Below are 57,671 nucleotides of genomic sequence, written 5' to 3'. Positions count from 1 at the left end.
ACGAAGTAAAAATAAAAATATCGCTTACAGACAAATATTTGGGGATATCTTTTTGATAGCCCAAAAACAAGATATTCTCTTTGTAGATACTTTTTTCTTCTGCAAGCACTTTACATTCAGTCAGCAATTCCCCTTCTCCAATCAATAAAAACTTAAGGTTAATATATTTTTTTTGTAATTCTGCGAAGGCTTCAATAGCATACCGCTGCGCTTTTGAATAAGAAAATCTGCCGACTGTTATAAATACAATATCATCCTCTGCTATCCCCAACGATTTTCTAAACAAAATTTTATCGCTTGTTGTTTGAACGGCCTGCTGCATATAACTGTCAATATCAATTCCGCTTCTTACTATTTCAAAAGGTATTTTTTCACCGATATTTTCTTTCCTGTATTCGTCTACGGTATCCTTTCCTACCGCCACTACCAGGTCGGCGCAATAAATAGTCAACTTTTCAAGCAGGATATAAAAGTTTCTTTTTAACCTGCTCATCGGATCATTGAAGGTAACCCCATGCAATCCGTAAATTACGTAAGGGCAACGAGCCAGCCATGCAGCCAGTTTTGTAATGAAGCTGGCCTTTGTTTCGTGCGTATGTACAATGTCATATTTTTCTTTGCGGATAAGCCGGTAGTAAAACCACAACGCCTGCAAATCTTTTAATGGGTGAATGGTGTTAACCAGGTAAGGGCAAACAATCATTTTTATTTCAGGATGCTTGCAAAACAAATCATCCTTACACTCCACACCACAGCTTAAATGAAATTCAAATTCCCCAGAAAGGTTGGCAATGGTGTAATAGATATTTTTTTCAACGCCGCCACCCAATACCAGCCGCGTAGTTGTATGCAGAATCTTTTTCTTTCTTATGCCGGCTGATTTCATTTGCTGAGGTAAACTTTTTTATACCAAATTTCCATACTTAATAAAGTCCACAAAATTTTTGCTCTTTTTTCTGCGGATATTTTGATGGTATTATTTAACAGCCCGGTTAAAAATGCATGCTGTAAAAACTGGTTACTGATCGCATCCGGGGCGCCAACATAATCAAACACTACATCCCTCAACTCTTTTTCAACCCACTTTTTCAATGGTATTTCAAATCCTCTTTTGGGCTGGTTAATTAATTCACCGGGTAAATATTTTTTTGCCAGTTGTCTTAATAAATATTTGGTAGTACTTCCATTAATTTTAAAGCTGTCATCCATACCGGGCGCATATTCCAGCAAATCTTTACAAAGAAAAGGACTGCGCCCTTCCAGTGAGTGAGCCATGTTGGCGATATCCATCTTCACCAGTAAATCTGTAAACAGGGTTGTATTAAAATCCATGTTCATAATCTTTCTTAATCCACTGATGGGCGCATTAGCCACGGCGGTAAAATCCGCACGCATTGATTCAAGGTAATTCATTCCATTGGCAGTGATATTTGTCTCATAATCTTCCATAATATCAACCCCTGCAGATAAATAAATTTCCAGGCTATTTTTTGATGCCAGCGAAAGCAACCTGTAAATATAATTGTATTTGGATTTTTTGTTATGGCCCGGGGGAAGCAAATGCTTTGCCAGTGCAGCCGTATTTTTTACCGCTCCATGGCTTTTAAAAAAGTCATATTTGGCAAAAGGAACATAGCGTCTGTATCCGCCAAACAATTCATCGGCTCCATCGCCATTTAAAATAACGGTCAGGTGCTTTTTTGCCGCAGCACTTACATAATAACTAGGTATAGCAGAGCTGTCAAAAAATGGCTCGCCATAATTACTGCATATTTTTTCGAGATCATTCTTCAAATGATCAAAAGAAATTTTTATTTCCGTGTGGTTGGTATGATATTTCTCCGCCACCAGTTTTGCAAGTGGTGCTTCATCATACTCTCCGTCAAACGAAACTGTAAATGTTTTTATCCTGTTATTATATTTACTGGCAATGGCAGTAGTTAAACCACTGTCAATACCGCCGCTTAAAAAACTGCCCACTTCCAAATCAGATGACTCAACCCTTCTTTTTACAGCCGCATTCAAATATTCATCTACCTTCTCAACGCTTTGTTCAAAATTATCTGTATGAGTTTGCCGGTAAAAATCATTGATGCTCCACCAGCAGGTATCAGTCATGTCAAGCGTAGTACAATCTATTAGTAAAAAATGGCCCGCCTTTAATTCGCTTACATTTCTATAGGGTGTGCAGCTTCCGTAGAAAGAGCCTAACCGCAGGTAATGGTAAAAATGCCGGTCATCCATTTGCAGTGGCAGCAGGCCTTTCAGGCAATTCAGTTCGCTGGCAAAAACAAATTTTTCTTTATCCTGGTAATAATACAACGGCTTTTTTCCGGCACGGTCACGGGCAATAAACATTTTTTTTTCCTGCCTGTCGTACAAGGCAAATGCAAACATGCCTTCCAGGTAATGCAAAAAGTTAACGCCAAATTGATGGTATAAAAGTAGCAAGGTTTCTGTATCGGACGACGTAGTGCCATGCAAATTAAGCAGGTTTCTTATTTCTTTGTGGTTATAAATTTCACCGTTAAAAATAATGGTGTAACGATCCCGTAAATGCATTGGTTGCTTACCTCCGCCAATATCAACAATGGATAAACGCAGATGGTATAAGTCTATATTATCAACCAGATAGCCGGCCTGCTCATCAGGACCGCGGTGTAACATTTGTTCATCAATTTGCTTGTATAATAATTTAAAATTTACTGCGCCTGCAATACCACACATATAACACTATCTTTAGTATCAACAAAATAACTCTATATTATTGAATAGCAGATGATAATTTGGGATAAATTTGTCTGCACACTGCATTTACACTTACGTATAAAAAGTTTTCTTATTAAAAAGGATGGGTTTTACTGACTTCATATTATTTCCATTTTATGTCCTCATTTTTCATTTAATTTTTTCGGCCAGGCGAAAACGTATGACTGATCCGTTTTTAAAAAAATACCAGCGGCAGGGCTTTTGGATACGGGTTTTTAGTTCGGTTGCATTTACTGTTTTCTTTGTCTATCTCACGCCGGGCGACAGTACTTCTTTGTATTATCCTGAAGGGTATCATATGTACTCACTTATCTTAAATAATCCCATCAAAAATATTCACCTGCTTTTTACACCCGGCATAAACTATGATGAAAATCTCTTGATGGTTCCGGATAATATTAACTCATTTAAAATAGAAAGTAATTTTCTCATAGCAAGGCTGGTAGCCTTTTTTTGCTTTTTTACATTCGGAAAATACCTGCTGATAAATCTTTGTTTTTCAATGGTAGCTTATAGCGGCGTATGGCGGTTATACAAATTTTTTTATGAGCATTACCCGCATTTATATAAGGGCTTAGCCATCACCATTATTTATTTACCCTCACTGGTATTTTGGTGCTCGGGTGTGCTGAAAGATCCGGTTTGTATATGCATGCTGGGCTGGTTAACTTATTCTCTGTATTGTATTTTTGAAAAGCGCCGGGTGTCTTTTAAAAATATATTCATAGCAGTTATTGCCGCTTATACATTGTACATTGTTAAGGTTTACATCATTATTTGCTATCTGCCTTTTTTTATTTTATACCTGGTTTTAGTTAACCTGAAAATGCTGAAAAATACAATATTGAAATGGTCTATTGGTGTACTGATTTTATCTGCTGTTGTTGTTGGCATTTTTGTTTTAGCCGACACGTTAAAAGATCAGCTTGGCTTTTTTGCATTGGATAAAATAGTTGAATCGGTTAAAACGCAGCAAACCAATTTTATCAATATGGCAGAAGGTGCTGAGTCATCTTTTTCTCTGGGCGTGGAATACGATGGATCGCCAGGCAGTTTATTGAAAATGACACCAGCAGCAATTGTGGCCACTTTTTTTCGCCCTTTTCTTTGGGAGTCAAAAAAAATCTCTACGCTGATGTCATCAGTAGAAAGCCTTGCACTGATTTTACTTACTGTATACGTACTGATAAAGGCTGGTCCCTACAGATTTTTAAAGACATTATTTACTGACCCGATGATCTCTTTTTGCTTTTTCTATTCCGTTGTATTTGCCATATTTGTTGGTGCCACCACGCTTAATTTTGGCACACTTGTACGTTATAAAATTCCCTGCCTGCCGTTTTATATAATTGCCTTGTTACTGATACTGGAAGCGGTACCAAAGAAGAAGAGAGAAGCCGGAAATGTTCCGGAGATATGAAGCTTTATGCGTTTAATGCACTGCCTCTTCTAAGCACGAGATGTGCCATGGCTCGAAGATTGAACAACTTTCGTAATGGAAGTTTAAAAGAACGGTTAAGTGTAAGTATAGCGGGTTCAATAGTAGTGAACAGGTTTAAAAAATTTGCTTCATTCGACTGCAGGCTGTACTGTGCAATCATTTTTTGACGGCCGGCAATACCCATTCTTTTTCTTAAGGAAGCATCCAGCAACAACTTTTCAATATTATTATACCATTCATCATCGGAGTCAGCAAAGTAACCATTTACTCCTGCTTCTATAATTTTTTTATTTACACCAACGGATGATGATACAGAGGGTATACCCAACGACAAATATTGAATTAATTTAAATCCGCATTTTCCTTCACTCCATTCATCTGCTGTAAGTGGCATTAACCCAATTTGACATGCGGCCAGTTCAGACACTTCATTGTCTTCACTCCATTCAACATAGGTTACATTTTTTAAATTGAGCGATGGTTGTTGGTTACAGATAATTTTTACGTTAAAATCGTATTTATCCTGCAGTCGCCTCAACGCATTTTCTACAATGGCTAAATATTTTAAGGTAGAAAAACTTCCTGTCCAGGAAATGGTAATTTTTTCAACGTCATGCTTGGCTAGTACATTGTACCGGTTGACGGCATCAACACAGGTTGGATTATATACAACATTGCTATTGTATTGACGGGCATGATTGCATAAATATTGGTTGCCGGCGCTAACGCGGTAAGCCATTTTGCAAATAGCGTTAACCTTTTGTGCGTTTTTAAAATGTGCTGCCAGACGGTTTTGCTTAGATACCGATGGCAACCAGATCGCATCATCAAAATCATAAATCAGTTTCTTTTGAAATAACCTGGCTACAAGCCACTCAAAAACCGGGGGGCCAACTGGCGTAAATTCACGTTGTACCAACACGAAGTCGTATTTGCCTATTTTAAATAACAATAGCAGTCTTTTGAAAAAACCTTTACATAATGCAAGAGATTTTTTAAAGAGAAACCCGTACTGATGAATAATCTTAAAGTCTGCGGGATCTAAAAATGATTTTGTAGTTACTTCGTATCCATTTTTTACGAGGGTGTCTTTGTATAATTCAAACCGGAAGCGTTGGCACGGCGAGACATTTTCAGGGTACTGAACAATCATTAAAATTTGTTGAATTCCCTTTTTCATTGCTATGTGGGTAAGCCGGCATTAAGAATTTAGAGTATGTATGTAGCCTTATGGTTAACATTTAAGCATATGTATTTCAGGCTATACTGTAAACGGTTTTTATGCCATTTTATTATTCAAAATAATCAGCAAAAAGAACCGGGGTTGCTGAATATTTATACATTTTATTGCATATAGAAACGGGGAGTGTATTTATTGGTAGAAATCTAAATCAGGACAATATTGTGTCATATACTTTTTTATACCTTTCCACCGCAGTGGTAAGCGAATAGAACTTGGCGGCACTATTGCGAATGGTCTTTTTATCAAATGGATTACCTTCTACAATTTTTTGAACCACCCCAGTGAATGACTCTTCTGAAAAATCGGGCAGCAGATACCCACTATGTTGTTTTTCAACAATTTCGTCAAGGTCGCCTACTCCACTATTTGTAATTACAGGAATACCCATTGACATTATTTCGCCATGCTTCACTGGTGAAGCAGCTTGCTTTGAATAGCATGTCTTTATAAAGAAAACAGCGTAATTGCTAAATGACAATAATACAGGCACTTCGTGCCGCTTGCCATATTGAACTATTACTTGTCCATCAGCGAGGCCATATTTGACTGCCGCTGCGGCAACAGCACCCTGGCTGTCAGGTGATATAAAGAGAAACTTTGCCCCAGGTATTTTATTTGACACCGCTTTGCAAAAGCGCATAATTTCATCCGTTAAGTACCAGCCACCAAGCGAGCCAAGATAGGTGATTATAAAATCGCCGCTGCTAATATTAAGGGCGGATGAAAAAGCTGCTTTCTGCAACGGATCTACTTTCTCCGGGTCAAATAATTCCATGTCCGCACTACAGGGGATTACTTCTACCGGTACAGGCTGATTGCGCAAATCTGTACGGCTGTGAATTATTTCCTTTGCTTTATAGGTTACACAAACAGAATAGTCTGCTTTTTCAAGACAGTCTTTTTCGTGTGCTTTAAAAAACCGGTAGATCTTTTTTAACAGCGGGTTCTTTAAATTCCATATGCCGCCATCTACCCTTTCATCTGCCCAAAATCCACGTATATCGTTTAAAAATTTTATTCCGAATTTATTTTTTAAATAAACGCCCACCAACGATGGCAACCCTGGCCGGGTATGTACCATATCAAAATGATAAATGGCATGCAGTTGTTTTGCCTTTGATCTCAATATGTAAAAATCATACAAAGAAGAAAGTACAGGCGGTTTTTTGTGATAGGGAACTGATACCCATTGAATGGCGTATGGCGCAAGTATATTTTTTACATAATCGCGATTGGCAGCATAACGATCGGGCTTATCGCAACTTAATATAGTAAACCGATACCCGAACTTTGTAAGGTTTGAAAGATAGGGAATTACCTGGCTTTGACCCAGCGGATCCGTCATTCCATCGTATGATATAAAGAGGATATTTTTCCTTTGCATTTTAATTATTATTTTCTTCAAGCCACCAATGCAAAACTATGATAAGCCAAAGCCTGTTGAATAGATAGTCTGTTCCGCCCAGGTATTTTTTCTTCAGATTATTAACCACCATATAATTTACAATACTGTATTTGCCAATTACAGCTTCTGAAGTGTATTTATCCAGCAAAAATTTTAAATCAGTTTTTAACCAGGTGGCAAGGGGTATACTAAATCCCCATTTTGGCCGGTTGTACAACTCTTTGGGAACATAATCAAAAAGCACTTCTTTTAAAAGATACTTCATTGTACCATTGTTATTTTTCCATTTTTCATCCAATCCCAATGCAAATTCTACCAGCCTGTAATCCAGCAGTGGAACCCTTGCTTCAAGTGAATACTGCATACTTGCCCTATCTACCTTAACCAGTAAATCATCTTTTAAATAATTGTTTAAATCCCAGTATGACTGCCTCTCTGCTTCGCTTAAATTAGCTGCCTCCGGTGGAAGGGAATTGATACCATCAAAATTAAAATTAGTATTTACAAGCAAGGCGGAGAGTTCCTGCTCCCTGAAAAAATATTGCTCTTGCGAAAAAATGTGGGTGATAATGTGTTGCCGGTTTTCGTAACCAAACATGTTTCCAATTCGCTGGTATTTACTATTCAACAAACGGGAAGCATTAAATAGTGGCCGTTTTAATAAATGCCATTGCGGCATCGACAATCTGTTTGCCCATTGGTACATGCCGTACCCATGAAATAATTCGTCCCCTCCATCGCCTGTGAGCGCAACGGTAACGTGCTGCCGCGCCAGCCGGCTTACCATCATAGTAGGAAAAGCAGAGCTATCTGCAAAAGGCTCATCATAGGCAGGTATTAACTTATCAACCAGGTCTATTACTTCTTTTTCTTTTACTTTAAATTCATGATGGTCGGTATTTAAATGCGCCGCCACCTGTGCAGCATATTTTGATTCGTTGTATTTACCCTCGTCAATGGCAATGCTAAATGTTTTGATTTTGCCGGCACCGGAAATTTTAGCCGCAATCGCAGTAACCAAGCTGCTATCTATCCCGCCACTTAAAAATGTTCCTATTGGCACATCACTAATTAATTGCTTTTGTACAGCATCCGTCAACAAATTATTCAGTTGTCTTTTTGCCGCCGGTTCATCATTTTTTTTTGTATTGTTTAACAACGTTTCGGGTTGCCAAAATTTTACCAAATCAAAAAATAGTTTATGTTGCTCAGTTTTTTCTAGGCAAATTTGTGCGTAATGTGCCGAAGGAAACTTGGTGGTGTTATTGTAAATGGTGAGTGGTTGAGGGATAAAACCCAGGTGTAAAAAATAAGGCACTGCCGCTTTATTAACAGACAATTTTTTACCCAGCAGCGCCTTGATTGCTTTCAATTCAGAAGCAAAAACAATCGTGGTTTCATCCTGGAAAATAAACAAAGGTTTTATGCCGATGTGATCCCTGCAAATAGTAATTTCTTTTTGCTGTACATCATAAATTACAAATGCAAACATACCATTCATTGAGGCAAAAATAGTGGGACCATGCTGGGCAAATAACTCAACCAGTACTTCGGTATCAGATGTTGTTTTAAGTGATGCGCCCTTGTCAGCAAGCCGCTCTTTTAATTCGTTAAAATTGTATATCTCTCCATTAAACACAATACAGTAGCGGCCATTTGAAGAAAACATTGGTTGGTTGGCGCCTGCTGATAAATCTAAAATGGATAGGCGCCTGTGACCAAGCCCTATTTTTCCGTCAGGTGAAAAATACATTCCTTCCGCATCCGGACCACGGTGCTGTATAGAAGACAAAGCTGTTTCAAGCTGTTCTTTTGAAAAAGAATTGTTCAATGAAATATACCCTGCAATACCGCACATGCTTTTCTTTTTTAAACCGGGTTTTTTAATTTTTTTAACAGTCGTAGTCTGCTTTATCCTGCAACCTGTTTTTTAAATATCGCCGAGATGTATTTCTTTGTACTGACAATTGTGATGAGTAAAACAAAAAAGTAACTCACCATAACAGCCATGGCAGCTCCATACGCGGACCATCTTTTTATAAAAAAATAATTGGCCGCAAGTGCCACTGTCATAGACAAAAAAGAATGAACAATGATTTTCTTTTTTTCTTTATAAAAAAGAAAAAAAGAATACAATATTGAAGCGAGCGTCCAAAAAAAATAACCCGCCGCAATAAAATAAATATAATGTAAAGCTTCGTGATATTTAACGTTTATAAACAGCCGATAAAATAAAGCTGTAAAAAGAAGGAATAAAATAAAGCTGCCAAACATTGCACCAGCATAGTTCAGCAACAATTTTTTTATCTCGTTATACTTTATTTTATCAGCAGATAACAAGGCAAATATTTTAGGCGAAAAATATTGTATCAGTGCCGCCGAAAAAATCACAATCACCGACGCAAAAGTGCAGGCAATGGTGTATACTCCCAGCAAAGTATGATCGTTAGCCAAAAAAAATTTATCTGAAGAACTCATGATAAACATATTGGCCTGCATAACAATAATGGGAAAGGCGTACAGCAACTCTGCCCGGATATACCGTAGCTTTACCTTTCCAAACAGGTAGCCATTTTTAATAAAATAGTATAAAGAATATCCTGAAATTAATATCAATGCCGTCATCATCCCGGTGATGCGCCCCAACCACCCATATTGAAAAGCCACTATCAACATCAAAGCGACCCCGAGCTCTACCACGGTTTTGCAAATTCCGATTGCCAGGTAACGAAAAGGCTGATCGTTATTTCGGATAAGCCCGGTTGTTTGTTCAGAGCAAAAATTTAAGAAAGTAACCGCAGGAACAATCCATACAAAGATAACCGGCAGTCCATATGTTGCATGCAGGTAATCCTGCAGCAAAAAAATGATACCTATTGCCAATAGTGTTGTGGTGATTGTTAACGCAAATCCTGTGGTAAAGAAATCTTTAAAATCAGTTTTATCGAGCTTAAAAAAGTCAGTACTGGCAGACTGTGTGAGCCCAAGGGATATAAAGGGCATTAAAAAGAGCACCGAACTACTGAATAAGCTTAACATGCCATTATCCGCAGGCGTTAAAAAACGGGGATTGGTAAAAACAGGGATCAACAGAAAAGAAATACCCTTGGTAAAGAAGTTTGTAAATGTGTACACGCCGGCAGACTGCAACCCTGGTTTGCGTTTCAGCTCATTAAAGTATCCTGATACAGCCATTTATATTGTGTAAACATTTCAGCCAAAAAATACAATTGTATTACCCCGTATGGGATATTAGATAAACGCATATTAGCGTACCTTATTTTACAAACGGAAAATGTTAGTAGTATCGCTACAACCGCAGGTATGTTGCTACAAAAACTTAACCGGGGCAGTGAAGGTGGCAACCAACAGAAATGCAAAAAATTGATAGGCTGATAAGTAGTCGGTCAAAAATCACGCACCCATTTTAGAATCTGGCTGCAAATCAAAAAAATTGCCACCCGGCTTAAGTTTTTAAGATGAGTGGCAACAATTAAATTGTGATTTTTAATTTTATAAAATTACCCGCTTTAAATATTCGCCATAGCCGCTTTTACTTAATGAAGCAGCCAATTTCAGCAGCTGATCTTTTGCAATAAAGCCCATTCGAAAAGCGATCTCTTCGGGACAACCAATTTTCAGTCCCTGTCTTTTTTCTATCACCCTTACATATTCACTCGCATCACTTAACGATTCAAAAGTACCGGTGTCTAACCACGCGAAACCCCTGTCCAGCACACCCACTTTTAGTTTTTTGTTGGTCAGGTAAATTCTATTTACATCTGTAATTTCATATTCGCCCCTTGGGCTGGGTGGAATATTTTTGGCAATCTTTACCACCTCATTATCGTAAAAATATAACCCTGGCACCGCAAAATTGCTTTTGGGCTGAGTGGGTTTTTCTTCAATGCTGATGGCATTTAAATCCCCGTCAAATTCAACCACACCATAGCGTTCCGGATCGCTTACGGGATAGGCGAATATAACAGCACCATCAGGATTGGCTGAATTTTGTAATAATTTGCTGAAGCCACTTCCATAAAAAATATTATCTCCCAGAACAAGTGCCACACTATCAGTTCCAATGAATTTTTCACCAATAACAAAAGCCTGCGCAAGTCCGTTCGGTACCTCCTGCTTTGCATACTCAATTTTGCATCCCCACTGCGAGCCATCGCCCAACAAACGCATAAACTGCGCCTGGTCATCCGGCGTTGTGATTATCAATATCTCCTTTATACCAGCCAGCATTAAAGTGCTCAGTGGATAATAGATCATCGGCTTATCGTAAATAGGCATTAATTGTTTACTGATGCCCATTGTTATTGGATACAACCTTGTACCGCTGCCACCTGCTAAAATAATTCCTTTCATATATTTCCTGAATTCTTAAATGAAATTGCTTTTTACCGCTTATCGTATTGTTGTTCGTAATAGTTTTGATAATTGCCACTCGTAACGTGGTTAAGCCATTCTGTATTGTTCAGGTACCAATCTATAGTTTTTGAAATACCTTCTTCGAATTGCAGCGACGGCATCCATCCCAATTCATTTTTAAGCTTTGTTGCATCAATCGCATAGCGAAGATCATGTCCGGCCCTGTCTTTTACGTAAGTGATCAGCTTCTCAGAAGCGCCAGTTTCACGTCCCAGTTTCAAATCCATTTGTTTGCACAGTTCTTTTACCAAATCAATATTGGTCCATTCGTTGTGCCCGCCAATATTGTAAGTTTCACCAATTTTACCAGTATGGAAAATAACATCAATGGCTCTTACATGGTCTTCCACATATAACCAGTCCCTGATATTTTCCCCTTTTCCGTAAATGGGTAAAGGCTTGTTGTTGATGATATTGTGTATACAAAGTGGAATCAATTTTTCAGGGAAATGAAAAGGTCCGTAGTTGTTGCTGCAGTTGGAAATTTTTACCGGCATATGGTAGGTATGATAAAAAGCCCTTACCAAATGATCAGAAGCTGCTTTGGAAGCGGAATAGGGGCTGCGGGGATCGTACGCCGTTTCTTCAGTAAAAAACCCTTCTTTTCCAAGCGAGCCATATACCTCATCAGTAGAAATATGATAGAAAATCTTATTATCAAAATTATCTTTCCAAAACTCTTTGGCAGTTTGCAAAAGGCAGCCGGTCCCAACCACGTTGGTGGTGACAAAAGCCAGCGGGTCAGTAATAGACCTGTCAACATGGCTTTCAGCCGCACAATGAAGTACCGCAGTAAATTGGTGTTTTTCAAATAAAGAACGCAAAAAAGGCAGGTCCGTAATATCGCCTTTTACAAATTCATAATTGGGGCTATGTTCAATATCCTTTAAATTTTCAAGGTTACCTGCATAGGTTAGCTTATCAATATTTACAATTTTGTACTGGGAGTATTTTGTAACAAATAATCTTGTTAAATGAGAACCAATAAACCCGGCGCCACCGGTAATTAACACTGTATGCATAGGTTGTTTTTATTAAAAGTGTGTAAAAATAGAAATAAATTCTTAAGTACGTGCTTTTGGTAATATTGCGAAATGATTAAGGCAGTCATCAAATGTCAATATCTTTACGCTTGTAATTATTAAAACGGTAATGTAATAGACGTATGCAAGATCAAATGACGGTTTCAGCTCATCTTCTATCATATTATGACTTATTGCTTACCCCAATCTATTTTGTACTCATTTTATTTTGGATTATTTATTGGAAAAAAAAACGCTACCAAAATTCCCCCTTAAAAAAATACATTATCCCGGCGTTTATACTAAAGTCAATTTGTTGTGTTCTGTTGGCATGCCTGTATAACTTTTATTATGGTTATAGCGATTCTCAATTTTATTTTAATGGTGCAATTGAAATCTGGAATGCGACAAAAGCAAATCCAGTATACGGACTAGAACTGGTTTTTAAGCCGTTGGAAAAATGCTCGCAGGCTGCACAACAATTTGCATCTCATATGTCAAATGAGGATTATGTGTCGTCAATGATGAACATGTTTAAGTTTTCCGGTTTTGTCGGAATGTTTTGCTTTGGCACTTATTTGCCGGTTGCACTATTTTTTACGCTGCTGAGTTTTATTGGAACCTGGAAAATTTTCCTTGTTTTTGCTGAGGAATTTCCTGCGCATTATAACAAAATTGCTCTAAGCTGCCTTTTTGCACCTTCTTTTATTTTTTGGAGCACAAACGTTTTAAAAGATCCGCTGTGTATTTTTGGACTTGGCCTCTGTGTGAGTGCGTTGTATAATTTTATGAAGGGTAGGTTTACTTTTTTTTTAGTGCTTGAAATGGTTACGGGCGCAATTATGATGCTCCTTTTTAAAAACTATATTTTTTATATTTTTTGTGTGGCAGCTGTTTTCAGTGTTTATATAAATCTTATTACCTCATCTGTCAGCAGGTTTAAAATTTTCTTTAAACTAGGGTCACTTTTTCTATTATTTTTTGCTGTAGCTTTCCTTTTTTGGCAAAAAAATTACATCATAGAAACTCTCTCGGGTGGATTTATGAATGAAGTTCTATTTATACAAAACAGTCAAAAAAATCAGGGAGGCTCAGTATATGTGCTATCCAATGTAGATGACTTTAGTTTTTGGGGCATTATAAAAACCTATTTCAGTTCACTTACTGTTGCCTTATTCAGGCCCTATATTTGGGAAATACCGAACCTGATAGCAACGGCCAATGCTCTTGAATCTCTTTTAGTTTTCATATTCACTTTTTATCTTTTAATTAAATTAAAAATTACAGGATTTTTTAGTGCTGCATTTAAAAACCGCATTTTAACCTTCTCTTTAATATTTACTCTTTTGCTGGCTCCTTTAGCGGGCCTTGTTTCATTCAATTTTGGAACTTTAGTCAGGTATAAAGCTCCTGTAGTGCCGTTTTATTACACCTATTTAATTTTGTTATACTATACTGTGCTGCCTCACAAAAAGGTGAAAGAAAAAGAGCAATACTAAATACTGTTTTATGATTCTTTTCAAAAAATTGGCTATAAATTTTATAAACAATGAAAGTATTACAGGTTTTATATTCCGGGTTAGGCGGACATGGAAATGTTTTCTTTTCCTTTATTGCTGCAGATGAAGATAAGGAAAATGAATACGAAGCCATATTTGCCGGGGTAGAAGATATAAGAGAAGAGTATATTAAAAAAAGTGATGAATTTGATATTGAGTGGAACTTTATAAAGAAACGAAAGCGGTTGGATATTGACTTCAATAAAAAATTTATTGCAACCATAAAAACCAGTCAATGCTCCATTATTCTTCTCAACGGAAGCAGGTTTATTATTTTGGCAAAAATTGCATCCTTTATTAGTAAAAAAAAGAAAAAGATAATGGTTACCGAAACCCAGGCCAATCAGCTTAAAACAAAGGCCGAATGGTTGTGGTTAATTTTAGCCATGGTGCTTGCTGATAGTATCGTTTTTTTAACCGATAGCTTTAGAGATGAGATAAAGAAAAAATTAAGCCTTTTTTACAACGCCGGAAAAATTGCGGTTATCAATAATGGGCTTGATTTGGCAATTTTCAAGCCTGCTGTTAAACTACCTAATAAAACAATTGTGCTTGGTATGCAAAGCCGCATAGTACCGATAAAAGATCATGCCACTTTATTAAGAGCTTTTGCATTATTGCAGCAAAAATATCCTGAACTTGTTATGCAACTAAAAATTGCAGGAGACGGAGAGTCACTAGCCGAAATGAAGCAACTCGCTGCGGATTTAAAAATAGATAATGCTGTAACATTTACCGGCATGCTGAATGAAGTGGAATTAGTAGCTTTTTTACAATCTCTCGATATCTATATACATGCTTCGCTGGGAGAAACAATGAGTACAGCGATTATGCAGGCTATGGCCTGCAAATTACCAATTATAGCATCGGATGTTGCAGGCATTAATAACATGATAAAAAATAATGACACTGGTATTTTAGTGCCTGTTAAGAATGAAGCAGCTCTTGCAGAAGCAGTTTCTGTAATCATCCATAACTCAGCAAAAGCTGAAGCATTGAAACAATCAGCCTATAACTTTGCTGTTTTGAATTACAGCAATAAAACTATGTTTGTAAAATATCAGTCTGTTTTTGAATCACTATCAATTAAATAAGGGAAAGAGTAAGGGTGAATAAGCAATAACAAAAATGAAAATTTTATTTTATCTGAGAGTGGTAGTAATGGGGGGAGCAGAAAGGTACCTGTTAACGCTATTACCAGAACTAAAAAAACGAAATATTGAGGTGGGTTTTTTTTGCACCCTTCAAGATAACAACCAGGAAATTATAAACCGCTTTGCCGAATATTACAAACAATATGATATACCTGTTTATATATGCAAAGCATCTTCACCTGTAAGTTTAAAAGCAGCCAGTTCCCTTGCCAAAGTAATAAAAAAGGGAAATTACTCAATCCTAAGTGCACACTTAATACACGCTGAAATAATTAGTTCCCTTTCCAAAATATTCTTCCACACACACTGCAAACTGGTTGTTACAAAACACGGTTATCTTCAAAAATTTATGGACGTACATGGCTTGGATTACACAAAGGTTAACAGGCTAAGCGTTAGTTATCAGGTAGAAAAGTTTTTACAATATTTTGTTGCTGACAATTTTTCGGTTTCGGTTGGCCTGGCAAATTTTTATATAAAATCCGGAATTTGCCAATCCTCAAAAATGAGTGTAATACATCATGGTCTAGAACCTGACTTTTCGATACGTTCGGACTTAAAACTAAGGCATTCCGGTAATCAGCTGTTAATTATCGGACGGTTGCGGCGCCTGAAAGGACACCACCTGCTGATTAAAGCGGTTAAATTGCTAAACACAGAAATTACTGATATAAAATTAATTATATTAGGACAAGGAGAAGAAATGCCCGTTCTTGTCAAAATGGTAAATGAGTACAATTTAAATTCCACTGTGATATTTGCAGGATATTCAGATAATGTAAGTGATTATATCAAATGCTCTGATATTGTTGTAGCTCCGTCAACTGCTGAGGCTTTTGGATTGATGGTACTGGAAGCTTACAGCTGTGCTAAGCCTGTCGTGGCTTTTAACGTAACTGCCTTTGATGAAAATATAATTGATAATGAAACTGGATGCCTTGTCGTTCCATATAGTATTGAAGAATTGGCAGCGAAAATTAAGTATCTGTTGCAAAATAAAGGTATTGCGACCCAATTCGGATTAAATGGCGCCAGGCTGTTGAAAAACAAATTTTCTTTATCAGAAGCCATTGCAAAAACAATTGTTTTTTTTGAGAAACAGTGCGTTGACTGATTATTCTATATTTTTAATTATAATAAATAAAGGTTTATTTTTTAACCATATAATCCAGATAGTTTTAGATTGGAAAGCGTTGCATTACTACTTTCATCCGCCAAAACAAGTAACTTGCGACCTGAAAATTTTACATTATTGCCCATTATGAGTAAAAATAAGATAGAAATAATTGTTACAGGAGGGGCCGGTTTCATAGGAAGTCATTTAATAGAAAAACTGTTGACTTCCAATTACTCAGTAACGGTGATCGACAATCTGGATCCGTTCTACTCTCCTGATGTAAAACTTAAAAATATTGCAGCTGTAATAAATCACCCTTCTCTGAGATTTATTGAAACAGACATATTGAATACAGAAGAGCTTTATAAAAAATTAACGGGAGAATATGAGGTAATTGTTCACCTGGCTGCAAAAGCCGGCGTACGTCCATCTCTGGAGAACCCCATTATTTACCAGGATGTGAATGTAAAGGGTACTCAAAATATGCTTGAATTTGCAAGGCACAAGAATATTAAACAGTTTGTTTTTGCCTCTTCAAGCAGTGTTTACGGTATTAATAAAAATTTCCCCTGGAAAGAATCTGATTTTGTTCTTAACCCGATCAGCCCCTATGCCAGCACTAAAATTTCCGGCGAATTGCTGGGTTCTGTCTACAGTCATTTATTTGGTATCCGTTTTATAGCACTTCGCTTTTTTACGGTTTTCGGACCAAGGCAGCGCCCCGATCTTGCTATTCATCTGTTTAGTAAGAAATTGCTTAATGGGGAGCCTATTAACTTTTTTGGCAATGGAAGTACCAGGCGGGATTACACCTATGTTGATGACACAGTACAGGGAATTTTTAATGCTATACAATACACATGGTCAAATTATGAGGTATTTAATTTAGGAAATCATCAAACCGTATCTTTGTCTGAAATGATTGCTGCTTTAGAAGAGGTATTTGATAAAAAAGCGATTTTAAACCATTTGCCCGAACAAATGGGAGATGTACCCATTACATTTGCGGATATTTCAAAAGCAGAACAGTTATTAAACTATATACCCAAGACTAACTTTAAAAAAGGTATAATAAATTTTAAAAATTGGCTTCAGACACAATAAAGAACGTTGCGATTGTATCAAATACCTCCTGGTACATATATAATTTTAGAAAAGGCCTTTTGCAAAAGTTAATCAGCGCAGGTTATAATGTTTTTGCTATTGCTCCAAAAGACAAATTTGTCAAAGAGATTGAGACCTTGGGTTGTGTTTTTATCGAATTAAAACATATTCACAATAAAGGCAAAAATCCGTTTCATGACATATCGCTTACCCTTGAACTACGTAAAATTTTTAAAGCAAACCACCTTGATTTTTGTTTTTTCTTCACTCCCAAAATAAATATTTTCGGCTCTCTCGCCGCCAAATTTACCGGAATAAAAACAGTAGCTACTATCAATGGTCTTGGTTTTGTTTTTAGTGAGGGTCAGCCCGGATGGCTTAAGTTTACGGTTGAAAAATTATATACAATTGCCTTTAAAAATTTAAAGGCAATTATTTTTCAAAATAACGATGACAAAAATTATTTCCTGCAGAATAAAATTATAGATCACCGGCAGGAGATTATTTTAGTAAAGGGATCAGGCGCAAATCTTACTGAATTTAACCAAAAAACATTTTTTAATACCGGAAACCAATTGGTTTTTTTATTATCGGCCAGGCTTATAAAAGAAAAGGGCTTATCGGAATATTTTGAAGCGGCAAAAAATCTTAAGCAGAAATATCCTGACATCACCTGTGCCTTACTGGGCCTGGAGGCAGATAATCCTTCATCGATACCCTTACAGATTGTGGAGAAGATGCATGAGCAAAAAATTATTGACTACCGGGGTGGAACGGATGACATGAGCAGTGTTTTAAATACGATAGATGTAATGGTGCTTCCTTCCTATTACAGGGAGGGCATTCCGAAAATTTTAATAGAGGCTTTAGCCAAGGGATTACCAGTAATTACAACTAATAATATTGGTTGTAAAGAAACGGTTGACAATGGTGAAAATGGCTTTTTAATTGAAATAAAAAACGCCAGCGCTTTAGAGGCAGCAATGGAAAAAATGATTTTGATGACGGCAGAAGATTTGGCCAGAATGGGTAAGCTAAGCAGGGCAAAGGCAGAATTGGAATTTGATGAAGCATATAATCATAAAGCATATATTTCAATCCTCAATTCATAATACCGTATTATATTTAAGCGGTCACATCCATTCATTCCACCACAACAAAAACATTAATATCAACCATATTTGCTGATCGTCATTAATTTTTCCTGAATAATAGTCTTCCTTAAGCTGAAGTACATAATTTTTATCCAGCACATTTTGTTTTGAGAGGTTTTCTTCAATAATCGTTTGCATTACCAGGGCCTTTAAACTTCCTTTTAACCAGCTTCTCAATGGAATTCCAAATCCCATTTTGGGCCTTTTCATCAATTCGCCCGGCAAATATTGATGGGTTAATTCTGTGAGCAAATACTTTTTGTGGCCGTTGTTATACTTCATGTCCACTGGCAATTGCGCTGCCCACTCTACCAGCCTGTGGTCCAGAAAGGGTTCACGAGCCTCCAGTCCTGTACTCATTGCGGCCCTGTCTACCTTTGCCAATATATCATCCGGCAGGTAGCTTGTAAAATCTGCTGCCAAAAGGCTATTGATAAATCCTGATTTTTCTCTGGTATGTTTTTTTTCTGAAATAACATCGTAAGCAAAATCAGGTTGTAGCAGATTTTGCAAATCTGTTTCTAAAAAAACAGTATTCAATAGGTCACCTGAAGTCGTTGAATCGCATTCGGATAAAAGCAAAGCAATCTTTTTATATTTTGTATTGATGGCTGGTACAGATCCGATCATTTTTGCAATAGTGCGTCTGATAGAAACCGGTACAATTTTTTGCACCTTGTTTATGGTTGATAGCTGGGTGTAACGGTTATAGCCGGCAAATAGTTCATCTGCACCATCCGCAGAAAGTGCGACAGTTACCTGTTGCTTTGCGAAACGGCTTAACAATACGGTGGGTATTGCAGAACTATCTCCGAAAGGTTCATCATAATAAAACGGAAGAGCCAATATTACTTCTGAAGCTGATGCTGCTGTACAAAAATGCTCATTGTGATCGGTTCCTAAATATTGAGCTATTTTTTTTGCATGATTTGCTTCATTAAATTGTTTTTCATTAAACCCGATTGTAAAGGTTTTTATTTTGTTGGCGCTGTTATTCTGCAGTATGGCAGCCAGTAAAGAGCTATCGTAACCTCCGCTTAAAAATATCCCCACCGGCACATCGCTTATCATCCGGTATTGAAATGCGGAAACGCAAAGCTTTTCCAGTTCCTGCAGGGCCTGCGTCTTATCAATAGAAAAAAAAGCTGGCTTGTTATAATAGTCCAGCACATTCCAATACTGCTTTAATTGTATTGATTTACTGGCTAAATCGATGGTTGCAAAATATCCGGGCTGAAGTTTTCGTGTATTTTTAAAAATACTATTGGGTGCTTTTATATAGCCATACTTAAAATAAAGTGTTGCCGATGCTGCATCAATTTCTTTTTTAAAACAGGGAAAGGGATGAAATGCCTTTAATTCGGAAGCAAACAAAAAATATCCATCTGCAAAATAGTAGTAAAGCGGCTTAACGCCAGGCCTGTCTCTTATTAAAAAAATCTTTTGAATACTGGCATCATAAATTACCACTGAAAACATGCCGATAAAATGGTTAATACAGTCAATTCCAAAATGCTGATAGGCTTGTAAAATTACTTCCGTATCGGAACCGGATAAAAAATGGTATCCTTTCGCCTGTAATTCAACCCGTATCTCTTTAAAGTTGTACACTTCCCCATTCAAAATAAGTATGACTGATCCGTCTATACTTTGCATGGGTTGATGAGCCCCAGGTGAAAGATCCAATATAGCCAGCCTACGGTGGCTCAACCCAACAAATGCCTCTGTCGTCTCAAAAAATGTGTCTCCGTAATCATCCGGGCCCCTGTGTTGAAGCGTATTGCAGGAACGCATAAGCTGTTCACGGGTCAGTTTTTTATTAAAGTCTACAAATCCACTTAGTCCACACATACTTTATCTTATCTTACTTTTTACTTGTTGTTTTAGCAAACTGCAATTGCTTTTAAGAAATCAATGTAAAACATCTGTTTTTAGCAGGGTAATTTAAACTTCGGCCGGCGTGTTTACAATCCAACGAAAGTATACTAAAATTCTAAAATGAAAGTTTGCACCGACATTAATAAACTGGACATGAGATTAATGAAAATTGCTGTATTAAACTAAAAGACCCCATAGAAATTACTCTGCAATGCTACCCTGGCATTCCGGCATAAGCAATCCGTATTTTATTTAATTTTTTATCCCAATTGTTTTATAAAAGCAAGCTTACTTTCTATATCTTATTTTTGCAGCTAATTTCTTTGATAAAGAGTTTAATAAAATAACCATTGAGTCAAAATTAATAACAACACTATAATTTCAAAAGATACCTGCAACCGGGTTAAGTATTTAAATCATTTATTAAAAAGCTGTGCTTAAAAAATTACTATTAACAACTTCGTTAAAAGCTAATATTGTTGCTAATTTCTCCGGCAATGGGTTTATGGCTGTCATTAACCTGCTATTTATTCCGGTTTATTTAAAATACATCGGCAGCGAAGGATATGGACTGATTGGTGTATTTGCGAGTATCCAATCAATACTGTATATTTTAGATAGTGGCTTAAGTACAACACTCAACAAAGAATTGGCTGGCTTGTCATCAGGTGTGAGTAATAAACAACGGATTGTAAATCTTGTAAAAACACTTGAAACAGTATACTGGCCCGTTGCGATATTGGTAGGTATTATTGCTTTGGCAGCATCCTGGTTTTTAGCAACAAGTTGGGTACAGGCAAAAGGTTTAAGTGAAGAAACCGTTTTACACGCCTTTTTTATTTTAAGCATTACACTTGTATTTCAGTTTCCGGTCGGCTTTTATGCGGGAGGATTGCTTGGCTTACAACGCCATTTGTTATACAATGCCGTGCGGGTGTTGTTTGCTATTGTTAAAAATATAGGCGCAGTACTTTTATTGATGTATTATTCAAATTCAGTTATAGTTTTTTTTACCTGGAATTTTATAATAACAGTTTTGACAGTTTTATGCTATCGCTTTTTATTACGCGGGCTTATAGCTGGTGATTCATTTAAGGCAAAATTTGATTTGGGTGAACTAAAACGGGTGGCTAAATTTTCCGGAGGGATGGCTGCCATTTCTTTGTCAGCCATATTAATGTTGCAGGCAGATAAGGTAGTACTAAGCAAAACAATTTTGCTTGCTGATTTTGGATATTACACTATAGCTGTTACATTAGGCATGGCTGTTTTACAAATTGTTAATCCTGTCGCCCAGTCCTTCTTTCCTAAGTTCTCTTACCTGGCGGCGTTAAATAAACAAGATCAGCTAAAGGAAACCTATCACTCATGTTGCCAGCTCGTTAGCATTATCATATTTCCAGCTTCACTGGTAATAATTTTCTTTACTAAGGAAGTGTTATTGTTATGGACACATAATGCCACAACTGTTGAGAATACCTGGTACGTTGCACGGTTATTCTCAATTGGCACCGCAATAAACGCTGTGGCAAGTATTTTATTCTCCTTCACCTTTGCACTAAACTGGACGAAGTTTGCTGTATATATCAGCATTTACTACGCCATTATAATAACACCTTCTATTGCAATTATTACCTGGCTTTATGGAACTACAGGCGCTGGATATTGCTGGATAGTATTCAATGTGATAAACCTTGTTTTTGTACCTTATGTAATACATAAAAAATTTCTTAAAGGAGATCTTTTTCCATGGTTTTGGAATGATACTTTTAAGCCATTTATCAGTTGTCTTATATTTATTTTATTAATTCATACTCTAATCCCGATCAGCCAATTTACGCCTACGGAAATATTTATTTTTTTAATTTTAACGGGAATAATGTCTGTTGTGATATCAACTATTTTTTCTGGTAAAATAAAAAGAGACCTTATTAAGCTATTAACAAAAAAATAATGTATTAAAAATAAATTAGTTGTTACTAAATGATGGTTGGATAAAAGACGGTAAATATCAACAATAATAAAGAAGTTATCTCTTTATAACCTTAAAATAAAACACATTTTGCACCCATCAAATAATTACACTGATTTGTTTCTTTCTTCAGAAAAAAAATAATCGATAACCTATTAAAACTATCAGTGGCATATGAACAAAATATACCTGCCGGGCTTAAATGGAATAAGGGCTATCGCTGCTTTAATCGTTGTAATATCTCACATTACTCAGTTGTTTAAAGCACATCTTAATTTTTCATTTCCCGTTTATTTGGGCGGAGGCCTTGCCGTTACTTTGTTTTTTGTATTAAGTGGATACCTTATAACTTATCTGCTGATTCTGGAAAAAGAAAAATTCAATACAATTGACTTAAAGGCATTTTATCTCAGAAGAATTTTAAGGATATGGCCATTGTACTATATAATGATTATCGCATCGATCTGTGTAATGTTTTTTTTATACCAGCAAAATTTACTGAGCAAAAATCAAAACAATCTTAACGCTGTAGTTTTGTTTGTATTTTTCGCCGGCAATATTGCCGAATCCATTTATCAATTAGCATTTACTCCTATTGGTGTTCTCTGGTCGGTAGCAGTTGAGGAGCAATTTTATTTGTTTTGGCCTTTATTGCTCAAATTTTGTAAACCAGGCATCAATGTATTTTTTACATTTCTATTGGCGTTTTCGATACTCAAAATTATTATCCGCGTTTTTCTTTCTAACACCTTTCTTTCGTCACTTATTTCCCTAACCCGTTTAGACTGCATGGCAATAGGTGCACTAGGGGCATGTTTTGTACTGGATGCCAAACTATTTAATAAATATGTACGCCGTTATGTTTTTAGTAAACAAGTCCAGGTATTGTCGTGGGCAATTGCTATAATAGGTTTTGCAACATTAAAGATGCCATTAAGTATTTTTAGTGATGATTTTTATGCATTATTTTTTGTGATCATTATTATTAACATTTCTCAAAATAAAAATACACTCATAAATTTAGAGACAAAAATATTAAATTTTCTTGGGCGTATTTCCTATGGCATCTATATGTATCACGTATTGGTAATTTTTGTATTTCAGAAAATCGTGTATTTTCCGGCTGATAATATTTTTTATTACTTTTCTAATCTAAGTATTATTCTTATTCTAACTATTATAGTGGCTTACATATCTAATAAGTATATAGAAAACTATTTTTTAAGAAAGAAAATGGTGTTGGCGAGGATTAAGAGCAGCAACGGTGAATAAATAAATAATAAAAAGGCGTCTATAAATAGCTTATGAATAAATTATATCTGCCTGGTTTAAATGGAATGCGGGCTATTGCTGCCATAATTGTAGTTATTGCACATTTTACCCAAATATTTGGTGCTGATTTTGGATTTTCCTTTTCGTTATATAATGAAGGGGGATTAGCGGTAACATTATTTTTTACACTGAGTGGATATTTAATTACATATCTGTTACTGCTGGAAAAAGATAAGTTTGGAACAATATCTTTGAAATCTTTTTATTTAAGAAGAATTTTAAGAATCTGGCCCCTGTATTACCTGATAATTATTCTCGGCATTGCAATCATGTATTTGTTGTATAATCAAAATTTACTGAATAGTTCAGATGGCAGTCTTACTGAGATTTTTTTATACATATTTTTTGCAGGTAATATTGTTGGTGCTGTACACCCTTCGCCAATTCATGATAACTACCCAATACTTGTGATACTTTGGTCTTTGGGTGTGGAAGAACAATTCTATTTGTTTTGGCCTCTTCTATTAAAGGTTTTTAAAACCCCTATAAAAATATTTTTGTTTTTTTTAGCAGGGTTTGCAATTATAAAAATTGTTATCCGTCTTTTTTTTGTTGACACTATCCTTTCCCCTTTTATTAGTCAGACCCGCCTGGATTGTATGGCCATTGGGGCGATTGGAGCTTATCTTGTTTTGGATAAGACCCTGTATAAAAATTACGTTCTCCCTTTTTTATTTAACAAGTTTGTCCAAATATTTGCATGGATTGTTTTTGCAATTGGATTTACGATATGGTTAAAACCGTTCAGCATTTTTACAGAAGACTTTTATTCCATATTTTTTACCATACTTCTCATCAACGTATCTAAAAATGGAAATACTATCATCACGCTTGAGTCGAAACTATTTAACTTTCTGGGCCGGATTTCTTATGGCATTTACATGTATCATGTTTCCGTTATGTTTGTTCTGGCTAAGTTTATTTATAAGCCACAGGATACTATTTTCTATTATTTTCTATATTTAACTATTGTGATACTTTTAACCGTGATGGCTGCTTATTTATCTAATCAGTATATAGAGTCCTATTTTCTGAAAAAGAAAAATTCAATGTCAAAAATTAAAACAACGAATTAGTTTTATGATTGTGGTTGAACTGCAAGGCGGCCTGGGGAATCAAATGTTTCAATACGCATTGGGAAGGCATCTTGCTGTTTTAAATAACGCAAAGTTGCATGTAGATACGCATTATTTAAATGCCCGCAGGCCGAGAAAAAATTTCACTTTCAGAACACTTGATTTAGACATTTTTAATATCGAAATTAATGTGGCCCCTGTCCCGGTTTCAAAAAAATATGGGTCGCACAAAAGTATCTTTACCAAAATCATTAACCGTTGTATTCAACCAAAACCGCTTAGGCTTATTGCAGAAAAAGAGTTTAATTTCAACCCTTCTGTATTAAGTCTTTCAGACAATGTATATCTTACCGGCTATTGGCAAAGTGAATATTATTTTACAGGTATAGAACAAATTATAAGAAAAGATTTTGTTTTAAAATTGCCTTTACCTGAACACATACAAAATTTACGGGCGGAAATAGAAACTGCAAACGCGGTTTGCCTGCATGTGCGCAGGGGCGATTTTGTAAACACTACGATGCACGGCACTTTGGGAATGGAATATTACAGCGAGGCTGTGAGGCTGATTAAAGAAAAAATTTTGAACCCTGTTTTTTATATCTTTTCAGACGACATTAACTGGTGTAAAAAAAATATTGTGACACAAGGTACCGCAGTTTATGTAGACGACGAATTTGCCGCTGAAAAAGCAAGGGGTCATTTTTCGTTGATGACTGCGTGTAAGCACTTTATTATACCCAACAGTAGTTTTGGCTGGTGGGCTGCATGGCTTGGCAGCTATAATGATAAAATTGTTATTGCTCCAAAAATATGGTTTCATAACAGTAAATGGGATACAAAAGATATAGTACCAAAAAATTGGATCAAAATATGACGAACCCATTTTTTTCGATCGTAATTCCCACTTATAACCGGGCGCATTTAATAGGTAAAACTATTAACAGCGTTTTACAACAACGTTATACCAACTTCGAGATAATAATTGTGGATGATGGCAGCACCGATGACACGAAAAATGCAATAAAATCTTTTTTAAGTGAGCGGGTAACCTATTTTAAAAAAGACAACGCTGAAAGATCTGCGGCCAGAAACTTTGGAACGGGTAAGGCGAAAGGTGATTACATTTCCTGGTTTGATTCTGATGATTTAATGCTGCCCAATCATTTGGAAGAGGCTGTAAAAATGATACAGCGAAACAATCAGCCGGAAATATTCGCCCTTTCTTTTACAATAGCTACTCCGGAACTAAAAACGGTGAGAGAAGTTATATTACCTGCGACTTTCTGCAACGCTATTTTGTATAAACAAAACATCCTGGCATGTAATCCTGTTTTTGTAAGAAAAGATATAGCCCTGCACTTTCCCTTTAATGAAACAAGGTCGCTTTCCGCTTCTGAAGATTATGAATTGTGGTTAAGAATGGCAGCAAAGTTTACAATTTATACCTCGCAACAACCTACTTCTATTCTGATAGAACATACCGAACGCAGTGTAAATGTCGCAGCCTCCGGCGAAAAAATTGTGACCCGTTTTGAGACTTTTTTAAAAATCGTTTTAGCAAACAATTCTGTTGTAAGTTTTTTAAACCATAAAAAGGCTGACTTCACAGCAAGAATATATTTATTGATTGCCACCACGCTTGCTGTAAATAGTTTAAAAAAAGACGCTTCTAAATATTTTTTAAAATCCTTGTCTACCTGCCCCCTTATTATTTTACAACGCCAGTTTTATGTATTTTTAAAAGTGATGCTGTTAAAGAAATAATGTTGTTTGTCCCAGGTGTATCAATACTAATTTTTTGTTCTGACAAAGCTGTACAAATAACTTCTGATATAAATAAACCCTGCTTTAGCAAGCCAATTAAGTGTTTGCCATTTGCTGTATCCTTTTAATTTAGCAAGGAAGGATAACTGTGCATAAATCCGTAAATTGTTGAAATGCTTTTTTAGGTTCAGGCTTTTGCTGATGTTGCCGGAGTGCTGATACCAAACGCCGGAAATGTTTTTACTTACTATCACATCTTTATTGCTGTTATTGATACACAATTGCAGTAAAGAAAATATATCGGATGAAATTACATCTCTTGAATAAAAATCACTGGCCATCGCTGAGGTCCGGTGATAAAGTGTTGACATGTGAGAAAAATAATTCCGCTTAAAATAATTTAAAAAAAAATCTCCCGCAGTGATAACAGCTTCGCCGGATTTTATATTTGGTTCATTTAGTTTTTCAAACCGGTCACTTTTTATAATATTTACGCCCTGATAAAACAAGGTTTTATCAAAACCATTCTTTTTTATGGCCTGCATTACCTGCGAAATATACTGATCATTTGTAAAGTAATCATCGGCATCCAGGTTGATCACCCAGTCTGCTTTCGCATATTCATACAGGCATTTTCTGTAGTTGGCAACCCTGCCTAAATTGACTCCATTTCTTTTATACGTTATAGAAGGCTTACCTAAAAAATTCGCTATTATGGCAGCTGTAGAATCAGTTGAATTGTCATCAGCAATGATGATCTCAATATTGCTGTAATCCTGCCGCAGGGCGCTTTCAATAGCTTTCGCAATAAAACGCTCCTGGTTGTAAACCGGAATCATTATACAAACAGAAGGGTTTTCACTCATAAAATACCTACAATTTTACAAGTATAAATTGAATCTCGTAGCACGATATGTTATTGCTCCAGCTATCCTCATACCACTCCTTCATAAAAGTGCTAGCATTAAATATGAGCTGGCATAATTTCCGGAATGGCCGGTTAATTATCCAGGGAGATTTAAAATGCAAAAATACTTTCTGCAATTGCAGCCCGGTATGTACATTATAATCGGGCACTTTTCTTTTTAGCAAATTATCTTTTACCAGGTAAGAAAATGAGTACAGGCCGAAAAATTTTTGATGCGTATAATCAGAATAAAAATAAGCATTGGAAAAATGAGGAACTATCACTTCGATAAAACCAGTTGGTTTTAAAACACGGTTTAATTCTACCAATAAGCCGGGTACGTCTGCCAGGTGTTCAAAAAAATGCGAGGCGTGTATTTCATCGGCGCAATTATCAGGAAAAGACTGTAGTATTTCATAAACATCCCCTACAATATCAACGGCATCTTTATCCAGCATATCTATTCCTATCCAATGAGGCTCTTTTTTAAATGCACCACATCCCAAATCAAGAATCACCGGCTGAAGCATTGATAGCCTGGAAATGATATTTTTTTTGTCTGTCATCATACGAAAAGCAAATCTGCCTTAACGACAAAAGTAATTTTTTTAAGTCGTTGCAGCATTAAAAAAGGCCTGATCGCCTGGCATACTATAATTTAATTTTATATCCATAAAATTTTCGGCTATACATTTACAATCCAAAAAATGCGATAGCTTTTTTAAATCGTACTATTTTTTACCTGATTTTTTATTTAAACTGGCCAATAAGGTTTATTAAAGGGGATTTGTAAACATGCAAAAAAAGAAAGTGGCTATTTTGATCAATGCGCTCGAAGTGGCAGGGGCTGAGAAAGTGGTGGCGCAAATCATCAACTCATTTTATAAAGAATTTGACCTTCATCTGATCTTACTGAACAATACCATTGAATTTGAATTGCCGGTGAATGACATCACCATCAAGACAATTGACAATTCCAATCTTAAAAAAAGAAAAAGTGCCAAAGATGTTTTAAAAATTCCACTGCTGGCGTTTCGTTTAAAAAAATATCTGCAACAGGAAAATATCAACATTTGTTTTTCCGCTTTAAACAGGTCAAATTATATCAATTGTTTTTTGAGGATATTAAACTGGAAAGGAGCTATTTTAATCAGCGAACGATCCCACACTTCTTCCGCTTACAATCCACATACAATAGCCGGCAAAACAGGCAGGCTGCTTGTAAAAAAACTGTATCCCTTTGCCAATGTGATTGTACCCAATTCTGCCGGCATTCAGCATGATCTAACCACCAATTTTCATTTAACAAATTCGTTTACGGTAATTCATAACCCGGTTAATATAACCATGCAGCAAAAAGATATGGCGGAATCTGTGGACGATGTTGATTTCAGCAGCTTTACCTTTTCGCACGTAGCCAGGATAGAAAAAGGAAAAAATCATGAACTGGTGCTGGCTGCCGTACAAAAAATAAAACAACGGGATTTTAAAGTACTGCTGATTGGCCAGGGGCCGGAGGAAGAACATATTAAACTCCTGTCGCACAAAATGGGTATCAGTGATAAAATCGTTTTTTTAGGTTACCGCAGAAATGTAGTTAAATATGTGGCCCGCTCGCAGTGCCATTTATTAACTTCCGATTCTGAAGGCTTTCCGAACGCATTGCTGGAGGCACTAACCTGCGGCACACCGGTAATAAGTACCGATTGCCCCACCGGTCCGCGGGAATTGCTGGATTGTGCTTTCACACCAACCAAACATAGTACCGGTATTGAAAAAGCAACTTTCGGATTGTTAATTCCTGTAAATGACGCGGCGGCACTTGCGGATGCTATGCTTGCCATGATAGATGATGCTAATTTGCGGAATGAATATGCTGCCGCGGGAATAAGAAGAGCAAAAGATTTTGATTTGTCGATTATTATGAAACAATTCGCTGACCTGCTGCACCAGTTTTAGCGCCGTCGCCAGCCTTAACTTCTGTTAAAAATCCCGGCAAATTTGTTGACACATTAACCCTGATGACTGTTTTAATATTTCCTCCGTTACCTTTGCCGCCATGCATTACGCTTCAATAGAAAATATTAGTAAATCTTTCGGGATAAGAACCCTTTTTAAAAACATCACTTTAAACATAGAGGAAGGCGATAAAATAGCCCTGGTGGCCCGCAATGGCAGTGGCAAAAGTACCCTGCTTAAAATTATTACCGGCCTGGATACGCCCGATACCGGTACGGTGTGGGTGCATAAAGACATTAAAGTAGTCATGCTGCAGCAGGACAATGATTTTGACGGCAACAAAACCATTTGGGATAATGTGTTGCGACTGGATAACCCGGTGGTGAAAGTGGTGAAAGAATACGAGCAGTTTTTAGAGGATGGGCTGGAAGACATTGATAAACTGGGCGAGTTGATGGCACGCCTGGATGACCTGAATGCCTGGAGTTTTGAGAGCGATCTGAAGCAGATTCTCGGTAAATTAAACCTGCACCACCTGAGTGAAAAAGTGGGCAACTTAAGTGGCGGACAAAAGAAAAGAGTGGCCCTGGCGCAAGCTTTGATTGAAGCTGATTTGCATGCCGGCCGCTGCCTTCTGATACTGGATGAACCTACGAATCACCTGGATGTGGATATGATTGAGTGGCTGGAGGACTACCTGGCCGCAGCAAAAGTTACCATGCTGCTGGTTACGCATGACCGCTATTTTTTAGATGCTGTTAGCAATGAAATTGTTGAAATAGACGAAGAAAAAGTGTTTGTGTACAAGGGTGATTACGATAACTTTTTGGAGCAAAAAAGTATGCGCCTGGAAGTACAGCAAAGCGAGTTGCAGAAGGACAAAAATATTTTCAGAAAAGAACTGGAATGGATGCGCAAGCAGCCCAAGGCCCGCACCACCAAAAGTAAAAGCAGGCAGGATGCATTTACGGAAGTAGAAGACAGGGTGAAGCTGAAAAAAGATGTGGAAGAAGTAAGTCTGCAGGTGAAAATGACAAGGCTTGGCGGAAAGATATTGGAGCTGATTAAAGTGCACAAAAGTTATGGCGACCTCCAGATTATGAAGGGGTTTGATTATACTTTTAAACGCGGCGAACGCATTGGTGTGGTAGGTAAAAATGGCGTGGGTAAATCTACTTTTTTAAAGATTGCCCTGCAGCAGGAAAAACCGGATAGCGGAAAAATAAATCATGGAGATACGGTGGTGTTTGGCAACTTTAGCCAGGATGGATTGATTTATAAAGAAGATAAAAGAGCCATTGAGTATGTAAAAGATATGGCGGAATATTTTCCTTTGAACGATGGCACAAAAATAAGTGCCAGCCAGTTTATGGAGAAGTTTGGCTTTTCTGCGGAGCAACAATTTACGCCTTTAAGTAAACTGAGCGGCGGCGAAAAACGAAGGTTGCATTTAATGAGTGTGTTGTTTTTAAACCCCAATTTTTTGGTGCTGGATGAGCCGACGAACGACCTTGATTTGCAGACATTGCGTACGCTGGAAGAATTTTTAATGGAATATCCCGGCTGTATTCTTATTGTAAGTCATGACCGGTATTTTATGGACCGTATGGTGGATCACTTATTTGCTTTTGAAGGTAACGGTGTTATCAGGGACTACCCGGGTAACTATACCCAATACCGGGAAGCTGTTTCCAATGGCAGTTTAACCGATGACAGGCAACTGATAAAACAAGAAACCAAAGCACCGGAAGCAGCACCAGCAGCACCTTCCAGCACACCTACTCAAAAATTATCTTTCAAAGAAAAAAGAGAACTGGAACTGCTGGAAAAAGAAATGCCCGAACTGCAAAAAGAAAAAGCCGCCCTTGAAACGAAAATGAATGAAGGCAATTTAGGTTTTGATGAATTACAAAAAGCTGCTGAACGGATTGGCGTAATCGTACAACTGCTGGATGAAAAAGAAATGCGCTGGCTGGAGTTGAGTGAAAAGAATTAGTTACCTTTCTGCTGAATGAAACCGCCTGTAATGAACCAACGCTTTTACTCCCTGGATGTTTTTCGTGGGGCCACGGTAGCTTTAATGATACTCGTAAATAACCCTGGCAGCTGGGCGCATATTTATACGCCGCTGGAGCATGCACCCTGGCATGGTGTTACACCGACAGACCTGGTATTTCCGTTTTTTTTATTTGCCGTTGGTAATGCCATGGCTTTTGTTTTACCCAAGTTGGAAGCTGCAGGCGAATCTGTTTTCTGGAAAAAAGTTATGAAGCGATCACTCCTCATTTTTTTAATCGGGCTATTCTTAAACTGGTTTCCATTTATTAAATGGGACAATGACCAACTGGTTGCCAAGCCATGGGCCTATATTACAAGTGATGGCAAAGCTTCTGGCATACGTATATTTGGTGTTTTGCAACGCATAGCGCTGTGCTACTTTTTTGCATCTGTTATTGCTCATTTTGGAAAACAAAAAGGCGCATTTGTTGCAGGTGCTTTTTTATTGCTGGCCTACTGGTTTGTATGCATTGCAGCAAACCCTGCCGATCCATTTAGCTTTGCAGGTTGGTTTGGAACTAAGATAGATCTGGCCTTACTTGGAGAAGCGCATATTTACAAAGGCGAAGGCTCATCGTTTGATCCGGAAGGCTTAATGAGTACCGCAGGCGCTGTTGTACAGGTGATTTTTGGTTACCTCGCCGGCAGTTATATCGTACAAAAAGGCAAAACGGCCGAAATGGTCAACGGTTTATTTGTGGCCGGCTGCGTACTGCTTTTTACAGGTTATTGCTGGAATATGGTTTTCCCTATCAACAAAAAAATATGGACCAGCAGTTATACAGTTTATACAACAGGCCTGGCCTTACTCATTCTTGCCCTGATGATTTATGTTATTGAATTTAAAGAATGGCGTGGCAGGTGGAGCCGGTTTTTTGATGTGTTTGGAAAAAACGCCCTTTTTATTTTTGCAATGAGTGCTATTTTACCAAGGCTGCTGGCTTTGATACGCATACCGGCCGGTGTTGGGTTAGACGGTAAGCCCACTTATTTTACGCCATTCGCCTGGTTTTATGAACATGTATGTAAACCAATATTGCCTGCCGAACCAAGAGCAGGCTCATTAATTTATGCACTTTGTTTTATAACAATGATGTGGAGTTTTGCCTGGCTGCTGGATAAGAAGAAAATCTACATTAAGGTGTAACCGCAATTTGTTTGGTACCATCACCTGTGGATACAATATAAGCCTCCGCATCAATATTAAATTTTTGATGATAGGCTTTGCTGGCTGTTTCAATAAAATGGTTGATGGCTTCGTCTTTTACAATGTTAATGGTACAGCCGCCAAAGCCGCCACCCATTAGTCTTCCGCCAATTACGCCGCTTTCCTGCTTTGCCAGCTCCACCAAAAAATCAAGCTCCGGGCAACTTACTTCATACAGCTTACTAAGGCCTTCATGTGTGGCATACATTAGTTTTCCGAAAGAAACCAAATCATCCTGCTTCAATACAGTTGACGCTTTTTTTGCACGGGCAATTTCTTCTACCACATACTTGCAGCAATTAAAAACTTTCTCCTCCATTTTATCCTTAAAAGGCATCAAAGCCTCCACATCTTTTATATCTCTAAAAGATTGAATACCCAAACCACTTTTTAAAACGGCCATTCCTGCTTCACAACGCTGTCTGCGGATATTATACTCGCCGGAGGCAAGCGTATGATGCACTTTGCTGTTGATTAAAACAATTTTGCAGCCCTGCAAACGCAACGGAAAATATTGATGTTCGACCGTTTTGCAGTCCAGCATAATCACTTCGTCCTTGCGGCCCATCATGTTGGCGTACTGATCCATAATACCGCAATTAACATGCGGATAATTGTGTTCGGCCCGCTGGCAAAGTAAAGCCAATTCTACCCTGTTCATTTTTGTGTTCAGCATTTCATTCAATGCAAATGCAAGCCCACCCTCAACTGCAGCAGACGAACTCATACCGGAACCTCTTGGTATATCACCTGCAAAAACACAGTCAAACCCTTTTACAGCAACACCCAGTAATACAAATTCATTTACTACACTCAGCACATAATTCTGCCAGTTACTCATTTTTTTGATATCCATCACAGCAACAGACAGGCGCTCATCAAAATCAATGGCAATAAAATTCAGGTTGTCGCTGTTGTTTGGAGCAACGGCATAGTACACGCCTTTGTCAATTGCGGCAGGCAATACGAAGCCGTCATTGTAATCCACATGTTCACCAATTAAATTAATGCGGCCGGGAGAAAAATAGAGGGTTGGTTCGAATGTAAAGCTTTCCCTGAAGCGGTTTAATACAGTAACGGCAATTGAATTCATCGTTCAGTTTAACGGAGTTATTTTAAAGGTGGTTGCAAACACCTGTGATGTTTGCGGTGCCAAAGTTATCAAACCTATTCCATTATTGAACGCATCCGGCACGGCACTTAAATTTTCTATTGCAATGCTGTTTCTGTGCGGCGGGGTGTAAATCTGCAAATAAGGATAACTTTTATCCGGATGAATTTCTACCTGCAATTTTTGAACAGGATCTCTCAACACACATAATGGCTGACATTCTGCAAAATTTGAAGTAAAACAGTTGTCAAAAAAAGTATCCCCTATTTGTTTAAGTGAGCCGAATTCCTGGTAAGGCTCCGTTTCGCCGTTGGGCACCAGGGTATCGTCAAAAATTATTTTTTCTTTGCTCTGAAATTCCAGCTGCAGTTCGTCTACCTTTTTTCCCAGTTTAAAATATGGATGCCACCCATCCTGCATCGGGATGATACCTTTATCCGTATTTGTTATTTTCGTGGCAATTTCCAGTGTGTTTTCCTTTGACAAGGTATAGGTGATGTTACAAACATAACTAAATGGAAACCCAGCATTTTCTCCCTTATAATCATATTGTAAAACTACCTGCGCCCTTTCATCATTGCCTTCCTGGTCTATTATTTCAAACGCAACATCATACAACAATCCGTGTATGGCGTTATCGCCCAGCATGTATTTATTAAAAGTGTATTGATGGCCGCCAAAACTATATTTGGCATTTTTTATCCTGCATGCAAAAGGAGAAAGTTTGCAACTCTTCATTCCTTTTGATTCTACATTGGCGGCAAAATCCTCAGCACTATCATACTGATCAATTACGTTAATAAAATGATGATTGTGCCAGATTGAAAAGGCATGTAAAATGGCGCCACAACGGGGGATAATTTCAGCGGATGTATTGCTGCTGTTGTCTTTCAAAATAATCTTATCAAACCCATTTTCAGTTTTGCTTTCAACGGTAAACGACATGCTGCTTTATTTTTTGTATATTATGTATAGAATAGATTTATTAAAATGAATGAGTCGGTCTTCGGCCGTAAGCTTTTATAAGCTTGTTACAGAATCAAAAAAATTTCAATCTGAAAACAAAGTATTTACAATTAACCCGTGGTTAACGGATGTGGCCTTTTAGCAACTTAATTTTACCCTGTAAAAATAATTATGGTTCAGAAAAACGACAAAGCCCCGCATATTTTAAATACATCCGCGAATTTACTGGGAATTTGCTTTTTAGTACTCACTTCTTTAAAAGTTTTAAAGTTAAATCAAACCACTTTAATTGACGAATGCACTTCCTTCGCTACCATTCTTTTTATGAGCAGCAGCATACTGTCTTTTCTTTCCATCCGAAGTAATACAACAAGGTCTGACCGTTACGAAAGCATTGCCGATATTATTTTTCTATCAGGCTTAATTTGTCTTTTTGTCACCATCATGATGGTAACTTTTAATTTTATAAAATAAGTACACCACTACCTGCCGAACATTTTATCCAGTTCATTTTTTTTAAATGAAGTATAAGTTGGTTTGCCATTGGGTGTAATGTTGGGTGCCGTACAGGCAAACAAATCTTCCACCAGTATTTTCATTTCCTTTTGAGTAAGTGAGGTGCCGCCTTTAACCGCCTGCTGCCATGCAAGCGAACGGAATAATTTTTCTCTTTTGCTGTATTTTAAATCGGCGCTGAAGTGTTTAAACTGTTCCAGCATTTTTTCTATCGCTGTTTTTTCGTTGCCCTGGTCAACATCGGCTGGCGTTCCCTGTATTACAAAAGTGTTATTACCAAAGGGTTCCAGGTGGTAGCCGAGTAAATGCAGCTCCGGTAACAGTTCTGTTACAATCACCACGTCCATAGCTGTTAATTCCATCGTGATGGGAAAAAGATTTTGCTGAATAGCGATGGGCTTTCCTTCTACTGCTTTTATAAAACGCTCGTACAAAATTCTTTCATGCGCATTTTGCTGATGTATAACCATAAAGCCGGCATCATTTTGTACAACTATGTATGTATTGTGCAACTGCGTTAAATACTCCAGCGACATGGCCGGTTGCGATATAAAAGATTGCAGACTTACAAAACCAGGATCCCTGTTGATGATGGGTTCTACAATTTCACTTTCAATAGACGCATTCAAAATACCCGACTCTCCTTTTGCAGGTTCATACAAATCTTTCCAATGCTTTAACTCACTTTTATTTTCAATAAAGTGTGCCTGATTTTTTTGTGTGAATGTATTGTACAAGGAAGAAGAGGCTGCAGAAGATTTCCTTTCGTCTGTAAATGGTTTGGTTACCGCATCCAGGTGCTGGATAGAAGAATCCAGTTCAAAATCCAGGGTAGGTGTAATGCTGAACTGCGCCAGTGCATGTTTGACCGCACTCTTTACAAAAGCATATACAATTTTTTCATCCTCAAATTTTATTTCCTGTTTGGTAGGATGTACGTTGATATCAATTTGCGCCGGATCCAGATCTATGAATAAAGTATACATCGGGAAACTGTCTTTTGCAATCATCTCATCAAAGGCACCCATCACCGCATGGTTGAGGTATGCGCTTTTAATAAAGCGGCTGTTTACAAAAAAGTACTGATCGCCCCTGGTTTTTTTAGCAGTCTCGGGCTTGCCGACAAAACCATAAATATTCATGTAATCACTTTGTTCCTGAACACTGACCAGCTTGGCATTGTAGCTGTTGCCGAGTATCTGCACAATGCGTTGTTTCAGCGTACCACTTTCCAGGTGAAATACCTGCTGCCCGTTACTGGTAAGCGAAAAAAAGATGGCAGGAAAAGCCATGGATACACGGATAAATTCATCCACAATATGGCGCAGTTCTGATGGATTGCTTTTTAAAAAATTTCTCCGGGCAGGCACATTGAAAAACAAGTTTTTCATGGCAATGCTGGTGCCCTGCTGCATAGCAACGGGCTCTTGTTTTTTTACCACGCTGTTATCAATTTCGATACAGGTGCCGGTAATATCTTCCGCTTTCTTCGACTTCAGTTCCACCTGCGAAACGGCAGCAATACTTGCCAGCGCCTCTCCCCTGAAACCCATTGTTTTAATATGAAACAGGTCGTCTATATTTTTTATTTTGGAAGTGGCATGTCTTTCAAAACTCATCCGGGCATCAGTCTCGCTCATGCCTTTGCCGTTATCAATTACCTGTATCAAGGCCTTTCCTGCATCATTTACGATGAGCTTAATTTCAGTGGCGCCTGCATCGACTGCATTTTCCAGCAGTTCTTTTACAGCGCTGGCCGGTCGCTGAATTACTTCACCTGCCGCAATTTGATTGGCAATATTATCGGGCAATAACTGAATAATGTCGGGCAAAATTTCTCCTTGTTTTTTGTAAAATTACGTAGATAATAAATGGGTTACTCCCAAATATCTGCCAGGATCACCGCTGCGTTGCAACCATCATGCAACTCAAATTGATAAGACTGCGGGTTTAGTGCAACGGGTTCGTATTGCGCATGGATATATTCGTAGATTTCTACTTTTTTAAACTGCGGATCAACAATCAGGTAATACTTTACTTTCTGAGACTGATAAAGTTCCATCTTTTCTCCACGATCTTTGGCCGCAGTGGCAGGCGATAAAATTTCAACCACCAACGCCGGAGGAAAATCGAGGTATTTTTTTTCTATCGTATTACAAACAATCAGCAAATCGGGTTGTACAATTGTATTTTCTTTAATCTTCCAATCCAGTGGTGGGTATAGCTTACATTCTTTACAATCATTAAGTGCATTTTCCAGCCGCATACCTAAAAGAAAAGAAGTTCTCTGATGTGCCGGAACCGGCGCAGGACTCATCGCATAGGGCATCCCTTCAATTAATTCCCAACGGCCTTCCCACTGGCAATAATCTTCATAAGTATAATGAGGGCGGTATCTTTCTGCAATTGACATGACATAAAGTTAAAATTTTTTTCCGAACCCATCTCTATTGAAATGTGCTTAAATTGTGTTGTATATCTTTTATTTATGAAAAAATTCTATTGGCTTTTTTTCCTTTTACAGGGAATTTTTTTTGTGGCAAAAGCACAAACTTTTAAAGACAAACGTGTTGCTGCAAAGGCATGGGCCGACAGTGTTTATAACAGCCTGAATCCCGATCAACGCATTGCTCAATTAATGGTATTGCGTTTATCTGCCTACGATTTTAAAACCAAAACTCCTATTTATTACGACAGTGCCGTAGCGGAGGCCGTTAAAAAATACAATGTCGGTGGAATCTGCCCGTTCCAGGGAAATCCAGTGCAACTCGCCACTATCATCAATCATTTACAAAGTCTAGCCACAACACCATTAATGTCCTGCATCGATGCGGAATGGGGCATCGGCATGCGCCTGTTTGACAGTGTGGCCCCCCTGCACCACCAGATGATGCTGGGCGCCATGCAGGATGCATCCATCGTTTATAAGTACGGGCAAATAGTTGCCGAACAATGTAATCGCTTAGGCATTAATGTTAACTATGCCCCGGTGGTAGATATCAATAACAATCCCAATAACCCTGTGATCAACGACCGTAGTTTTGGAGAAGATAAATACAAAGTTGCGCTGTTCGGCACAAAATATATGCAGGGCTTACAGGATGCGGGCGTAATGGCCTGCGCCAAGCATTTTCCGGGTCATGGAGATGTGTCAGTGGACTCTCATTTCGACTTACCGGTGATAAATAAAACGATGGCCCAATTAGATTCGCTGGAGTTATATCCTTTTCGGGAAGTTTTTAAAGCGGGCATTGGTAGTGTGATGATTGCGCATTTATACATTCCTGCAATTGACAGCACCCCCAACAGGGCGAGTTCCATCTCTTTAAAAAATGTAACGGGGCTGATGCGCAACGAAATCGGTTACCAGGGATTAACTTTTACAGACGCGTTGGAAATGCAGGGCGTGCAAAAATATTTCCCTGGCGGAGAAGCGTCTGTGCAGTCGCTGATAGCCGGCAATGATATGCTGTGTTTGCCAGGCAACGTTGATTCAACCATACAAAAAATAAAAGAAGCCATCAGCAATAAGCAGTTGAGCTGGGATGATATTGAATTGCATTGCAAAAGAGTTTTGCTGGCAAAATACCAGTATGGGCTGCAGCATTTTGAACCGGTAAACACTGTGAATATTACAGCAGATTTAAATAAAGAGGTGCCTGCGATGAAAAAACTGGTTGCAGAAAACGCACTCACCTTGTTAAATAAAACGGGCAACGATTTTTTTCGGTTAAAGGCTGATGCTAAAAATGGCGGTGCAGACATCGCCTATGTCGGTATCGGCATTAATACTGACAATGCGTTTGCCAAAAGAATGCGTAGCGACTACAATGCTGCTGTGTTTTATTTTGATTACAAGGCCGATCCTATAAGGATTTTATCGATGGTGGAGTTGATAAAAAAAAGGTACAAAAAGGTAGTGATTGGTATTCACAATTACAGCCGCAGACCTGCCAATAATTTTGGCTTACCTGCTTCTGCCATTGAACTGGCAACGCAGTTACAAAATGAAACCAATTGCATGAGTATTGTTTTCGGTAATCCATATGCCATTAAAAATTTCTGCGCAGCAAAAAATATAGTTGCCTGTTATGAAGATGATGAATACACCGAAAATGCAGCCGCTGATTTTTTGCAGGGTAAGATAGATGCCAAAGGAAAATTACCTGTTACCGTGTGCGAAGCGTACCCGTTTGGAAGTGGCGTTATGACGGCTGTAAAGATATTGCCTGCTGTTAGTCCGGCCATAGTTGGTCTTGACAGCTCGCAGTTAACCAGCATTGATTCAATCGCCAACAATGCCATCAGCAAAGGCGCCACACCCGGTTGTGTAGTACTGGTTGTTAAAGATGGAAAAGTCGCTTACCAAAAAGCATTCGGTCATTATAATTATGATGATCCAACACCCGTAACAACCGAGTCCGTTTATGACATGGCCTCAGTTACAAAAATCTGCGCTACCACAATTTCCATCATGCGCCTGTATGAGCAGGGGAAAATTGACTTGAAAAAAGAACTGGGCGATTACCTGCCCATGGTAAGAGGAAGCAATAAAGAACATCTTTTAATTGAAAATATTTTATTACACCAGGCCGGCCTGGTGGCGTATATACCTTTTTACAGGCAGGCAATTGATACGGTTACCGGTATCCCTGATCCAGCTTATTTTGCTCATCAGCAAAGTGATTCTTTCAGCGTACGGGTTGCCGACAATTTGTTTATGCGCAATGCATACAGGGACACGATGTACAACAAAATTTTAAGAAGCCCGCTTGGCCCAACGGGCAACTATATTTACAGCGACAATGATTTTATTTTTTTAGGCAAAGTAGTGGAAGCACTAAGCGGCTTACCCTTAAACGAGTATGTAAAAAAAGAATTTTACCAGCCACTTGGTTTAAGCGCTGCCGGCTTTATACCAAGAGACCGCCTGCCGTTGAACCGAATCGCCCCTACTGAAAATGAAAAAGTTTTTCGCATGGAACTGATTCGCGGCGATGTGCATGATCCCGGTGCTGCTATGTTTGGTGGCGTTGCAGGTCATGCAGGTTTGTTCAGCTCAGCATACGACATCGCCGTTATTATGCAAATGCTGATGAATGGCGGTGAAATAAACGGCACCCGTTATTTCAAAAAATCAACAGTGGATTTGTTTACGGCTTATCACAGTAAAATCAGCCGTCGTGGACTTGGGTTTGATAAACCAGAAAAAGACAACGCTACCCGCCCGGAACCTTATCCATGCTTAAGTGCATCGCCTCTCACCTTCGGCCACACCGGTTTTACGGGAACCTGTACCTGGGCCGATCCTGCAAAGAAGCTGGTGTTTGTATTTTTAAGTAACCGCGTTACACCGGTGGGAGATAATCCTTTGCTGGGAAAAATGAATGTGCGACCCACTATTCATGAGGCGATTTATAAAGCAATGACACATTGATTTTCTGGGTAGCCCAAAGAGGCCACCCGCAATCATTAATCTGTAATTTCATCAGAACTTTGCGGCAGGTGATCGTATTCGCCTTTTAACGCGTACCATCCAAAAATAAACAAGCCAATGGCGATTGGTGTAAAAATTCCAATGATGATAAGCCAGGGAACCGGCTTGTTAATATCTTTTGTACCAGTGGCACTAATGTTATGAATGGCACCTGTCACCAAAAAATATATCACTAAGGGTGCAATCAGCATCCAAACAATTCCCATCATTTTTTTTAATTGATTCATATAAAAATTTTAATCTTTCCTTTTTTTAATTGAGAGTTTATACCCAATAACACCTTGTAAAAAGATACTTTTCCATGCAAGCATTTTAATCATTTACATTTTTATCTGCCATATTGCTCAAATACAACGCACCAATTACAAGACACAATGCAGCCACACCGATGGGGTACCAAAGCCCTACCAATGGATCGCTTGTAAAAGTGGTTGACAACAATGTGGCAATAAAAGGCACCAATCCGCCAAAAACACCATTTCCTATATGATAAGGCAAACTCATAGATGTGTACCGGATTTTTGTGGGGAACAATTCAACCAGGAAAGCCGCAACAGGTCCATACACCATCGTTACAAAAATGATCATTATCCAGACTAAAAAAATGAACTTCCATTTAAGAGAAGCTGGCAAAATTTTATCAGCATATACAGGCTTGGTATCGGATTTAAGGGAAGAAGAAAAACCGTCAATGCCCTTAAAAATCGAGTCGGATGAAATACGGGTAAACTTTGTATCGCCGTTAAACACTAACACTTTTTTTGTTTGAACAATTACTACTGCGGCTGCAGACTTATTAATTGTATCTCTTTTTATGAAAGGATTTTTTGACGGTTGCTCTACGATTTTTTCTTGTTGTGCCATCCAAACTTTGGCATCAGCATCTTTCAGCATCGTTCCAAATATCGGCCTGTAAAAAATTACGCCCAGCAGCATCCCCGTCAGCATAATCCATTTCCTTCCAAACCGGTCACTCAGCCACCCGAAAAAAACAAAGAACGGCGTAGCAAGTGCAATGCCCCAAAGCAAAATTTCCCTGTTTTGCATAAACTCAATTTTCACTGTGTTTTCTAAAAATGATTGCGCATAAAACTGCCCCGTGTACCAAATAACTCCCTGTCCCATTACAGCGCCAAATAATGCCAGCAATACCATTTTAAAATTTCCCTTATGGCCGAAACTTTCTTTCAGCGGATTGATGGAAGTTTTCTTTTCTGCTTTCAGTTTTGCAAAAACAGGTGATTCATTCATGCGCATGCGGATGTAGATAGACACCCCCACCAGCAAAATGGATAGCCAGAAAGGATACCGCCACCCGCCCCACTCTGCACTAAAAGATGCATCAGTCATATTACCCTTTACGGCCATAATTACGCCAAGCGCAACAAACAAACCGAGCGTTGCCGTGGTTTGGATCCAGGCAGTAAAGTAGCCGCGCCTGCCTTCAGGAGCATGTTCCGCTACATAAGTAGCGGCTCCGCCATATTCTCCTCCCAGTGCCAGGCCCTGTATTAATCTGAGCAACAATACCAACAGCGGGGCTGCAATGCCAATACTTTTGTAACCGGGTACCAACCCTATTAAAAAAGTTGAGCCTCCCATTAATACAAGGGTTAATAAAAATGTATATTTTCTTCCGATCAAATCACCCAATCTTCCAAACACCAGCGCACCGAAAGGACGTACTAAAAATCCGGCAGCAAAAATTGCGAGCGTGCTGAGTAAGGCTGCTGTATCATTTCCTTCCGGAAAAAATTGTGCTGAAATGGTTTTTGCCAGCATGCCGAAAATATAGAAATCATACCATTCAATTAAAGTGCCCAATGAAGAAGAAAAGATTACCTTGTTGATTCCTTTAGTAGTAGTAACAGCCATGAAGAAGTATTAGAATTTTAGTCAATCGTTTGCCCTGTATAATTCACGTAAATATATTAATTTGGTGGCGAGTATTTGGAATAAATAATTAAACAATCATTGCATGTCATATCCTTATCAGATTAAAAGTTTAGCGCAATATCACGACGATTACAAAAAAAGTGCTGAAGATCCCGAAGCATTTTGGGGCGACGTCGCTTCCAATTTTTACTGGCGTAAAAAGTGGGACAAAGTATTAGACTGGAATTTCACCGAACCAAAAATTGAATGGTTTAAAGGTGGTAAACTCAACATCACAGAAAATTGCATTGACCGTCACCTGGCAACGATGGCTGATAAACCTGCCATTATCTGGGAACCCAATAATCCTGAAGAAAGAGTACGCGTGGTAACCTATGCCCGCCTGCATAAAAGAGTTTGCCAGGTGGCACAAATGCTGGTTAACAATGGGGTAAAAAAGGGTGACCGGGTTTGTATTTATATGGGCATGGTGCCCGAACTGGCCTATGCTATACTGGGCTGCGCCAGAATTGGCGCTATCCACAGTGTGATCTTTGGCGGTTTCAGCGCACAAAGCATTGCAGACAGGTTGTATGATGCACAGGCGGAATTTATCATTACCTGCGATGGTGCATTCCGTGGCGGAAAAGACATTCCTTTAAAAAGTGTGATTGATGATGCGTTGATTGGCAACAGAACGGTTAAAAGAGTGATTGTATATACCCGTACAAGAACTCCGGTATCCATGATAAAGGGAAGAGATGTTTGGTGGGAAGATGAAATGGATTATGCAGAAACGCAGGTTGAAAAAGATGGCAAAGTATTTTTTCCCGCAGAAGAAATGGATGCTGAAGATCCGCTGTTTATTCTGTACACTTCAGGCAGCACCGGCAAACCAAAAGGCGTGGTACATACCATTGGTGGTTACATGGTTTGGACGGCTTATACTTTTGTAAACGTGTTTCAGTACCAGCCAGGCGATGTGCATTTTTGTACAGCAGATATCGGCTGGATTACCGGCCACAGTTATATAGTATACGGCCCGCTGGCTGCAGGCGCAACTTCAATGATGTTTGAAGGCATCCCCTCCTGGCCAGATGCAGGACGCTTCTGGGAAATCGTACAGAAACATAAAGTGAACTGTATTTATACGGCACCTACTGCTATCAGGAGCCTGATGAGTTATGGCACTGCACCGGTAGAGGGTAAAGATTTATCATCATTAAAAGTACTGGGCACCGTGGGGGAACCCATCAACGAAGAAGCATGGCATTGGTACGATGAAAACATCGGCAAAAAAGCATGTCCTATTGTGGACACCTGGTGGCAGACCGAAACGGGCGGTACTTTAATTAGTAACCTGGCAGGTGTAACGCCTGGCATACCAAGTTGGGCAAGTTTGCCAATGCCTGGTGTACAACCTTTGCTGGTTGACGAGAGGGGTCATGAAATTACTGAAAAGGATGAGCACGGACACCTGAAAGGCAACCTTTGCATTAAGGCTCCCTGGCCGGGGATACTACGCACTACCTGGGGTGATCACGAACGCTGCCGTACCAATTATTTTGCAACCTATCCCGGCTTGTATTTTACAGGCGACGGGGCGTTGAAAGATGAAGGTGGTAACTACCGCATTACCGGCAGGGTAGATGATGTGTTAAACATCAGCGGTCACCGCATTGGTACCGCCGAAGTAGAGAATGCGATCAACATGCACTCCGGCGTGGTGGAAAGCGCTGTGGTAGGTTATCCGCATGATATCAAAGGGCAGGGCATTTATGCTTTTGTAATTTACAATGGTCATCATGGTGATGAAAACCTGCGCCGCCAGGATATTAGTTTGACTGTTTCAAAAATTATTGGCCCTATTGCCAAACCGGATAAAATTCAGTTTGTGACCGGACTGCCTAAAACAAGAAGTGGCAAAATCATGCGTCGCATTTTAAGAAAAATTGCTGAAGGAGAAATTGCTAACTTAGGCGATACCACCACGTTGCTGGATCCTGGTGTGGTAGATGAAATTAAGGATGGTAAATTGTAACATTCTATAGACTATTAATTGATTAAGCCATATAGAAAACCCCGGCAAGACCTTAGCAGTGCCGGGGTTTATATTTTTAGAAGTGTCTTCCTATAGTTTTAAAAACATCGCCGGAACAAAGGGAGTTATGCGTAAATTTATTTTTCTGTGTGCCGGAAACAATGCGTCACTAAAAAGCATCATCAGGCCTGAACAATATATTAAAAACTATAACCAGCTCCAATGCTGATACCGCCTTTTATGCTTGGTTCCATTCTCCAGAAATTATCCGATGCAGGATCCAGTAACAGCATCGGACCAATTATTATTTTCCCAAAAAAACCGGCAGTGCTCTGTTGATACCGGTATCCGACACCCGTCATAATATTCATTTTTTTATCTGATAGATTATTGCCGGCAAACAATTGATTGTACTTTTCTACATAAGGCTGTACAGTGAGACTCATTTCAAAATGATGGGCTTCCTTCCCCGTAAAAAACTGCACGCCAAGTGGCAGGGCCAGGTAATCATTATAAATGGATAGACCAATGCGGTAGCTTTTGGTAAATACCTTTCCATAGCTGAAAACATGGTCGTAATTGATAGATGGCTCCGGCACTTCAGAAATATAGCCTCCATAAATACTATTCATTTTTTTTTGTTGCTGACTGAACCCATTTTTGTTGCAACATGTAAAAAATAATAACAGGCAAAGACTGCCAATAATGCTTCTGTTTGGTAAACTTCTCTTTATAAAATGCAGCATGAAATGAATATTGTGCAAAAAAACATCGGCGGGATGATTTAGTGCTAGTATGGTTTAGTAAATAATTGTTTATGAAAAGGTTGTTACAAAACACCCCTAATACTTTTCAATCATATCCAAAGTCTGTTCCTCTACATCTTCTGCCTTTACAGTAAAAGCTACTTTTCGGGTGCTGAAAAAAAGCAGCAACCATGCACTTGCAACACAAAAGGCCATGACACCTGCCAGCGGCATTACATTGTGTGGTGTAAACATTCCCACGGCGGCAGATGCCAATGCACCCATACCCATTTGTATGGCGCCCATTAATGCCGATGCACTGCCCGCATGTTTTGAAAAGGGCGCCATCGATAAGGCGGAAGCGTTGGGGAAATTGAATCCCTGGCAGCTGAGGTATACAAAAATTAATACAATGGTACTGTACACATTCAACCAATTAAAAGTCGCTGCTACAAAAAGCAATATCCCGGCAATGGTTTGTATACCAAGCGTAATTTTTACAATAGACTGACTAGTGTATTTTTTTAACAGGCGGTTATTAAGCTGGCTGCAGGTAATTAATCCGGTAGCAATTAAAGCAAAAATACCACCGTATTGCTGTTCAGTTGTGCCAAAAAATTTCATAAATACATAAGGTGAACCGGCCAGGTAAGCAAATAAGCCGGCAGAAGAAATAGCACCCGTAACTGCGTATATAAAAAATTGCGGCTGCCATAGTACAATGCGAAAGCTTGAAAGAATTACCTGTGGCTTAAGCGAATAAGTCGGATCTGGCTGTTTACTTTCCGGCAGGCCCATCGCAATGGCCGCAACAAGCAGCACAGCCAAAATAGTTAAGATGATAAAAATAGCATGCCAGCCAAAATGGGTGATGATATAACTTCCGGCTGTAGGTGCAATAATGGGTGATACGCCCAAAATTAAAATCATGTAAGAAAATATTTTTGCGCTTTCTTCCACCGGGAACAAATCCCTGATAATGGCCCTGGGTGCTACCATGCTGACACAGCCACCAATTGCCTGCAAAAAACGCAATGCAATCAATACTTCTACCGATGTGGTAAATACACAGCCGATTGTAGCCAGGATATACAAAATCATCCCGGTATATAAAGGCATTTTTCTCCCGTACCGGTCAAGCAACGGTCCGCACAGCACCTGGCCGATACAGACTCCAATAAAAAAACTGGACAACGAATAGGCTACATTTTCGATGGAAGTGTGCAGGTCCTTTGCAATGGCCGGGAAACCCGGCAGGTACATGTCAATTGAAAAAGGTGCAATGGCTGACAGGAAGCCAAGTATCAAGATAATAGTAGTTCTGTTTTTTAAATGCATGTTGCAGATGGAGTATTGATCAGCAAAAATATTTTTAGTTTAGCAGAATGCTGGTTTTATTTTTTGTACATGCTTAGTTGGCTACGTTTAACATCGCTATTAGGTTCATTCAGATTATTATGAGATGTTGAAGACGTTATGTCCTCAGGTTAAAGCTTGGTTGAATAATTTACTGCCTCTGCAATTTCAGTGTGGTTAAGGTTGTAATGATTGATTTATTTACTTTTGTTGCCAACTTAAAAGATTTATATGAAATTATTAGCGGGAAAAGTAGCGATCATTACCGGCGCAGCACGCGGTATTGGCGAGGGCATTGCAATTAAGTTTGCAGAACAGGGAGCGTCTGTTGCATTTACTTATGTAAGCGATAGCAGCACGGAAAGAGCGAAATCACTGGAAGCAAAGCTGGGAGCTTTGGGTGTAAAAGCAAAAGCTTACCAAACCAATGCTGGTGACTATGCAGCCTGCGAAATTTTTGTAAATGATGTTTTGAAAGAATTTGGACAAATTCATATTTGCGTAAACAACGCCGGTATATCAAAAGATAATTTGTTACTGCGCATGACGCCGGACCAATGGGATGATGTGATGCAGACTAATCTGAAAAGTGTTTTCAACATGACCAAGCAGGTGATACGCCCGATGATGAAAGCAAAGAGCGGCAGCATTATTAATATGAGCAGCGTGATTGGCGAAATGGGTAACGCCGGTCAAAGCAGCTATGCCGCCAGCAAAGCCGGTGTTATTGGCTTTACAAAAAGCATTGCCAAAGAATTGGGCAGCCGCAATATCCGCTGTAATGCCATTGCCCCGGGTTTTGTTGAAACTGATATGACCAGTTATTTACAGGATGGCGCTGCTGCGGATAAATATAAAGCGGGCATTCCTTTAGGACGCTTTGCTACTACAGAAGATATTGCCAACGTTACCTTGTTTTTAGCAAGTGATTTAAGCAGTTATGTAACGGGGCAAACCATCAGCGCCTGTGGCGGATTAAATATTTAATCCGGATTGCCGGAATGAAAGAGGCTGTATCATCGTTTTATACAGCCTCTTTTTATTTTTGCGTTAGTGAACAGACTGCACATTGAGTTCATTTTCTATCTGGTATTTTTCTTTAAAACCCACCAGCTTGCTGCTGATATTTTTTATTGGCGCCTTAATATCCCTGAATTCTTTTATCAGTTCCAGCACATCAAAATCGATATAGGTGGTATTACTGGCGTCAATGGTTACCGTTGCGTTTTTTGGTAACTGGTCAAGCGTTTCCCTGATGGCGGCTTTATTTAAAAACGACACTTCCTCTGACAAATGAATTTTTATCTGGTCGCCTTCATGGTGTTTTTCTTTGTGAAAGAAATAAGAATTTTTAAGGTTGCCATGCAGGATAGCTCCAAAGGCGGCAACGATGCCGGCTATTACACCAATCAGTAATCCCTTTCCACTTACTGCCGGCACTAAACCAAACAGATCTATTGCAATGATAACAATTACCGTTACCAAAAAAGGTATGTATTGAAACCTTCCGTTTTTAATGGTTTGCGTAAACACTGCAGGCTTTGCCAATTTATAACCAGTCAGCAATAAAATTGCCGCCAGGGCCGACAATGGAATTTTATTTAAAAGAGAAGGAATTAGTATAACGCTTACCAGCAACAACAAACCATGAAATACCGAAGACATTTTACTTTTTGCTCCGGCATTTACGTTGGCGCTACTTCTCACAATTACACTGGTAATGGGTAAGCCTCCTATTAAACCTGCTACAGCGTTACCGATTCCCTGTGCCATCAATTCCCTGTTGGTATTGGTCACACGCCGCTCCGGGTCAAGGTTGTCGATTGCTTCAATGCTTAACAATGTTTCCAGCGAAGCGATGATGGCAATAGCAAAACCATATACAATAATTTTGCTGTTAAAGAAACCTGAGAAATCCGGGAAGGTAAAGAAGCCAAGAAACTCTGCCGGTGAGGAGGCTGCTTTTATTTGCACCAGGTGTTCATTTTGTACAGCCAGCACACTGCCGGTGCTAATCCATAGTTGATTAATTAAAATAGCCGCAATTACCGCCACCAATGCACCGGGTATAAAGGGCAGTCTTTTTTTGATGGCTGGTCTTTCCCACACCAACATAATGATAATTGAAATGACACAGATAAGCGTTACCCCTACTTCTATGTGTTGTAAGGGCTGCAAAAACTCATGCATGTTTTCACTTCCGTAAGGCAACAACTCGGTGATATTTCCTTTTTCGTCTTTATCGTATCCAAAAGCATGGGGTATCTGCTTGGCGACAATTAATATCCCGATGCTGGTAAGCATGCCCTTAATAACACTCGAAGGAATATAATTGGCAATACCCCCCATTTTCCCAATGCCCATCAGCACCTGCAAAATGCCTGCGATTAATACGGCACATAAAAAAAGCCTGAAATCGCCGATGGTTGTAATGGCACCCAATACCAGCGCCGCCAGGCCTGCGGCCGGTCCGCTTACACTTAACTGGGAGTTGCTCAAAAGGCCTATGACAATACCGCCTGTAATACCCGAAATAATACCACTAAAAAATGGAGCCCCCGATGCCAGTGCAATACCCAGGCACAGCGGCAACGCCACCAGGAATACCACCAACCCGGATGGCAAATCTGTTTTGAAATTTTTTGTATTGAGTTGCATTTGATGTAATCAGTTTTAAACGTGAGCAAATAGTTTTTCTTCCTGTTGTTTTTTAGTAAGATTTTTAAAGAAATCAACTTTGCCATTGTCTACATTGTACACGCCGCCGATAAGGCCAATCTCTCCCTTTTTAAACATATCTTTTACAATCTCACTTTGGTTCAGTATTTCTTCCAGGCTGTTTTCTACATTGGCATAAGCCACTTTATCACTGAACAAATAACTATCGTCATATAACAGCGATTTGCTGATGGAAGGTTGGATTCTTTTTAACAGGCCGGTAATATGGCCGTCTGTTACGTTTTGCTTGGCACTTTTAATAGCACCGCATTCCGTATGCCCCAGCACCATCAATACTTTTGAACCTACATATTTTACGGCATATTCAATACTGGCCAGTATATCATTATTTACGATATTGCCTGCCACCCTTATGCTAAAAAGATCTCCGAGACCCTGGTCAAATATTAACTCTACAGATGTACGGGAGTCCATGCAGCTTAATATCACTGCGAACGGGTACTGGCCTTCCCTGGTTTGATTGATCAGCTCCAGGTGGTCGTGATCATTGTTAAGATTACCGATAAATCTTTCATTGCCTTCCAGCAATAATTCGTAAGCCTGGCTGGGCGTAAGATTGTCTAAGAATTCTTGTGAATGCTTTCTCATGTATATAAATATTAGGTGGCAGTTACCGTATAACGGTAACAGTACCACGATGAATAATTGGTTAAAATAAATAATCAGGAATAGCCAGTAATAAGCCTGGCTCAGTTAATTAAATAAAGAATAGAATTATGCCACATTGGGTGGAGGAACGAGGAGTTCGCCATGAAAGGCGATATAGGTACCGGCATTTTCGAGCTTATGGTACAGGGAAACAACGGTGAAAAAAATATGGGTAGCATGATGTGCATGCAAAAACTCTTCTGATAAATTGCTGCTTACCGGCGTTTTTTCTTCCACGGAATTACTTCCATTTTCATCGCTGTTTTCATTTTGGTTATCGCTTGCGGAGGAATTAATAGAAAAAGCTTTTTGTTGTTTGGCCAGTTTTTGCTGAACAGATAAAACAAATGGAGTGCTTACCGTAAGCCATAGCAATGTCATCATCAAAAAGATGGCGGTCGCTTTTTTAAATAGTGTATATGACTTTTTACTCTTCATTTTATCAGCCGCAAATTAACAATTTAGTCTGTTGCAACCAAACCGTTTTTCTATGGGCTGCATATTTTAACGTTTGAGGTAAATTTTTGTTGCGTGATTAAGAACAACAATAGTATATTCTGAAATGCTGTCTGGTACTATGTTTCTAACATTTTTTGCGTTTACATCGTCATGTATCTGTTCTTGCTTTATTTGTTTTATCACATCAGTTTTACGCGTTTACTATATAAATTTTCGCATCCCGAAAACCATACTACACTCCGCTGCATTTTTAAAATGATTAACTGCTATTTTTGTGTAAAGGCATTAACATGAAAACATACGAAGTATTATTGAATGAAAATAAAGCGTGGGCAAAAGGAAAAGTGGCTGTTGATCCCGATTTTTTTAAACGACTGTCTGAACTGCAAACACCCGAGTTTTTATGGATTGGCTGCAGCGACAGCAGGGTGCCGGCAAATGAAATCACGGGTACACAACCGGGTGAAATTTTTGTGCATCGCAATATTGCCAACCTGGTTATACATACCGATGTAAACTTATTAAGCGTACTGGATTTCGCGGTGGTGCATTTAAAAGTAAAACATGTTATTGTTTGCGGTCATTATGGTTGCGGTGGTGTAAAAGCTGCTATGAGCAATAATAATTATAGCCAGGTATTAAATATGTGGCTGCGAAATATAAAAGACGTTTACCGGCACAATAAGGAAGAACTGAACGATATAGCAGATGAAAATTTGCGTACAGACAGGCTTACAGAATTAAGTGTGATTGAACAGGTGCAGCGTTTAGCCAAAACATCCATTATTCAAAAAGCCTGGAAGGAGCGCAACAGCCCGGATTTACATGGTTGGGTATATGGATTAAAAGATGGATTGATTAACCCTGTTTTTGAAATGAAAGCAAATGCTGAAATTGATCCGCTTTACAAATACAATGATCTTTAAAAGTTAAAGCGGCAGTAATGTTAACCTTGCCGGTTTCTTTTACAGAGATAGGCATGCCATAAAATATAAGCGGCAATGGATTGATAAGGCTTCCATTTTTCTGCAATCAATGCAATGGTTTCTTTGCCTGTTTCCGTTGATAAATTCTTTACTTCTTTTACACTTGTCAGCAAGGCAATATCACCTAACGGAAATATATCGCAGCGGTGCAACACCATCATCAGGTAAACATCGGTACTCCAGTTTCCAATCCCTTTTATCTTTGTAAGTATTGATTTTACTGCATCATTGCCGAGCGATTGCAACTGATCCAGGTTAAGTTCACCCCTTATGAATTCACTTGCCAGATGCCGGCAATACACAATTTTTTGCCTGCTGAAATAACAGGCTTTTAGTTCCGCATCTGATAATGCCAGCAGATTTTCCGGTGTTATATCAACAATTTTTTCTTTAATTTTTTTTAATGCCGCCAATGCGCTTGCCAGCGAAACCTGTTGTTCTAAAATGATGTGTATAAGCGTTTCAAAACTGGCAGCCCTCGTCCATAATGGAGGATAACCATGTTGCTGAATAACCAGGTTCAGGTCCTGATCAAGTGACGCCAGCTGATCACAAAGGGATATAAAATTCTCATCAGAAAAAGATTCCATTCTACTATAAAGGCAATAAAAAAAATCAGCACTCGCTGACCAAGGCTGATTTATGATTGTAAAAATTAAACAATTGATATTTCCATTTCCTGAAAAAAGTACGGGAACAAAGCAAGTCTACACTTTTGCTCTGAATTTTTCGATGGCTTTTTTGGTAAAAGATCCCAGGGCCAGTTTACCACTAATGGCGGCCCTTTCTCTTAACAGCTCATCCCAGTGTTCCGTTCCGTGCCATAACATTTTTTTCATTTCCGCCATGGCGTCCGGGCTATTATGCGAAAGGTGATTGGCAAGCCGAAAAATAGATTCATCCATATTTTCTACAGTTTCATGCACTTCTGCAAACATGCCCTTTCTTTTTGCCCAGTCACTGTTACGCCACATGGTGGCATCTATGGAAAGGGCGCTGAATGCGGCTGTTCCGATTTTACGTTCAACTGCAGGACCTATTACAAAAGGTCCCATGCCCATTTCCAGCTCACTTAATTTTATGTCTGCATGTGCGGTAGCAATGGCGTAATCCACCGCTGCGGTTATCCCTACGCCCCCGCCCACACATTTTCCATGTATGCGGCCAATTACAAATTTGCTGCTTTTTCGAATGGCGTTAATTACGTTTGCAAAGCCCATGAAAAACTGGGTTGCTTCAGCTTCTGTTTTCATGTCGGCCAGTTCATCAAAACTTGCCCCCGCACAAAAAGATTTATCCCCACCACTTTTTAAAACAATCACTTTTGTTTCAGCATGCGATCCTGCAAAATGAATTTCTTTCGCCAGGGCTTCTACATTTTTATTGGGTAAAGAATTTCCTTTGGCATGAAAAAATTCAATTGTTGTAATGCCTTGGTGGGTTTCTGTTTGTACATACCCCTCTTTTAGTTCCTGTAACATGGATTTTTTTTTAGGTTGTCAGTTTTAACTACTGATTATCATCAATATTATTGCCAATCACAATTATGTCTTCATTGCACTTACGGCAGCTATTTCGCAGGAGATTGTGGTGACACGGGCAAACAAATATGCTGATATAATTGCCCGGTTGTAATGATGGTATTAATCGTTTCGGATATAAATCTACGACCAAAAGCGGTTTGGATAATGTAAATTTGAAATAATAAATTTCAGGCTTATACAAATTGCATCGCCAGCATTACAAAAGACGAAACACAGTTTCAAGCAATAGTAATGTGCTGAAATAATTTACGGCTGGTCTTTGATCGTTTCCTGATCTGGTCAGAAAAATGTAAGCTCTTGCTTGTACTACAAACCATTTTATTGTAATTAAGGATAACAAAAAAAGCAAGCCATACAGCTTGCTTTTTTTGTATTATTAAAATAGATTTAATGAAATAAATAATCTACAACTGGCGCTATGTAAAGAATAAAAATAGCGGCCCGATCTGTGAATAGCAAATAATTAACTATTCACTATTGCCTATTAACACTTAACTAATCTAACCTCGAATCAATTTCAGTACACAATACTTCAAAAATGTGTTCTACTCCTCCTTCTCCTTTTATCAATACTACTTTATTAAATCTCCTGTAATAATCAGCCACAGCAGCGGTTTTACTGTTGTATTCGGCAATTCTTGCCCTTATTACCGTTTCGTTATTATCGTCACTTCTTCCACTTGTCTCTCCTCTTTTTACAAGGCGTTTCACCAATTCTTCTTCGCTAACTTCAAGCGCCAGCATCACTGCAATCGACGTCTTTTTAAGATCCAGTAATTTGTCGAGCGCTTCTGCCTGTTTGTCGGTGCGGGGAAACCCATCAAATAAAAATCCTTTTGACTGCGGGTTATTGTCGAGCGCAGAACTGATCATTCCTATTACTACTTCATCCGGCACCAGCTGACCTTTATCCATTATTTTTTTGGCTTCCATACCAAGTGGTGTTTGCTGGCTTATTTCTCCCCTTAATAAATCTCCTGTGCTGAGATGTTTTAAACCGTACCTGGCAATTAGTTTTTCACTTTGAGTACCCTTTCCACTTCCGGGAGGACCAAATAGTATAAGATTGAACATATGTATCTACGAAGCTTGCGTGAATGACAAATATAATATAGGATGTTTAAAAACTGTTTAACATTTTAAATTAACTGTTGAAAATCATCAATAATTGTACAAATAGCATTTAAGATTATCAATGAATAACCTGCATCAGAAACGCCCGATCGCTGCTATACTAATTCTTTCACTACATTATAAATCACTTTCGGCTTGCCTAATGTATAATAATGCAACACCGGTACACCAGATTGCTTTAGTTCTTTCGATTGTTGTATAAGCCATTCAGTACCGATCTTTTCAACCTCTTCATCCGTTTTGGCCGCTGTAATGGCATTGGATAATACGGTTGGTATATCTACGTGAAATACTTTTGGTAAAATACTCAGCTGCTTTTTATTGGTAATGGGTTTAAGACCTGGTATGATAGGTACATGAATGCCCATATCCCTGCAATTCTGCACAAAATCAAAAAATTTTTGGTTATTAAAAAACATTTGCGTCATAATATAGTCCGCGCCGGCATCAACTTTTTCTTTCAAATGCATCAGGTCGGTTTCTAAATTAGGTGCCTCAAAGTGTTTTTCCGGATACCCTGCGGTGCCGATACAAAAATCAGGCTTGCCACCATTTTTAATGTCTTCTTCCTGGTAAATTCCGTTCTTTAAATTGACAACCTGCCTTAAAAGGTCTACTGCATAAGCATTCCCATCTGGTTCGGGTTCAAAATTAGCTTCGTTTTTAGCCGCATCACCTCTTAACACCAATACATTATCTATACCTAAAAAGTTTAGGTCAATCAGGGCATCTTCTGTATCTCTTTTACTAAAACCGCCGCAAATTAAGTGTGGCACGGTATCAATGTTGTAATGATTTTTTAAAGCCGCACAAATGGCTACGGTACCGGGCCTCTTGCGCACTTCTACCTTTTCAAAGGTACCGTCAGCCTTTTTCTTAAACATAGTTTCGCTGCGGTGATAGGTAACATTTATAAACGATGGCTTAAACTCCATTAAAGGATCTAAGTGATTGTAGATGGACTGGATAGTTTTACCCTTTAACGGCGGTAAAATTTCGAAAGACACAAGCGTTTTGGTAGCCTGTTCAATGTGTTCTGTAATTTTCATGATCTCTAAATATCTGCAAACATAGTTAAGTAGCAATAAAGCACAAACTGCTGTTAAATATAAATGACCTGTAGCCCTTATAGCGGTTTACATTATTTTTGTGGCAAATCGATCATTTTGAGTTTAACTATTTACACTAAAAACCTGGTAAAGATTTATGGCAGCCGTACGGTTGTTGACAATGTAAGCTTCAATGTACAACAAGGTGAAATTGTTGGCTTGTTGGGCCCTAACGGGGCAGGTAAAACCACGTCGTTTTACCAGGTGGTGGGCTTGATTAAACCGGATGAAGGGGAAGTTTTTTTAAACGACATCAACATAACAAAACTGCCCATGTATAAAAGGGCCAAGATGGGTATTGGCTATTTGCCGCAGGAAGCAAGCATTTTCAGAAAGTTAACTGTAGAAGACAACCTGAAAGCTGTGCTGGAAATGACGAAGCTTACCAAGCTGGAACAACGGGATAAACTGGAATCACTGCTGGATGAATTTCGTTTGCAGCTGGTAAGAAAAAACAATGGCGATACGTTAAGTGGCGGCGAAAGAAGAAGGACTGAAATAGCAAGGGCGCTGGCGGTTGACCCCAAATTTATTTTACTGGATGAACCGTTTGCAGGTGTTGACCCTATTGCCGTAGAAGATATACAAACCATAGTTGCCCGATTAAAATTCAGGAATATCGGCATCCTGATTACTGATCATAATGTAAATGAAACGCTGTCTATTTGCGACAGAGCTTACCTGCTGATTGATGGTAAAATATTTAAACACGGCACAGCCGAAGAACTGGCTGGTGACGAACAGGTAAGAAGACTGTACCTCGGTAAAAACTTTGAATTAAAAAGAAAGGACTATTTACACGAAGAAGCAAAAAACGAAAACACGATGGATGCTTCACGTGGCATTCCCGAAATACTGGATGGATTTTAATTTGCGTACATTTTAAAATAGCCTGATGATAATTTTACCGTATGCCCTATTTTTTAAAAGACGATTAACAATTTTTATAACGCCTTTATTTTTTCCCAGACTTTTTCAGCTACAGGGATTCCTTTTTCCAGGTTTTCTATACGGGTCATTAATACCCGTTCACCGGGATAAATGATTTTTTTACCCGACTCTATAGGAACTGATTGGTGATAGTCATCTACAATTTGCTGCAACAATAAATCCATTGATTTAAAATTATTCAGGGCTTTTAAATCAATGGCGATAAAAATTTGTGAAAGCCCGGTTTCCATTTCTTGCTTAGAAATATCCTTTACCGCATTGCCTGCTGATAACAAAGCAGCCAGCATATCCAGTAAAAGAGATAATCCTGCACCTTTCCAATATCCCATCGGTAAGCCTTTTTTTGATTGCATTATCGCCTGCGGATCATTGGTAACATTACCTTCCAAATCGTATCCTCCGGCTACCGCCAGTTGTTCATTTTTTAATAAGGCCATTTCAATTGCGCCGAAAGAATACTGCGACATGGCCATGTCAAGCACAATCGCTTCATCTGCATAAGGAATCGCTATCACCAGTGGGTTATTGCCTAACCTGTTATCATTTGCATTCCATGCCGGCATATTGGCAATGGTATTTGACCAGCCGATAAAAACAAACCCCTCCTTTGCTGCTTTCCAGCCATACAAGCCGCCCCGCATCCAGTGATTGGTATTGCCAAGCGCAACACAGCCGATGCCATTTTTACGTGCAAGCAACATGGCTCGTTCCGTCGCCTGCAATGCATTCAGCGGTCCTGGCCCCATGTTACCATTCCATTGCTCAATACCGCCAAAGCCGGAAACGTTGACTGGTTCAGCATTTGGCAACACGCCGCCGGATTTTACATACTCAATAAATTTAGGAAATCGGTTTACACCGTGCGAATACACGCCGTCAATGCTATTGGTTGTAAAAACTTCTGCACATGCGGTTGCTTTTTCTTTTGTAAATCCGTTTGCCAACAGAATGCGTAGAAATTCTGTTGTTAATGCTATTGGCTGTAATCTTATAAATACCGGTGTATCTGTTTTCATACATTCGTTTTTTAAATAAGTAATGGCCGGTGTTTCTACCGGCCATTACTAAAATAATTCAATTTATTAATAGCCGAATATTTCTTCCAGGCTTAGTTTTTTTACTTCGCCATATTTTGACATATCTGCATCGCTTACTTTTTTATCAGATGCTACCACGCAATACGTGTAAGGTTTGTTGGCAACATAACTGCTGTGAAATTTTTTCAGTTCGTCATATCCAATTCCATCAACAGCCTCATAGGTTTTCTTGCGGATATCATAGTCGAGCCCTTTGCGTTGCGCCGCTAAATAATTATAGATAATTCCATCCTGGGTAATACGACCTGTTTCAATATCTTTTTTAATGCCAGCTTTGGCCACCTTGATGTTCTCTACCACATTCGGCAGATCATTCAGCAACTCATTCATGGCAA

The 57,671-nt window shown here is 38.8% G+C and carries 48 protein-coding genes (2 of these 48 only partly in view); 20 read left to right on the top strand and 28 right to left on the bottom strand.

The window, feature by feature from the left end; all coding sequences use genetic code 11:
- A protein-coding gene (locus QWZ08_RS22040) for a glycosyltransferase family 4 protein (protein ID WP_290339744.1) crosses the window boundary here: on the bottom strand, positions 1-886 show its 5' portion. It extends 284 nt beyond the left edge of the window; the window shows 886 of its 1,170 coding nt (coding positions 1-886); it begins with the start codon at positions 884-886; the stop codon falls past the left edge of the window.
- A complete protein-coding gene (asnB, locus tag QWZ08_RS22035) occupies positions 883-2,727 on the bottom strand; it encodes an asparagine synthase (glutamine-hydrolyzing) (protein ID WP_290339743.1) in 1,845 nt (614 codons plus the stop codon). The genes QWZ08_RS22040 and asnB (QWZ08_RS22035) overlap by 4 nt, the downstream gene beginning before the upstream one ends.
- 202 nt (positions 2,728-2,929) lie before the next feature.
- Here asnB (QWZ08_RS22035) and QWZ08_RS22030 point away from each other — a divergent pair, with 202 nt between their 5' ends.
- The gene (locus QWZ08_RS22030; RefSeq protein WP_290339742.1) at positions 2,930-4,189 is read left to right on the top strand and encodes a hypothetical protein; all 1,260 of its coding nucleotides are present in this window, start codon (positions 2,930-2,932) and stop codon (positions 4,187-4,189) included.
- 4 nt (positions 4,190-4,193) lie between these two features.
- On the opposite strand, the gene QWZ08_RS22025 is transcribed toward QWZ08_RS22030, so the two are convergent.
- From QWZ08_RS22025 to rfbB, 6 genes are all read right to left on the bottom strand, one after another.
- Positions 4,194-5,390 carry a glycosyltransferase gene (locus tag QWZ08_RS22025; RefSeq protein WP_290339741.1) on the bottom strand — a complete coding sequence of 399 codons (1,197 nt, stop codon included), beginning with the start codon at positions 5,388-5,390 and terminating at the stop codon, positions 4,194-4,196.
- A 211-nt stretch (positions 5,391-5,601) separates the two neighbouring features.
- Positions 5,602-6,837, bottom strand: a complete 1,236-nt coding sequence (locus tag QWZ08_RS22020) for a glycosyltransferase (protein ID WP_290339740.1) — start codon at positions 6,835-6,837, stop codon at positions 5,602-5,604.
- Position 6,838: 1 nt separating this feature from the next.
- Positions 6,839-8,716, bottom strand: a complete 1,878-nt coding sequence (asnB, locus tag QWZ08_RS22015; protein ID WP_290339739.1) for an asparagine synthase (glutamine-hydrolyzing) — start codon at positions 8,714-8,716, stop codon at positions 6,839-6,841.
- A 53-nt stretch (positions 8,717-8,769) separates the two neighbouring features.
- Entirely contained in the window at positions 8,770-10,053 is a 1,284-nt protein-coding gene (locus tag QWZ08_RS22010) for a lipopolysaccharide biosynthesis protein (protein ID WP_290339738.1), read from the bottom strand.
- A gap of 318 nt (positions 10,054-10,371) precedes the next feature.
- Positions 10,372-11,232, bottom strand: a complete 861-nt coding sequence (gene rfbA, locus QWZ08_RS22005) for a glucose-1-phosphate thymidylyltransferase RfbA (protein ID WP_290339737.1) — start codon at positions 11,230-11,232, stop codon at positions 10,372-10,374.
- A gap of 32 nt (positions 11,233-11,264) precedes the next feature.
- Positions 11,265-12,317: a dTDP-glucose 4,6-dehydratase gene (rfbB, locus tag QWZ08_RS22000; RefSeq protein WP_290339736.1), complete on the bottom strand. Its 1,053-nt coding sequence runs from the start codon at positions 12,315-12,317 to the stop codon at positions 11,265-11,267.
- A gap of 1,043 nt (positions 12,318-13,360) precedes the next feature.
- Here rfbB and QWZ08_RS21995 point away from each other — a divergent pair.
- From QWZ08_RS21995 to QWZ08_RS21975, 5 genes are all read left to right on the top strand, one after another.
- Positions 13,361-13,816 (top strand): hypothetical protein, encoded by a 456-nt coding sequence (locus QWZ08_RS21995; protein WP_290339735.1) that lies wholly within the window; start codon positions 13,361-13,363, stop codon positions 13,814-13,816.
- A 50-nt stretch (positions 13,817-13,866) separates the two neighbouring features.
- Positions 13,867-14,970 carry a glycosyltransferase gene (locus QWZ08_RS21990; protein WP_290339734.1) on the top strand — a complete coding sequence of 368 codons (1,104 nt, stop codon included), beginning with the start codon at positions 13,867-13,869 and terminating at the stop codon, positions 14,968-14,970.
- A 34-nt stretch (positions 14,971-15,004) separates the two neighbouring features.
- Positions 15,005-16,144 carry a glycosyltransferase family 4 protein gene (locus tag QWZ08_RS21985; protein ID WP_290339733.1) on the top strand — a complete coding sequence of 380 codons (1,140 nt, stop codon included), beginning with the start codon at positions 15,005-15,007 and terminating at the stop codon, positions 16,142-16,144.
- 147 nt (positions 16,145-16,291) lie between these two features.
- Positions 16,292-17,251, top strand: a complete 960-nt coding sequence (locus tag QWZ08_RS21980; RefSeq protein ID WP_290339732.1) for an NAD-dependent epimerase/dehydratase family protein — start codon at positions 16,292-16,294, stop codon at positions 17,249-17,251.
- Positions 17,233-18,363, top strand: a complete 1,131-nt coding sequence (locus QWZ08_RS21975; protein WP_290339731.1) for a glycosyltransferase family 4 protein — start codon at positions 17,233-17,235, stop codon at positions 18,361-18,363. The genes QWZ08_RS21980 and QWZ08_RS21975 overlap by 19 nt, the downstream gene beginning before the upstream one ends.
- A 21-nt stretch (positions 18,364-18,384) precedes the next feature.
- Here QWZ08_RS21975 and asnB (QWZ08_RS21970) read toward each other — a convergent pair whose 3' ends face one another.
- Positions 18,385-20,256 (bottom strand): asparagine synthase (glutamine-hydrolyzing), encoded by a 1,872-nt coding sequence (gene asnB / locus QWZ08_RS21970; protein ID WP_290339729.1) that lies wholly within the window; start codon positions 20,254-20,256, stop codon positions 18,385-18,387.
- A 460-nt stretch (positions 20,257-20,716) separates the two neighbouring features.
- On the opposite strand from asnB (QWZ08_RS21970), the gene QWZ08_RS21965 reads away from it, so the two are divergent.
- The 5 genes from QWZ08_RS21965 (at position 20,717) to QWZ08_RS21945 (ending at position 26,430) form a co-directional block, all read left to right on the top strand.
- The gene (locus QWZ08_RS21965; RefSeq protein ID WP_290339728.1) at positions 20,717-22,237 is read left to right on the top strand and encodes a lipopolysaccharide biosynthesis protein; all 1,521 of its coding nucleotides are present in this window, start codon (positions 20,717-20,719) and stop codon (positions 22,235-22,237) included.
- A gap of 192 nt (positions 22,238-22,429) precedes the next feature.
- Positions 22,430-23,527 (top strand): acyltransferase family protein, encoded by a 1,098-nt coding sequence (locus tag QWZ08_RS21960; RefSeq protein ID WP_290339727.1) that lies wholly within the window; start codon positions 22,430-22,432, stop codon positions 23,525-23,527.
- Between the two features lie 32 nt (positions 23,528-23,559).
- Positions 23,560-24,663 (top strand): acyltransferase family protein, encoded by a 1,104-nt coding sequence (locus QWZ08_RS21955; protein ID WP_290339726.1) that lies wholly within the window; start codon positions 23,560-23,562, stop codon positions 24,661-24,663.
- A 4-nt stretch (positions 24,664-24,667) separates the two neighbouring features.
- Positions 24,668-25,540, top strand: coding sequence for an alpha-1,2-fucosyltransferase (locus QWZ08_RS21950; RefSeq protein WP_290339725.1), 873 nt, complete (start codon positions 24,668-24,670; stop codon positions 25,538-25,540).
- The gene (locus QWZ08_RS21945; RefSeq protein ID WP_290339724.1) at positions 25,537-26,430 is read left to right on the top strand and encodes a glycosyltransferase family 2 protein; all 894 of its coding nucleotides are present in this window, start codon (positions 25,537-25,539) and stop codon (positions 26,428-26,430) included. The genes QWZ08_RS21950 and QWZ08_RS21945 overlap by 4 nt, the downstream gene beginning before the upstream one ends.
- 26 nt (positions 26,431-26,456) lie before the next feature.
- Here the strand turns inward: QWZ08_RS21945 and QWZ08_RS21940 are convergent, their stop codons facing one another.
- Positions 26,457-27,296: a glycosyltransferase family 2 protein gene (locus QWZ08_RS21940; RefSeq protein WP_290339723.1), complete on the bottom strand. Its 840-nt coding sequence runs from the start codon at positions 27,294-27,296 to the stop codon at positions 26,457-26,459.
- A gap of 7 nt (positions 27,297-27,303) precedes the next feature.
- The gene (locus QWZ08_RS21935) at positions 27,304-27,906 is read right to left on the bottom strand and encodes a class I SAM-dependent methyltransferase (protein WP_290339722.1); all 603 of its coding nucleotides are present in this window, start codon (positions 27,904-27,906) and stop codon (positions 27,304-27,306) included.
- 226 nt (positions 27,907-28,132) lie between these two features.
- On the opposite strand from QWZ08_RS21935, the gene QWZ08_RS21930 reads away from it, so the two are divergent.
- The 3 genes from QWZ08_RS21930 (at position 28,133) to QWZ08_RS21920 (ending at position 32,501) form a co-directional block, all read left to right on the top strand.
- On the top strand, positions 28,133-29,296 hold the full coding sequence (locus tag QWZ08_RS21930) for a glycosyltransferase (RefSeq protein WP_290339721.1): 1,164 nt from the start codon (positions 28,133-28,135) through the stop codon (positions 29,294-29,296).
- A gap of 100 nt (positions 29,297-29,396) precedes the next feature.
- Positions 29,397-31,292, top strand: a complete 1,896-nt coding sequence (locus QWZ08_RS21925; RefSeq protein ID WP_290339720.1) for an ABC-F family ATP-binding cassette domain-containing protein — start codon at positions 29,397-29,399, stop codon at positions 31,290-31,292.
- A 30-nt stretch (positions 31,293-31,322) separates the two neighbouring features.
- Positions 31,323-32,501, top strand: coding sequence for an acyltransferase family protein (locus tag QWZ08_RS21920; protein ID WP_290339718.1), 1,179 nt, complete (start codon positions 31,323-31,325; stop codon positions 32,499-32,501).
- On the opposite strand, the gene galK is transcribed toward QWZ08_RS21920, so the two are convergent.
- Together galK and QWZ08_RS21910 are read right to left on the bottom strand one after the other, a co-directional pair.
- Positions 32,491-33,654 carry a galactokinase gene (galK, locus tag QWZ08_RS21915; protein ID WP_290339717.1) on the bottom strand — a complete coding sequence of 388 codons (1,164 nt, stop codon included), beginning with the start codon at positions 33,652-33,654 and terminating at the stop codon, positions 32,491-32,493. The genes QWZ08_RS21920 and galK overlap by 11 nt on opposite strands.
- Positions 33,655-33,657: 3 nt before the next feature.
- Entirely contained in the window at positions 33,658-34,617 is a 960-nt protein-coding gene (locus QWZ08_RS21910) for an aldose 1-epimerase (RefSeq protein ID WP_290339716.1), read from the bottom strand.
- A gap of 192 nt (positions 34,618-34,809) precedes the next feature.
- On the opposite strand from QWZ08_RS21910, the gene QWZ08_RS21905 reads away from it, so the two are divergent.
- Complete coding sequence (locus QWZ08_RS21905) at positions 34,810-35,112, top strand: hypothetical protein (RefSeq protein WP_290339715.1); 303 nt, start codon at positions 34,810-34,812, stop codon at positions 35,110-35,112.
- 8 nt (positions 35,113-35,120) lie between these two features.
- Here the strand turns inward: QWZ08_RS21905 and mutL are convergent, their stop codons facing one another.
- Both mutL and QWZ08_RS21895 read right to left on the bottom strand, forming a co-directional pair.
- Entirely contained in the window at positions 35,121-36,986 is a 1,866-nt protein-coding gene (gene mutL, locus QWZ08_RS21900) for a DNA mismatch repair endonuclease MutL (RefSeq protein WP_290339714.1), read from the bottom strand.
- 44 nt (positions 36,987-37,030) lie between these two features.
- On the bottom strand, positions 37,031-37,567 hold the full coding sequence (locus QWZ08_RS21895) for a Uma2 family endonuclease (protein WP_290339713.1): 537 nt from the start codon (positions 37,565-37,567) through the stop codon (positions 37,031-37,033).
- A 75-nt stretch (positions 37,568-37,642) separates the two neighbouring features.
- Between QWZ08_RS21895 and QWZ08_RS21890 the strand changes: the two genes are divergently transcribed.
- Entirely contained in the window at positions 37,643-40,591 is a 2,949-nt protein-coding gene (locus QWZ08_RS21890; protein WP_290339712.1) for a serine hydrolase domain-containing protein, read from the top strand.
- Between the two features lie 35 nt (positions 40,592-40,626).
- On the opposite strand, the gene QWZ08_RS21885 is transcribed toward QWZ08_RS21890, so the two are convergent.
- Both QWZ08_RS21885 and QWZ08_RS21880 read right to left on the bottom strand, forming a co-directional pair.
- Positions 40,627-40,878, bottom strand: a complete 252-nt coding sequence (locus QWZ08_RS21885; RefSeq protein WP_290339711.1) for a DUF6814 family protein — start codon at positions 40,876-40,878, stop codon at positions 40,627-40,629.
- A gap of 85 nt (positions 40,879-40,963) precedes the next feature.
- Positions 40,964-42,526, bottom strand: coding sequence for an MFS transporter (locus QWZ08_RS21880; RefSeq protein ID WP_290339710.1), 1,563 nt, complete (start codon positions 42,524-42,526; stop codon positions 40,964-40,966).
- Positions 42,527-42,629: 103 nt separating this feature from the next.
- On the opposite strand from QWZ08_RS21880, the gene acs reads away from it, so the two are divergent.
- The gene (gene acs / locus QWZ08_RS21875; RefSeq protein WP_290339709.1) at positions 42,630-44,567 is read left to right on the top strand and encodes an acetate--CoA ligase; all 1,938 of its coding nucleotides are present in this window, start codon (positions 42,630-42,632) and stop codon (positions 44,565-44,567) included.
- A 200-nt stretch (positions 44,568-44,767) separates the two neighbouring features.
- Here acs and QWZ08_RS21870 read toward each other — a convergent pair whose 3' ends face one another.
- Positions 44,768-45,199 carry a hypothetical protein gene (locus QWZ08_RS21870; protein WP_290339708.1) on the bottom strand — a complete coding sequence of 144 codons (432 nt, stop codon included), beginning with the start codon at positions 45,197-45,199 and terminating at the stop codon, positions 44,768-44,770.
- A gap of 210 nt (positions 45,200-45,409) precedes the next feature.
- Entirely contained in the window at positions 45,410-46,651 is a 1,242-nt protein-coding gene (locus QWZ08_RS21865; RefSeq protein ID WP_290339707.1) for a multidrug effflux MFS transporter, read from the bottom strand.
- Positions 46,652-46,900: 249 nt separating this feature from the next.
- On the opposite strand from QWZ08_RS21865, the gene fabG reads away from it, so the two are divergent.
- Positions 46,901-47,656, top strand: a complete 756-nt coding sequence (gene fabG, locus QWZ08_RS21860; RefSeq protein WP_290339706.1) for a 3-oxoacyl-[acyl-carrier-protein] reductase — start codon at positions 46,901-46,903, stop codon at positions 47,654-47,656.
- 63 nt (positions 47,657-47,719) lie between these two features.
- Here the strand turns inward: fabG and QWZ08_RS21855 are convergent, their stop codons facing one another.
- From QWZ08_RS21855 to QWZ08_RS21845, 3 genes are all read right to left on the bottom strand, one after another.
- The gene (locus QWZ08_RS21855; RefSeq protein WP_290339705.1) at positions 47,720-49,327 is read right to left on the bottom strand and encodes a SulP family inorganic anion transporter; all 1,608 of its coding nucleotides are present in this window, start codon (positions 49,325-49,327) and stop codon (positions 47,720-47,722) included.
- 15 nt (positions 49,328-49,342) lie between these two features.
- The gene (locus QWZ08_RS21850) at positions 49,343-49,996 is read right to left on the bottom strand and encodes a carbonic anhydrase (protein WP_290339704.1); all 654 of its coding nucleotides are present in this window, start codon (positions 49,994-49,996) and stop codon (positions 49,343-49,345) included.
- A 126-nt stretch (positions 49,997-50,122) separates the two neighbouring features.
- A complete protein-coding gene (locus QWZ08_RS21845) occupies positions 50,123-50,494 on the bottom strand; it encodes a hypothetical protein (protein WP_290339703.1) in 372 nt (123 codons plus the stop codon).
- 311 nt (positions 50,495-50,805) lie between these two features.
- Between QWZ08_RS21845 and QWZ08_RS21840 the strand changes: the two genes are divergently transcribed.
- A complete protein-coding gene (locus QWZ08_RS21840) occupies positions 50,806-51,441 on the top strand; it encodes a carbonic anhydrase (RefSeq protein WP_290339702.1) in 636 nt (211 codons plus the stop codon).
- Positions 51,442-51,461: 20 nt separating this feature from the next.
- Here QWZ08_RS21840 and QWZ08_RS21835 read toward each other — a convergent pair whose 3' ends face one another.
- From QWZ08_RS21835 to metF, 4 genes are all read right to left on the bottom strand, one after another.
- Positions 51,462-52,091, bottom strand: a complete 630-nt coding sequence (locus QWZ08_RS21835; RefSeq protein WP_290339701.1) for a DNA-3-methyladenine glycosylase family protein — start codon at positions 52,089-52,091, stop codon at positions 51,462-51,464.
- 117 nt (positions 52,092-52,208) lie between these two features.
- On the bottom strand, positions 52,209-52,982 hold the full coding sequence (locus tag QWZ08_RS21830) for an enoyl-CoA hydratase/isomerase family protein (protein WP_290339700.1): 774 nt from the start codon (positions 52,980-52,982) through the stop codon (positions 52,209-52,211).
- A gap of 558 nt (positions 52,983-53,540) precedes the next feature.
- On the bottom strand, positions 53,541-54,119 hold the full coding sequence (locus QWZ08_RS21825; RefSeq protein ID WP_290339699.1) for an adenylate kinase: 579 nt from the start codon (positions 54,117-54,119) through the stop codon (positions 53,541-53,543).
- Positions 54,120-54,274: 155 nt separating this feature from the next.
- Positions 54,275-55,228 carry a methylenetetrahydrofolate reductase [NAD(P)H] gene (metF, locus tag QWZ08_RS21820; protein WP_290339698.1) on the bottom strand — a complete coding sequence of 318 codons (954 nt, stop codon included), beginning with the start codon at positions 55,226-55,228 and terminating at the stop codon, positions 54,275-54,277.
- Between the two features lie 117 nt (positions 55,229-55,345).
- Here metF and lptB point away from each other — a divergent pair, with 117 nt between their 5' ends.
- On the top strand, positions 55,346-56,158 hold the full coding sequence (lptB, locus tag QWZ08_RS21815; RefSeq protein ID WP_290339697.1) for an LPS export ABC transporter ATP-binding protein: 813 nt from the start codon (positions 55,346-55,348) through the stop codon (positions 56,156-56,158).
- 74 nt (positions 56,159-56,232) lie between these two features.
- On the opposite strand, the gene yiaK is transcribed toward lptB, so the two are convergent.
- Together yiaK and QWZ08_RS21805 are read right to left on the bottom strand one after the other, a co-directional pair.
- Positions 56,233-57,255, bottom strand: a complete 1,023-nt coding sequence (gene yiaK, locus QWZ08_RS21810) for a 3-dehydro-L-gulonate 2-dehydrogenase (protein ID WP_290339696.1) — start codon at positions 57,253-57,255, stop codon at positions 56,233-56,235.
- A gap of 66 nt (positions 57,256-57,321) precedes the next feature.
- Positions 57,322-57,671 carry the final stretch of a M16 family metallopeptidase gene (locus tag QWZ08_RS21805; protein ID WP_290339695.1) on the bottom strand. The gene runs 2,584 nt beyond the window's last position, so the window shows 350 of its 2,934 coding nt (coding positions 2,585-2,934); the start codon falls outside the window, past its right edge; it ends in the stop codon at positions 57,322-57,324.

It is taken from the genome of Ferruginibacter paludis (genome assembly GCF_030409685.1).
Classification (GTDB): Bacteria; Bacteroidota; Bacteroidia; order Chitinophagales; family Chitinophagaceae; genus Ferruginibacter; species Ferruginibacter paludis.
This window is presented reverse-complemented; position numbering and strand designations above follow the sequence as displayed.

Coding starts and splice junctions, on each gene's coding strand:
- asnB (WP_290339743.1), bottom strand. CDS start 2,727: ATGTGTGGTATTGCAGGCGCAGTAAATTTTAAATTATTATACAAGCAA.
- QWZ08_RS22030 (WP_290339742.1), top strand. CDS start 2,930: ATGACTGATCCGTTTTTAAAAAAATACCAGCGGCAGGGCTTTTGGATA.
- QWZ08_RS22025 (WP_290339741.1), bottom strand. CDS start 5,390: ATGAAAAAGGGAATTCAACAAATTTTAATGATTGTTCAGTACCCTGAA.
- QWZ08_RS22020 (WP_290339740.1), bottom strand. CDS start 6,837: ATGCAAAGGAAAAATATCCTCTTTATATCATACGATGGAATGACGGAT.
- asnB (WP_290339739.1), bottom strand. CDS start 8,716: ATGTGCGGTATTGCAGGGTATATTTCATTGAACAATTCTTTTTCAAAA.
- QWZ08_RS22010 (WP_290339738.1), bottom strand. CDS start 10,053: ATGGCTGTATCAGGATACTTTAATGAGCTGAAACGCAAACCAGGGTTG.
- rfbA (WP_290339737.1), bottom strand. CDS start 11,232: ATGAAAGGAATTATTTTAGCAGGTGGCAGCGGTACAAGGTTGTATCCA.
- rfbB (WP_290339736.1), bottom strand. CDS start 12,317: ATGCATACAGTGTTAATTACCGGTGGCGCCGGGTTTATTGGTTCTCAT.
- QWZ08_RS21995 (WP_290339735.1), top strand. CDS start 13,361: ATGAATGAAGTTCTATTTATACAAAACAGTCAAAAAAATCAGGGAGGC.
- QWZ08_RS21990 (WP_290339734.1), top strand. CDS start 13,867: ATGAAAGTATTACAGGTTTTATATTCCGGGTTAGGCGGACATGGAAAT.
- QWZ08_RS21985 (WP_290339733.1), top strand. CDS start 15,005: ATGAAAATTTTATTTTATCTGAGAGTGGTAGTAATGGGGGGAGCAGAA.
- QWZ08_RS21980 (WP_290339732.1), top strand. CDS start 16,292: ATGAGTAAAAATAAGATAGAAATAATTGTTACAGGAGGGGCCGGTTTC.
- asnB (WP_290339729.1), bottom strand. CDS start 20,256: ATGTGTGGACTAAGTGGATTTGTAGACTTTAATAAAAAACTGACCCGT.
- QWZ08_RS21960 (WP_290339727.1), top strand. CDS start 22,430: ATGAACAAAATATACCTGCCGGGCTTAAATGGAATAAGGGCTATCGCT.
- QWZ08_RS21955 (WP_290339726.1), top strand. CDS start 23,560: ATGAATAAATTATATCTGCCTGGTTTAAATGGAATGCGGGCTATTGCT.
- QWZ08_RS21950 (WP_290339725.1), top strand. CDS start 24,668: ATGATTGTGGTTGAACTGCAAGGCGGCCTGGGGAATCAAATGTTTCAA.
- QWZ08_RS21945 (WP_290339724.1), top strand. CDS start 25,537: ATGACGAACCCATTTTTTTCGATCGTAATTCCCACTTATAACCGGGCG.
- QWZ08_RS21940 (WP_290339723.1), bottom strand. CDS start 27,296: ATGAGTGAAAACCCTTCTGTTTGTATAATGATTCCGGTTTACAACCAG.
- QWZ08_RS21935 (WP_290339722.1), bottom strand. CDS start 27,906: ATGATGACAGACAAAAAAAATATCATTTCCAGGCTATCAATGCTTCAG.
- QWZ08_RS21930 (WP_290339721.1), top strand. CDS start 28,133: ATGCAAAAAAAGAAAGTGGCTATTTTGATCAATGCGCTCGAAGTGGCA.
- QWZ08_RS21925 (WP_290339720.1), top strand. CDS start 29,397: ATGCATTACGCTTCAATAGAAAATATTAGTAAATCTTTCGGGATAAGA.
- QWZ08_RS21920 (WP_290339718.1), top strand. CDS start 31,323: ATGAACCAACGCTTTTACTCCCTGGATGTTTTTCGTGGGGCCACGGTA.
- galK (WP_290339717.1), bottom strand. CDS start 33,654: ATGAATTCAATTGCCGTTACTGTATTAAACCGCTTCAGGGAAAGCTTT.
- QWZ08_RS21910 (WP_290339716.1), bottom strand. CDS start 34,617: ATGTCGTTTACCGTTGAAAGCAAAACTGAAAATGGGTTTGATAAGATT.
- QWZ08_RS21905 (WP_290339715.1), top strand. CDS start 34,810: ATGGTTCAGAAAAACGACAAAGCCCCGCATATTTTAAATACATCCGCG.
- QWZ08_RS21895 (WP_290339713.1), bottom strand. CDS start 37,567: ATGTCAATTGCAGAAAGATACCGCCCTCATTATACTTATGAAGATTAT.
- QWZ08_RS21890 (WP_290339712.1), top strand. CDS start 37,643: ATGAAAAAATTCTATTGGCTTTTTTTCCTTTTACAGGGAATTTTTTTT.
- QWZ08_RS21885 (WP_290339711.1), bottom strand. CDS start 40,878: ATGAATCAATTAAAAAAAATGATGGGAATTGTTTGGATGCTGATTGCA.
- QWZ08_RS21880 (WP_290339710.1), bottom strand. CDS start 42,526: ATGGCTGTTACTACTACTAAAGGAATCAACAAGGTAATCTTTTCTTCT.
- acs (WP_290339709.1), top strand. CDS start 42,630: ATGTCATATCCTTATCAGATTAAAAGTTTAGCGCAATATCACGACGAT.
- QWZ08_RS21870 (WP_290339708.1), bottom strand. CDS start 45,199: ATGAATAGTATTTATGGAGGCTATATTTCTGAAGTGCCGGAGCCATCT.
- QWZ08_RS21865 (WP_290339707.1), bottom strand. CDS start 46,651: ATGCATTTAAAAAACAGAACTACTATTATCTTGATACTTGGCTTCCTG.
- fabG (WP_290339706.1), top strand. CDS start 46,901: ATGAAATTATTAGCGGGAAAAGTAGCGATCATTACCGGCGCAGCACGC.
- QWZ08_RS21855 (WP_290339705.1), bottom strand. CDS start 49,327: ATGCAACTCAATACAAAAAATTTCAAAACAGATTTGCCATCCGGGTTG.
- QWZ08_RS21850 (WP_290339704.1), bottom strand. CDS start 49,996: ATGAGAAAGCATTCACAAGAATTCTTAGACAATCTTACGCCCAGCCAG.
- QWZ08_RS21845 (WP_290339703.1), bottom strand. CDS start 50,494: ATGAAGAGTAAAAAGTCATATACACTATTTAAAAAAGCGACCGCCATC.
- QWZ08_RS21840 (WP_290339702.1), top strand. CDS start 50,806: ATGAAAACATACGAAGTATTATTGAATGAAAATAAAGCGTGGGCAAAA.
- QWZ08_RS21835 (WP_290339701.1), bottom strand. CDS start 52,091: ATGGAATCTTTTTCTGATGAGAATTTTATATCCCTTTGTGATCAGCTG.
- QWZ08_RS21830 (WP_290339700.1), bottom strand. CDS start 52,982: ATGTTACAGGAACTAAAAGAGGGGTATGTACAAACAGAAACCCACCAA.
- QWZ08_RS21825 (WP_290339699.1), bottom strand. CDS start 54,119: ATGTTCAATCTTATACTATTTGGTCCTCCCGGAAGTGGAAAGGGTACT.
- metF (WP_290339698.1), bottom strand. CDS start 55,228: ATGAAAATTACAGAACACATTGAACAGGCTACCAAAACGCTTGTGTCT.
- yiaK (WP_290339696.1), bottom strand. CDS start 57,255: ATGAAAACAGATACACCGGTATTTATAAGATTACAGCCAATAGCATTA.